General features: G+C 42.1%; 51 protein-coding genes and 1 pseudogene (1 of these 52 running past the window's edge). 30 read left to right on the top strand and 22 right to left on the bottom strand.

Annotated features, from left to right (window positions below; translation table 11 throughout):
* The 4 genes from D7322_RS24965 to D7322_RS24950 form a co-directional block, all read left to right on the top strand.
* On the top strand, positions 1–1,483 hold the 3' portion of the coding sequence (locus D7322_RS24965; protein WP_121126903.1) for a RagB/SusD family nutrient uptake outer membrane protein. Its footprint begins 377 nt before the window's first position; only the last 1,483 of its 1,860 coding nucleotides appear in the window; the start codon falls outside the window, past its left edge; the stop codon is at positions 1,481–1,483.
* Between the two features lie 2 nt (positions 1,484–1,485).
* Positions 1,486–2,457, top strand: a complete 972-nt coding sequence (locus D7322_RS24960) for a hypothetical protein (protein WP_121126902.1) — start codon at positions 1,486–1,488, stop codon at positions 2,455–2,457.
* A 186-nt stretch (positions 2,458–2,643) separates the two neighbouring features.
* Positions 2,644–3,309: a helix-turn-helix domain-containing protein gene (locus D7322_RS24955; protein WP_121126901.1), complete on the top strand. Its 666-nt coding sequence runs from the start codon at positions 2,644–2,646 to the stop codon at positions 3,307–3,309.
* A gap of 17 nt (positions 3,310–3,326) precedes the next feature.
* The gene (locus D7322_RS24950) at positions 3,327–4,484 is read left to right on the top strand and encodes a homing endonuclease associated repeat-containing protein (protein WP_121126900.1); all 1,158 of its coding nucleotides are present in this window, start codon (positions 3,327–3,329) and stop codon (positions 4,482–4,484) included.
* Between the two features lie 87 nt (positions 4,485–4,571).
* Here D7322_RS24950 and D7322_RS24945 read toward each other — a convergent pair whose 3' ends face one another.
* Complete coding sequence (locus D7322_RS24945; RefSeq protein WP_121126956.1) at positions 4,572–4,967, bottom strand: hypothetical protein; 396 nt, start codon at positions 4,965–4,967, stop codon at positions 4,572–4,574.
* A 305-nt stretch (positions 4,968–5,272) separates the two neighbouring features.
* On the opposite strand from D7322_RS24945, the gene D7322_RS24940 reads away from it, so the two are divergent.
* The gene (locus D7322_RS24940; RefSeq protein WP_121126899.1) at positions 5,273–6,271 is read left to right on the top strand and encodes an OmpA family protein; all 999 of its coding nucleotides are present in this window, start codon (positions 5,273–5,275) and stop codon (positions 6,269–6,271) included.
* Between the two features lie 200 nt (positions 6,272–6,471).
* Positions 6,472–7,137, top strand: coding sequence for a TetR/AcrR family transcriptional regulator (locus D7322_RS24935; protein WP_121126898.1), 666 nt, complete (start codon positions 6,472–6,474; stop codon positions 7,135–7,137).
* 110 nt (positions 7,138–7,247) lie between these two features.
* On the opposite strand, the gene D7322_RS24930 is transcribed toward D7322_RS24935, so the two are convergent.
* Together D7322_RS24930 and D7322_RS24920 are read right to left on the bottom strand one after the other, a co-directional pair.
* Complete coding sequence (locus tag D7322_RS24930) at positions 7,248–8,561, bottom strand: aminotransferase class I/II-fold pyridoxal phosphate-dependent enzyme (RefSeq protein ID WP_121126897.1); 1,314 nt, start codon at positions 8,559–8,561, stop codon at positions 7,248–7,250.
* 192 nt (positions 8,562–8,753) lie between these two features.
* Entirely contained in the window at positions 8,754–8,957 is a 204-nt protein-coding gene (locus D7322_RS24920) for a CsbD family protein (RefSeq protein ID WP_121126955.1), read from the bottom strand.
* Between the two features lie 840 nt (positions 8,958–9,797).
* On the opposite strand from D7322_RS24920, the gene D7322_RS24915 reads away from it, so the two are divergent.
* The 17 genes from D7322_RS24915 to D7322_RS24835 all read left to right on the top strand — a co-directional run bounded on the left by D7322_RS24915 (position 9,798) and on the right by D7322_RS24835 (position 28,952).
* Entirely contained in the window at positions 9,798–11,174 is a 1,377-nt protein-coding gene (locus D7322_RS24915; RefSeq protein ID WP_183078840.1) for an exopolysaccharide biosynthesis polyprenyl glycosylphosphotransferase, read from the top strand.
* Between the two features lie 135 nt (positions 11,175–11,309).
* Positions 11,310–12,065 carry a tyrosine-protein phosphatase gene (locus tag D7322_RS24910; protein ID WP_121126894.1) on the top strand — a complete coding sequence of 252 codons (756 nt, stop codon included), beginning with the start codon at positions 11,310–11,312 and terminating at the stop codon, positions 12,063–12,065.
* A gap of 34 nt (positions 12,066–12,099) precedes the next feature.
* Positions 12,100–12,909: a polysaccharide biosynthesis/export family protein gene (locus tag D7322_RS24905; protein WP_121126893.1), complete on the top strand. Its 810-nt coding sequence runs from the start codon at positions 12,100–12,102 to the stop codon at positions 12,907–12,909.
* A 66-nt stretch (positions 12,910–12,975) separates the two neighbouring features.
* On the top strand, positions 12,976–15,339 hold the full coding sequence (locus tag D7322_RS24900) for a GumC family protein (protein ID WP_121126892.1): 2,364 nt from the start codon (positions 12,976–12,978) through the stop codon (positions 15,337–15,339).
* An 18-nt stretch (positions 15,340–15,357) separates the two neighbouring features.
* Positions 15,358–16,899, top strand: a complete 1,542-nt coding sequence (locus D7322_RS24895; protein ID WP_121126891.1) for a lipopolysaccharide biosynthesis protein — start codon at positions 15,358–15,360, stop codon at positions 16,897–16,899.
* Positions 16,896–17,882 (top strand): nitroreductase family protein, encoded by a 987-nt coding sequence (locus tag D7322_RS24890; RefSeq protein WP_121126890.1) that lies wholly within the window; start codon positions 16,896–16,898, stop codon positions 17,880–17,882. Before D7322_RS24895 ends, D7322_RS24890 begins: the two co-directional genes overlap by 4 nt.
* Entirely contained in the window at positions 17,882–18,994 is a 1,113-nt protein-coding gene (locus D7322_RS24885; RefSeq protein ID WP_121126889.1) for a polysaccharide pyruvyl transferase family protein, read from the top strand. Before D7322_RS24890 ends, D7322_RS24885 begins: the two co-directional genes overlap by 1 nt.
* Positions 18,972–20,231, top strand: coding sequence for an O-antigen ligase family protein (locus D7322_RS24880; RefSeq protein ID WP_121126888.1), 1,260 nt, complete (start codon positions 18,972–18,974; stop codon positions 20,229–20,231). The genes D7322_RS24885 and D7322_RS24880 overlap by 23 nt, the downstream gene beginning before the upstream one ends.
* A complete protein-coding gene (locus D7322_RS24875; RefSeq protein ID WP_121126887.1) occupies positions 20,218–21,333 on the top strand; it encodes a glycosyltransferase family 4 protein in 1,116 nt (371 codons plus the stop codon). Before D7322_RS24880 ends, D7322_RS24875 begins: the two co-directional genes overlap by 14 nt.
* Positions 21,326–22,453, top strand: coding sequence for a polysaccharide pyruvyl transferase family protein (locus tag D7322_RS24870; RefSeq protein ID WP_121126886.1), 1,128 nt, complete (start codon positions 21,326–21,328; stop codon positions 22,451–22,453). The genes D7322_RS24875 and D7322_RS24870 overlap by 8 nt, the downstream gene beginning before the upstream one ends.
* A 2-nt stretch (positions 22,454–22,455) precedes the next feature.
* On the top strand, positions 22,456–23,340 hold the full coding sequence (locus D7322_RS24865) for a glycosyltransferase family 2 protein (RefSeq protein ID WP_121126885.1): 885 nt from the start codon (positions 22,456–22,458) through the stop codon (positions 23,338–23,340).
* A 13-nt stretch (positions 23,341–23,353) separates the two neighbouring features.
* On the top strand, positions 23,354–24,424 hold the full coding sequence (locus tag D7322_RS24860; protein WP_121126884.1) for an acyltransferase family protein: 1,071 nt from the start codon (positions 23,354–23,356) through the stop codon (positions 24,422–24,424).
* A gap of 9 nt (positions 24,425–24,433) precedes the next feature.
* Positions 24,434–25,222, top strand: a complete 789-nt coding sequence (locus D7322_RS24855; RefSeq protein ID WP_121126883.1) for a WecB/TagA/CpsF family glycosyltransferase — start codon at positions 24,434–24,436, stop codon at positions 25,220–25,222.
* A 1-nt stretch (position 25,223) separates the two neighbouring features.
* Positions 25,224–26,813 (top strand): capsule assembly Wzi family protein, encoded by a 1,590-nt coding sequence (locus D7322_RS24850; RefSeq protein ID WP_245971459.1) that lies wholly within the window; start codon positions 25,224–25,226, stop codon positions 26,811–26,813.
* A gap of 17 nt (positions 26,814–26,830) precedes the next feature.
* The gene (locus D7322_RS24845; RefSeq protein ID WP_121126882.1) at positions 26,831–27,280 is read left to right on the top strand and encodes an adenylyltransferase/cytidyltransferase family protein; all 450 of its coding nucleotides are present in this window, start codon (positions 26,831–26,833) and stop codon (positions 27,278–27,280) included.
* A 127-nt stretch (positions 27,281–27,407) separates the two neighbouring features.
* Positions 27,408–27,848 (top strand): adenylyltransferase/cytidyltransferase family protein, encoded by a 441-nt coding sequence (locus tag D7322_RS24840; RefSeq protein WP_121126881.1) that lies wholly within the window; start codon positions 27,408–27,410, stop codon positions 27,846–27,848.
* Between the two features lie 105 nt (positions 27,849–27,953).
* Positions 27,954–28,952 (top strand): mannose-1-phosphate guanylyltransferase, encoded by a 999-nt coding sequence (locus D7322_RS24835; RefSeq protein ID WP_121126880.1) that lies wholly within the window; start codon positions 27,954–27,956, stop codon positions 28,950–28,952.
* Between the two features lie 9 nt (positions 28,953–28,961).
* Here D7322_RS24835 and D7322_RS24830 read toward each other — a convergent pair whose 3' ends face one another.
* The 5 genes from D7322_RS24830 to D7322_RS24810 all read right to left on the bottom strand — a co-directional run bounded on the left by D7322_RS24830 (position 28,962) and on the right by D7322_RS24810 (position 37,112).
* Positions 28,962–30,083, bottom strand: coding sequence for a glycoside hydrolase family 26 protein (locus D7322_RS24830; protein WP_121126879.1), 1,122 nt, complete (start codon positions 30,081–30,083; stop codon positions 28,962–28,964).
* 215 nt (positions 30,084–30,298) lie between these two features.
* A complete protein-coding gene (locus D7322_RS24825) occupies positions 30,299–31,267 on the bottom strand; it encodes a FecR family protein (RefSeq protein ID WP_121126878.1) in 969 nt (322 codons plus the stop codon).
* Between the two features lie 152 nt (positions 31,268–31,419).
* Positions 31,420–32,934 (bottom strand): SusD/RagB family nutrient-binding outer membrane lipoprotein, encoded by a 1,515-nt coding sequence (locus D7322_RS24820; protein WP_121126877.1) that lies wholly within the window; start codon positions 32,932–32,934, stop codon positions 31,420–31,422.
* 10 nt (positions 32,935–32,944) lie between these two features.
* Positions 32,945–36,427 carry a SusC/RagA family TonB-linked outer membrane protein gene (locus D7322_RS24815; protein ID WP_121126876.1) on the bottom strand — a complete coding sequence of 1,161 codons (3,483 nt, stop codon included), beginning with the start codon at positions 36,425–36,427 and terminating at the stop codon, positions 32,945–32,947.
* 136 nt (positions 36,428–36,563) lie between these two features.
* The gene (locus D7322_RS24810) at positions 36,564–37,112 is read right to left on the bottom strand and encodes an RNA polymerase sigma-70 factor (protein ID WP_183078839.1); all 549 of its coding nucleotides are present in this window, start codon (positions 37,110–37,112) and stop codon (positions 36,564–36,566) included.
* A gap of 679 nt (positions 37,113–37,791) precedes the next feature.
* Between D7322_RS24810 and D7322_RS28635 the strand changes: the two genes are divergently transcribed.
* On the top strand, positions 37,792–37,929 hold the full coding sequence (locus D7322_RS28635) for a hypothetical protein (protein WP_183078838.1): 138 nt from the start codon (positions 37,792–37,794) through the stop codon (positions 37,927–37,929).
* Positions 37,930–38,272: 343 nt separating this feature from the next.
* Here D7322_RS28635 and D7322_RS28630 read toward each other — a convergent pair whose 3' ends face one another.
* From D7322_RS28630 to D7322_RS24775, 7 genes are all read right to left on the bottom strand, one after another.
* Positions 38,273–38,425 carry a hypothetical protein gene (locus D7322_RS28630; RefSeq protein WP_183078837.1) on the bottom strand — a complete coding sequence of 51 codons (153 nt, stop codon included), beginning with the start codon at positions 38,423–38,425 and terminating at the stop codon, positions 38,273–38,275.
* A gap of 10 nt (positions 38,426–38,435) precedes the next feature.
* Positions 38,436–38,702 carry a hypothetical protein gene (locus D7322_RS24800; protein WP_121126873.1) on the bottom strand — a complete coding sequence of 89 codons (267 nt, stop codon included), beginning with the start codon at positions 38,700–38,702 and terminating at the stop codon, positions 38,436–38,438.
* Positions 38,703–38,784: 82 nt separating this feature from the next.
* Positions 38,785–39,273, bottom strand: a complete 489-nt coding sequence (locus D7322_RS24795) for a DUF5675 family protein (RefSeq protein WP_183078836.1) — start codon at positions 39,271–39,273, stop codon at positions 38,785–38,787.
* Positions 39,273–39,902 carry a fibronectin type III domain-containing protein gene (locus tag D7322_RS24790; protein ID WP_121126872.1) on the bottom strand — a complete coding sequence of 210 codons (630 nt, stop codon included), beginning with the start codon at positions 39,900–39,902 and terminating at the stop codon, positions 39,273–39,275. Before D7322_RS24790 ends, D7322_RS24795 begins: the two co-directional genes overlap by 1 nt.
* Before the next feature lie 568 nt (positions 39,903–40,470).
* Positions 40,471–40,788, bottom strand: a complete 318-nt coding sequence (locus D7322_RS24785; protein WP_121126871.1) for a MerR family transcriptional regulator — start codon at positions 40,786–40,788, stop codon at positions 40,471–40,473.
* 112 nt (positions 40,789–40,900) lie between these two features.
* Positions 40,901–41,980 carry a histidine kinase gene (locus D7322_RS24780; protein WP_121126870.1) on the bottom strand — a complete coding sequence of 360 codons (1,080 nt, stop codon included), beginning with the start codon at positions 41,978–41,980 and terminating at the stop codon, positions 40,901–40,903.
* On the bottom strand, positions 41,970–42,812 hold the full coding sequence (locus D7322_RS24775) for a LytR/AlgR family response regulator transcription factor (protein ID WP_121126869.1): 843 nt from the start codon (positions 42,810–42,812) through the stop codon (positions 41,970–41,972). Before D7322_RS24775 ends, D7322_RS24780 begins: the two co-directional genes overlap by 11 nt.
* 139 nt (positions 42,813–42,951) lie before the next feature.
* On the opposite strand from D7322_RS24775, the gene D7322_RS24770 reads away from it, so the two are divergent.
* The 4 genes from D7322_RS24770 to D7322_RS24755 are packed head-to-tail and all read left to right on the top strand — an operon-like array spanning position 42,952 to position 45,632.
* Entirely contained in the window at positions 42,952–43,254 is a 303-nt protein-coding gene (locus tag D7322_RS24770; protein WP_121126868.1) for a hypothetical protein, read from the top strand.
* A complete protein-coding gene (locus tag D7322_RS24765) occupies positions 43,238–43,699 on the top strand; it encodes a hypothetical protein (RefSeq protein ID WP_121126867.1) in 462 nt (153 codons plus the stop codon). The genes D7322_RS24770 and D7322_RS24765 overlap by 17 nt, the downstream gene beginning before the upstream one ends.
* 49 nt (positions 43,700–43,748) lie before the next feature.
* Positions 43,749–44,651 (top strand): hypothetical protein, encoded by a 903-nt coding sequence (locus D7322_RS24760; RefSeq protein ID WP_147430543.1) that lies wholly within the window; start codon positions 43,749–43,751, stop codon positions 44,649–44,651.
* 9 nt (positions 44,652–44,660) lie between these two features.
* Positions 44,661–45,632 carry a helix-turn-helix domain-containing protein gene (locus tag D7322_RS24755; RefSeq protein ID WP_121126865.1) on the top strand — a complete coding sequence of 324 codons (972 nt, stop codon included), beginning with the start codon at positions 44,661–44,663 and terminating at the stop codon, positions 45,630–45,632.
* 179 nt (positions 45,633–45,811) lie between these two features.
* Here D7322_RS24755 and D7322_RS24750 read toward each other — a convergent pair whose 3' ends face one another.
* Positions 45,812–46,732 carry an RpnC/YadD family protein gene (locus D7322_RS24750; RefSeq protein WP_121126864.1) on the bottom strand — a complete coding sequence of 307 codons (921 nt, stop codon included), beginning with the start codon at positions 46,730–46,732 and terminating at the stop codon, positions 45,812–45,814.
* Between the two features lie 318 nt (positions 46,733–47,050).
* Between D7322_RS24750 and D7322_RS24745 the strand changes: the two genes are divergently transcribed.
* Entirely contained in the window at positions 47,051–47,338 is a 288-nt protein-coding gene (locus D7322_RS24745) for a helix-turn-helix domain-containing protein (protein WP_183078835.1), read from the top strand.
* A 173-nt stretch (positions 47,339–47,511) separates the two neighbouring features.
* Here the strand turns inward: D7322_RS24745 and D7322_RS24740 are convergent, their stop codons facing one another.
* The 5 genes from D7322_RS24740 to D7322_RS24720 all read right to left on the bottom strand — a co-directional run bounded on the left by D7322_RS24740 (position 47,512) and on the right by D7322_RS24720 (position 55,892).
* Positions 47,512–49,974 carry a phosphocholine-specific phospholipase C gene (locus tag D7322_RS24740; RefSeq protein WP_220700169.1) on the bottom strand — a complete coding sequence of 821 codons (2,463 nt, stop codon included), beginning with the start codon at positions 49,972–49,974 and terminating at the stop codon, positions 47,512–47,514.
* On the bottom strand, positions 49,974–51,464 hold the full coding sequence (locus tag D7322_RS24735) for a SusD/RagB family nutrient-binding outer membrane lipoprotein (RefSeq protein ID WP_121126951.1): 1,491 nt from the start codon (positions 51,462–51,464) through the stop codon (positions 49,974–49,976). The genes D7322_RS24740 and D7322_RS24735 overlap by 1 nt, the downstream gene beginning before the upstream one ends.
* Before the next feature lie 12 nt (positions 51,465–51,476).
* On the bottom strand, positions 51,477–54,698 hold the full coding sequence (locus tag D7322_RS24730) for a SusC/RagA family TonB-linked outer membrane protein (protein ID WP_121126863.1): 3,222 nt from the start codon (positions 54,696–54,698) through the stop codon (positions 51,477–51,479).
* A 177-nt stretch (positions 54,699–54,875) separates the two neighbouring features.
* Positions 54,876–55,343 (bottom strand): DUF1579 family protein, encoded by a 468-nt coding sequence (locus D7322_RS24725; RefSeq protein ID WP_183078834.1) that lies wholly within the window; start codon positions 55,341–55,343, stop codon positions 54,876–54,878.
* A gap of 48 nt (positions 55,344–55,391) precedes the next feature.
* Positions 55,392–55,892 (bottom strand): DinB family protein, encoded by a 501-nt coding sequence (locus D7322_RS24720; protein ID WP_121126861.1) that lies wholly within the window; start codon positions 55,890–55,892, stop codon positions 55,392–55,394.
* Positions 55,893–56,294: 402 nt separating this feature from the next.
* Between D7322_RS24720 and D7322_RS24715 the strand changes: the two genes are divergently transcribed.
* Positions 56,295–56,978, top strand: a complete 684-nt coding sequence (locus D7322_RS24715) for an ATP-binding protein (protein ID WP_220700168.1) — start codon at positions 56,295–56,297, stop codon at positions 56,976–56,978.
* 1 nt (position 56,979) lies between these two features.
* On the opposite strand, the pseudogene tnpC reads toward D7322_RS24715, so the two are convergent.
* A pseudogene (gene tnpC / locus D7322_RS24710) lies at positions 56,980–57,579 on the bottom strand (IS66 family transposase); the annotation flags it as partial.
* Positions 57,580–57,671: the final 92 nt, after the last annotated feature.

Here is a 57,671-nt window from a genome sequence, read left to right as displayed (position 1 = left end):
CCGTTGCAACAATGCCATTGCCTATATCCCAACAGGCACACTCTCGGCTGATGTAAAGAAAAAATTTTTAGGTCAGTTTTATGCGTTGCGGGCCATGGTTTATTTTGAGCTCACCCGCCTGTACGGTGGTGTACCGTTGGTTCTTGCCCCTCAAAATCCCGATAACCTGAAACTGGAAGGCCGAGCGTCGGCCAAGGCATGTTTTGGGCAGATCGTAAACGATCTGGATTCGGCAATGGTCAATCTTGATGGTGTGCTGTGGGACGACGCCACAGGCCGCGGAAAAATAACAAAAGCCGCGGCAGCAGCGCTAAAAGCCAAAGCACTACTGTATTGGGCAAGTCCGCAATTCAACCCTACAGATAACCCAAGGCACCCCTATGAGGCGCAACGTTGGGAAACAGCCCTACAAGCCAGCAAAGAGGCCTATGAGCAATGCAAAGCTGCCGGCCGTGCCCTGCTGCCCAATTATAATGAGATCTTTCTAAAAGAAGGTATCGCGAATACTGAGGCTGTGATTGTCCGCTCCTACTCAGCGACATCACCAAAGCGGTTCACGGTTGTTGAGCGTGCTTCGCGTCCTGTATCCGAGGGCGGGTCACCGGCGGATTATTATGTCCCTACCACCCTATTACTGAGCGCCTACCCCATGCAAGACGGCACCCCTGCCAACAGCAGCAATACAGGCTATGACGACGCGCTATTCTGGAAAAACCGCGATCCCAGATTTAAACATACCATTATCTATAACGGCGCCGAATGGCCCCTAAGTGGTAAGAGTGGAAGAAAACAATGGAATTACAGCAACGCTGCCGGAGAGTCCTCCATTAAATCTTTCTATTGTAAAAAATTTGTCAATCCGGCACTTTCGTCCGCAGCTGTTGGGATTGCCAACGACATGGGCGGTAACGGCATGGACTGGATCGAAATCCGTTTTGCCGAGGTGATCTTGGATTATGCTGAATCAGCCAATGAAACGGGCAACTTATCCCTTGCCAAGGAGCTTGTCCGGAGCGTTCGCCAACGCGCCGGAATAGCACAGGGAAGCTATGATTACGGCTTGTCACTGGCATCCAGCAAAGAGCAAATGCGTGATCTAATCATGAATGAACGGCAGATTGAATTTGCCTTCGAAGGCAAACGCTATCATGACCTACGTCGGACACGGCGTATGCATACGTTACAGGGAACTATCCAGACCTATTTATTCGAAGCAAAATCCGATGCCGCAAAAACGTACCTCGAATCGGAAAACGCCGCCGGTATCCGCCATCGGGAAAGCCTGGATATGAACAACCGCGATACGGTACTGACCTATTTTAAATATCCTTACAACCTGCGTGCAGAGAGTTCCAATGGGGCCTTTGCCTTCCGTGACTATTATTATTTCTACCCCCTTCCCAATACCTTTATGAACTCCTCGCCTTTGTTGGAGCAGACTATCGGTTATGAAGGCGGTACATTTGACCCATTAAATGATTAGTTATGAACCGTTCCTATTTAACAGCTATTCTACCTCATTATTTACAGATGAAAGCACATTACTTATTCGTTGTGCTCCTATTGGGCATATTATTTTCCTGTAAACGTGAAGGTGACAATATTTTCAATTTATTTGAAGATGTCTCCGTCACGCTTCACATGGAAAACGAACACAATATCGGTACCTATAAGGATGTTGCCGTGGGCGACTCCATTTTCGTTGATTTTACCATCAGCTCCAAATCCAAAGATATGCACCAGGTCTGGATCTTCTATAATGGAGCTGGCGCCGCTGTCCTAAAAATACCATTAGAGGAAACAGAAAAAAGAAGTTTTCGCTATGTATATAAGATCCGGGCCGATAAAGTCGGCGAGAGCACCTTCCGGATTATGGCCGTTGATAAAGAAGGTGTATTTATGGGAGATGGCTATACCTCTGTCACCTACAATGTACTGTCCGATTACGTTCATCTCAACAACCGTGTGCTCAATATGCCTGATAGCGTAAACCGGAGCAGTGCCTGCTTTATTGATCTGGTAGAAGGTAAAACCTATACCTATGCCGAGGCCAAACTTCATCCGGAGAAAATAGATCTTGGGATGTATCGGACATATAAAGTGGAGTCTAATGGAAATATTACATATCAGTACAGTATCTATTCCCTACAGGCTGCCCCTATTCCATTTGGCGCATTTGACTTTACCGGTCTGGCGGGCAAGGGCCGTGTGACTTATTTTTCGGGCATCCAAAATAATCAGGCCAGTTCATTTTTAAATACCTTGACCTCTGGCCAGGTGATACAGGCTAATGCAATCTCCCGTAAAACCACCAATCTCAAATTGGAGGACCTGAAGGTAGGAAGCCTGTTTTACTTTAAAACTCCGGATGAAAAATATGGCGTTGTTATTGTCAATGCCCTGAGTGGTTTTGACAATAACCGTTACCTGAACATCAGTATCAAACGTCAAAATTAATCTTGTCCCTTTTTTCCCTTAATAACCGGGGTACCACAGCCTTGTGCGTACCCCTTTTCTTACTTTCAAAATAAGCAATAACAAGCGAGGCACGATACGGTATGAAAAATTAAAGAAAAATTATTACCTTTATATTAACAGTCATTTTATCTTGTTTTATAGTAAACCTAATTCAAGCATATTAGCATGGTAAAAACAGCTAAAAACGAACTTTCTAATTCGGTATCACATCGTATCGATGAGATTTTGCGCCTCACAAAACTTCCTATACAGGAGTTAGCCCGTATGGCGGGCATTAATATTCGCTCATTAAAGGGGTACCAGATGGGCAGTATTCCCATTACATTGGAATCGGTCCTCAAAATATGCACAGCATTATCAATCGATTTCCATGACTTCTGTGATTTTAACAAAAGGTTAAGTCCAAGGAAGATACAGCCAGTGATCTCCCCTACAATCGAAGCTAAGAAAGTAGAAGAGTCTTCTGAAATAAGCGCAGAAGTCATTCGTCTTGCTAACGCAGAAAAACGTGAGAAACAAAAAAAACATCGTGATCAGGTTGCAACCATTGTCCGAACGACTGACTATTTTTTACTTCCGCGGCCCCTGTTTCAAATAGTAACAGATTTTGCCAACGACTACAATCTACACACAACGTCAGAAAGGCTTCAAGCAATGCTGCAACAAGTCGTCGCGCGAGGGCTGCTCAAGAAATATCCAACCCCAGTCCAATATAGCATCGGTTATCATATCCCGAGGCGCACATGGATCTATTTTAAAGATGAAAATGATCTTAAGGATCCGGAGAAAATTTTTGGTTACAATTGGCTCGGCAATAGCATCATCGTATAGGAAGGAGGAGAAATAATTTGAAACAAACACAGGAAGATATTATTGCCCATGCATTTTCTAAAGTGCGCGAATTTCACGCCAAACATGGCCGAACTCCGGTCCGGCGGGAAATGGAAAACATCAATACGATCGCTCGCCGATATTTTGGCTCCTGGAATAAATTTATTCTTGCGGCGGGACTAAAGCCCAATACCAGGACGAAAGAAGAGATCACAGCCAAGCTATTGGCTCTGGTAAGCGATTTTTTCGAAATGAATGGCCGGATTCCAATGCGCAGGGAATTTTCTGCACAATCATCCAGTATAAATAACTATTTTGGATCCTGGAACAAGTTTATTGCCGCAGCGGGATTTACTCCCAATGACCGTAGAATTCCTTCCATTGGAAAGCTAAAAAATTCACTGGTCAAATTTTACCTTAAACATGGGCGTTCGCCGAATATATCAGATTGTACAAGAAAAAACGGGCTCTACAATCCATTATCCTATTACCGGCATCTGAATGTCAACAGCTGGGCCGATGTACTGGAGTACGTCAAGTTAAAGTCTCACTTTCGGGTTACCACAATGACGGTAGATGAAGCCAAAGAGAAAGTGATCAAGCTGATCAAAAAGCACCGTATCAAATATTATAAAGATTACAAACGGCTAAAGCCTGAAAATTATCCCTCGGTTTGGTACCTGAAGGAAAAATTTGGCTGGAATAACTTATGTTATCTCGCCGGAACTAAAATACCCGTTACCAAGTTTAGCATCAAAGACTATTACCTCAGTCTCGCAAAAGAACTTGGCAGGGCACCGACGACAAAAGAACTGGAAGCCAAAATGGGTGTCACATCGGGTGCGATGGTCTGGAAAACAGGGCAGCGCTTAAATCGTTTTATTGAATCTTTTGGTCAAAAGCCGGCTTATAGTACGCGTGAGCGTTGCAGGCTCAGCAAAAAGCAGCTTGCGGAACTCTATAAATCCAAAAGCATCGAACATGGTTATCCAGAGGGAATGCCACGAAGCAAATTGATGGAGCTCACCGGTTACTCCAGGGATGTATATGAACTTCGTTTTTTTTCGATGAACGGATTGCGGCTTGTCTGTGGATTCAAATTGCTACAAAGCGGCAATAAGCGCTACACGGAGGAGGAACTGCGTAATATCTTGAAGATGCCACGTTACAGGTAAAATCATACATATTCACGTAAAGATCAAAACAAAAAGCCATTTCTCAATGGAAATGGCTCAGAAAAAAGAATCCGATATAGGTTACTGTTACTTACGCTGGCAATCCGCTGTCCACACCTTGTCGTCTTTCGTGTAACCGATTGTTAATTTGCCGGCATCGATGCGGATCACGCCAGTGCCTGCTGAACCGATATTGACCAATACGTTGTCTTTCTCTTCAAAGTCAACGCCGTTAAGATTAGGAATGCCATTGCCGAAAGCAAAATTATAGGTATTTCCAGTTTTCGTTACCGTAATGCTTCCGTCGCCAGAAGGTACATCTTTACTATTGTCCTTGAGATCGTCAAATGCAATCTTCCCTTCGTATTTACCGATAAAAAGATTGTTATCTGCCGGATCATCATCTTTGCTGCATGAAGTGAAGCTGATTACTGCTGTCAAGATAAGCATACCTAGTCCCAATGTCTGAATAAATTTTCTCATAGTTAATGTATTTTTGTAAATCCAGATTTTATTAAAATCAATAAGCTTAAATCCAAACTTTATGCCATACCGGCATATACAGAAAAAGACCCGTATCCATAAACCCGTAAAAAAGTATAAATACATATCAGGCGTATAAGTACTTTTCATCAGCGGGCAGAACATCTAGCCATGCCGCTATTCATCCCACTTAATAAAGGTGAGCGGTCGACGCCTACAGCATGTTCTGTTTTATAATAAATCGGCCTGTTATTTGCCCCTTTAGGCACAAAATTTGTCATTGCAAAAAAAGAAAAGAACAGATCATGAAAAGAACAGCACTATTATTTGCACTTGCAGCAGTTATGGTTTCCTGTAATCAAAAACCAAAAGAAACCGCGGCACCTCCCGTTCCGCAAGATACATCAGCGACGGAGGAGCCTGCTAAAATTGACACATCGGCAACGCTCGACCTTGCGAGCATTCCTTATTCGGCTGCAGATATCGGTGTATTTCCCTTCTTTACCCCACCAAAAGGCTATAAGGAGATGAATCAACCCATCAATAAGGACTTTGATGTATGCTATTTCGCGATTAATGGCGTCATGAAGCCCTACGAGGGAAGGCTGTATAAAGCAAATATTACCAATGAGCAGGGTACGCAGTTTTCACAACGCTATTTTGAAAAGAGTATGGAAGATTACTTAGCATCAATAGGTGCTGTAAAAGTTTTCGATGGTAGCATCACAAGCGAAGAATACGAACGGTACCACAAACAAGACCCCCATAAAGGTGATGAGGGCGATATTGGCTATGCAGATGAACAGATCCGTGCATACGTCATCCGCAGTAAAAATCAGGGCAATATCTTTATTCAATACACAGCAAATAATGCTGGTGCCAAGCTCAATATACTGCAGGAAAACAACTTTAAACAAACCATCCAAAAAATCACGGCAGACGACATCAGCAAGGATCTATCGGAGACCGGAAAATCAATTGTTTACATCACATTTGATACCGATAAGTCCAGCATAACCACAGCAGGCACTGATCTGGTTATTCAGATTGCCGAAGCGCTAAAAAATGACCCCACCCTTAAAATTGCCATTGAGGGGCATACGGACAATACAGGTGATGCGGCACATAATAAAAAACTATCTGATGATAGAGCGCGCGCGGTGATGACTGCTTTAGTAGGGCAAAAAATAGACAAGTCACGCCTATCAGCCAAAGGTTACGGCGCCGAGCGACCGCTTGTAGCCAACGACTCCGAAGAAAACAAAGCAAAAAACCGCCGTGTAGAGCTGGTTAAGGTCAAATAGATGATTCTTGTTTAACCATACTATGTTTTTCAAAAGATGGAAACATAGTATGGTTACGATACTACTCAACGTTATATGCAGCATTTTTTATAACCGCACGTTTAAATAACCTACACCTATTTAACGAATTAACCGTATGCTAAGTTAATTTTTTTTATATTTGATATCAATCTTTAAATCATTCGATTTCAAGCAGTATTATGACCAATAAACAACAGTCGAGAAAAAAATATCAAGGAGAAAAAAATAATAAAGAACGAACCATGGGGAAGTTAATTGCTTCCGTTGGCAAAGTACTTGAAGAAAAAGGTTATTCAGGGCTTACGATCGCAAATATTTCAAAGGAGGCCGGTGTCGACCGCAAGCTCATCGGTCTATACTTCGGGACGCTCGACAACTTGGTAGAAACTTACATCAAAGGCAAAGACTATTGGCTTTCTGCAACGATTAACGCTGTTGGATATTTTGGTAATGCGCCCGAGGTGGGGTCACGGGGGTTTTTAGAATCTTTATTATTAAATCAACTGGAAGATTTTCTTACCAATACCGAAATGCAAAAGATTTTGGCCTGGCAGATCTGCGAGGAATCTGCACTAATGTCTGAGATTTCGCAGGAACGGGAAAAGATGAGTGCTCTTTTCTTTGCCTTTGCAGATAAAGAACTTCAAGGTAAGGATCTCGACCTCAGGGCTGTTGTTACTATTCTGGTTGCAGGCATCTATTATATTGTTCTCCACTCGGCACATACCAAAAGTACCGTCTGTGAAATCGATATCTCCACCCCTGAAGGGCTGAACAGGATCAAAGCTTCAATCAAGAACATTTTAGGGTGGGCCTATAACTCGGTCGAAGAGCCTGCCGGATAAGCAAACCGTATATTCTCAGTATAATTCCAGAAATTCATAAGAGGACATCGCCCGTTTATAAGATCTATGCCCTCCAACTTTTCTTTTTAGCAGAAATGCCATTGTATATGCTATTCTTTTCCAGCGCTATACTCGCTAATGAATTCGCCGGTTGCACGATCCTCCAGACGGGCGACAACCTTGAATGCGCTATAAATCTGATCGACCGAATATTGATGCTCGCCTAAAGTTTCAAAAAATACTTCGTTCAGCGTTTTTATCATTCTTTCTATCTGATCATAGGACTGCAGTGTTGTCATTGTAAATCTTATGCCTGAATGGTTTTTGGATACAGCGGGAAATACTCCGATGTTCAACAAAAATCCGCGCTTAATCATTTTTTCCATAATACTATATGCCAGCTCGGCCCTTGAAGTACCAACGAAGAATATCCCCGAATCAAAATTCGAAATTAATGGCAATGAGGTGGCTTTAAATAATGAGTTTGCGTATTTTATCCTATTTGCCAGTTCAGTTTGCAGCACATATATTTCGTCCGTTAAATGGATTTTTGCAGAGGCAACCGCAGCACCTAAGGTCGCTGGCTGCAAAGGACCGGAGGAATTGAACGGTGCCCCGCAGGCGCGCACCCTCCTGGCGATTTCCTTATTCGGGAAAACCAAAATACCTCCACCTGTAGCAAAGGCTTTGGCCATCGATGAGGCTACAATCATCCGCTCGTGTATAGTATGGTTACTAAGTATATATCCTTTTCCGTTTTTGCCCAATATACTCATACTGTGTGCATCGTCGATATACGTATGAAATACGGGAAAGGAGTCCAACAAATTAAAGATCTCATTTGCAGGACAGCGATCACCGAACATGGAATACACCCCATCGGCAAAATACCAAACCCTTTTATACGTTTTTTGCAGTGCTTCGATGCGTTCTTTCAAGACATCTAAACGATTATGGCGAAGGACTTCAAAGTGGATTGGCCAATTTGCCTTAAATACATTTATACCGCTCAATACTGAATTATGAAGTTGCTGATCAGCGATGACCGCATCTTCTGGATCCAGGATTACAGGGATTGCAGACAAATGCGCGAGTGTCGTCGTAGGAGCAACAATAGTGGGAGCTTCAAAAATCTCACTCATCAACTGCTCCAATTCCCGGTATAAATCGATGGACACATATGCTCTCGATTCAGAAAATTGTACACCATACTTTTCCACGGCAGCTATGGCAGCGCTTTTTAGACGTTCATCGTGTTCCAGTCCCAGATAGCTACAAGAAGTAAAGTTCACTAATTCGGAGCCATTAATTTGGATCAAATTGTCGGTTGCGAGATTGCCCTCTTGGGTCAGATGAAGTATACCTCTCCTAACGCCTTCAGAAATGCTCTGATCAATGGCGCTCATAAAATTATGGTGGTTCATGCCTTTGGATTTTATATTAAAGTTCTTTACTAAAGTTATAGATTTTCGTCTGAATAGCGGTGATATTTCTCGTCATTTGATAAATATCTTATATAAACATCAACATTCTATTTCCAGAAGTACAGAATCACACAAGTTGAATCAAGTTTTTGTAGAAACAGCAAGAGCGAAACCGCTTACCTATTCAGATTATTAAAAAAAACACTTGTTTCTACAATCCGTCAGCCAACTATTCACCTCATCTTGTGTTTTACCAGTCTTCTTCTGAAGCTTTCCTACCAACTCATCTTCTTTACCCTCAGCGTAAAGTAAATCATCATCCGTAAGATCAGCATATTGTTGTTTCACCTTACCTTTGATTTCCTTCCAACGGCCTTTCCAAGTTAATTCGCTCATAAGATTTTCCTTTCGTTTTTTATGAATAGAACAGCCGGAAATCAGAATCATTTAAAAAAACCGACCAGACCTTTGGGTAAAAGAAACACACAAATAACTATATTTCTAAAAAAAAGACAAATAAAATTCAATAAAAACACAAATAATAAATAAAATACCATCAATACACAGTAAACACATTATTTAATCGTAAAAAAAGTCATAAAACAATTATAAAAACATTAAAATAGATACATTCCATATTTTTTTTAAATAAAATTTAGATATTATACACAAACAAATGAATATACATCCATTTTTTTATACAATTTTTAAACAACTGACCTATTTTCAATACAATATTTCCAATAAAAACAAATAAAAAATAAAAATTTTATATTTTTCAAACAATTAAAACACTACAAACCAATAAAAAACATTATTTTTCAATAATTAACCGATTAAAAAAACCAAATACACCTATAATTGGCCTGCGATTTGTACATAAATGATCAAACTTAGATCTACAATCTACAAACAACACTGAGTACGCGGGAAACTGCAAAGCACCTGTCACTAATAAATCAAAGAGGCAGGCTAAAAATTATTTTGGATAATATGGCTAACTAAGAAAATTAAAATCACCGGAACGAATCTTATTTTCAAAAATTAAGACATTTAAAACATTAGTTTATTCAAATACGCTATAAGGAAATTCAACACCCTTATACAATATTAAATACACTAGTTGTTACATCTATCGTGATAGTTTTCAAAGACAACCTTATCATCCATTGAATTTACTAATTATTCAGTGTTATGCTAAAATATGTTCAAAACCGTGCGTTAACTTGTATTAAAATGTTACTTATAATAACAGACGCCATTTGCTTAAATTTGTCTTTTTTACTTGTAAATTCATGGAGCACAGCTAATGGATTCATTGACACAGAGGAGGTCATTTCAAGTAACTACTATTCATTCTGGGCCATGTTCAATCTAGCCGCGTTAGCACTATCGCTCATCCACCATCTGTATAATGATGCCACGATCGAGCACATTGAGCGCATCTACAGAGCCACCCTGAAAACTGCAACAGCCTTGATGATAGTCTTCTCAGGCTACGCACTTTTAGCACACCCATTTACTGGCATCGGTTCCTTTCTGATTTCCCTTACGATCATCGTTTTTGTGTATTGTTTGATTTCCCGATTTTTGCTCACTTACATTTATGTTAAATTGCCAAAACGATTTAACTGGAATAAAAAAGTAGCTTTGATCGGCCACTATGAAAATCTAGACAATATTGCAGCCGCTTTCTCTAGGCAAAACGCTTTCTACACAGTAGACACGATTCCCTTTGAATCGGACGAAAAAGACCTCAGTAAAGAAGAAAAGATTGACATCTTTAAGCGCTACTTTGAAGAAGTTTCCAAAGCGGGTATTCACGATGTATTTCTCATTGGTTCAAATGATATTACAGACTGTAGTCAAGAACTCATCCTAGCTGCAGATCACCAATGTGTACAGCTCAATTTTGTTCCTACTATTACCGCCAACATTGCGTATGGGAACGGCCGTCAAGAACCTTTAACCATGCAGCTTCCGGTGCTAAAATCGCATGAAGAGCCCATGTCATCCATGGAAAACAGGTTAAAAAAGCGTTTCGTTGACCTTTTGATTTCATCCTTTGTCATGGTCTTTATTTTAAGCTGGATGATTCCTTTAGTTGGCATTATTATTAAAATACAAAGTCCCGGCCCCATCTTTTTCAGACAGCCCCGTTCTGGCCGCAACAATAAATCTTTCGATTGTTTCAAGTTCAGGAGTATGGTTCAGAATAAAGATTCCCATGCCAAACAGGCTTCAAAAGATGACAGCCGCATCACGCCAATTGGACGCTTTCTCAGAAAGACCAATCTTGACGAATTCCCACAATTTATCAACGTCTTTCTGGGACAGATGAGTGTCGTCGGGCCAAGACCGCATATGCTTTCACATACCGAACACTATAGCAAACTAATTCAGCATTATATGGTACGTCATTTTGTCAAACCTGGTATTACAGGCTGGGCACAGGTTAACGGATATCGTGGCGAAACAAAAGACCCACAGCTCATGGCAAAAAGAGTGGAATACGACCTGGACTACTTAAGCAACTGGTCTGCCATGTTGGATTTTAAGATTGTCTGCATGACAGCGATCAACATGATTAAAGGAGAAGAAAATGCATTTTAAAATCAATATACAAATTAAAATATCAAAGAACTCAAGTGTTGACTTGTGATTGTAGGGAGATATTCCGGCCGGTCGCTCCGGCCGGGTATTTCTACAATCCTCAGGTTCACGGAGTAATCAAAAACAAATAAACAGATGTGGCATTTTTTTAAGCGCAATACTTCGAAATATAATTTAGAATGGCTGGGGACTGATATTCATTCACATATACTCCCGGGAATAGACGATGGTAGTACATCCGTTGCCCAAAGCATAGCCTTATTGGATTCACTCATGCAGCTAGGCATATCCACATTCTACTTTACGCCGCATGTATATCAGGAAGTACATCCCAATACCCCCGCGTCTATTGCAACTGCATACCAAACCCTACAGCAACAGCATACTGTAAGTGGGGGCTACGCAGCAGAATATATGGTTGACAGCCACTTTCATTCCATCGTATCCAACGCGAATGAACAGGAATTGCTGACACTTCCCGGGAATTTCATCTTAATAGAAATGTCCTACATCCACGAAAGCCGAACCATCGATCAGGATATTTTTAAGCTGCTGACCTTGGGTTATAAACCCATATTGGCTCACCCGGAACGCTATATCTACTTCCATGGTTCCATAGAAAATATCAAAAGATTGCGTGATCGTGGATGTTACCTGCAGCTTAACCTGCTATCCCCCACCGGATACTACGGCTCCCGGGAAAAAACAGCGGCCAAACACTTGATTGATGCTGGACTTATCGATTTCGTTGGTACCGATGTGCACCATAGCAAACATACCAAGGTACTGGAACAGTACTATACAACACACAATATCAACACTTTATTTAAAGATTGCAGGGTAAAAAACCAAGAAATAAGAGAACAGGTACAAGCTGTTCTACAACAATGAACTACAATTCTACAACACATACAACACGATCAACATGAGTATTCCTAAAACCCATTTACACAACCCCCAGTATTTATTATATCTACTACTTACCCTTTTTTCATTACAGTCCTGTTCTGTAAAAAAAACGGTTTACTTTAACGATCTTCCGGCCGATTCAATCCGCTTATTGCGTGCATCAACAGCCTTTACAGATCCCACCATCCAACAGGATGATATATTAAATATTACGGTCCAGACCTCAGATCCCGCCTCGGCGGCCATTTCCAATCAGGCCACACCTGTACAGGCTGTGGGGGCCAGTTCAGCCAGCAACGTGGGCAATCAACTGATATCGGGTTATCTGGTTGACAAAAACGGTTATATCAATATTACCCTGTTGGGTGATATTTATGTTAAGGGATTAACCACCTTTCAGGCCAGAGAAAAGATCACCAATCTGGCAAAAAAATATTATAACGACCCGAATGTGCTTGTGCGCTTCGCCAATTTTAAAGTCACTATCCTGGGGGAGGTCACCAGACCAGCGACCTATAGTTTACCCAATGAGAAAGTCACCATTCTTGACGCGATGGGACTAGCAGGGGATATGACCATTTATGGCCGTAGGGACAACGTACTTTTGGCGCGGGATCACGATGGACAAAAAGAACTCGTCCGGCTCAATCTTAACGACAGTAAGCTCTTTAGTTCTCCATATTTCTATCTGAAACAAAACGATGTAATCTATGTGGAGCCCGGAAAAGGCAAAGCAGCAATGAATAATGCTTCACGGACGCAAACTTTTGCACTGGTAGGTTCATTTCTATCTTTATTAGTCGTCGTATTCACCCGTATAAATTGATGTATTCAAATCCATCATTGCATTTTCATTCAACTACTAAACTTACACGCTCTAACTATCATTTATATGAAGAAAATAAACGACTGGGAAGACGAATTAACTTTTGAAGACACCAAATCGGACAATCGTGATTTGATACAATTTATTCGGCGACTCTATAGCAATTGGTATTGGTTTGCCCTATGTGCGCTCCTCGGATTAAGCCTGGCTTATCTCTACCTTCGGTATACGAACCCCACCTACACCATTAAGGCCAAATTGCTTGTATCTGACGATAAAAAGGGCGGAATGGTGGAACCCTCAGCCTTGCTGGACCTTTCAAGCCTTATGGGTGCAAAAAATTCTGTCGACAATGAGGTAGAGGTATTAAAAACGGCCGATCTTTTTCGCGAAGCGGTGCTCGCCGAAAAAACCTATATCACCTATTTCAACGCCGGACAGGTGCATAATGCTCCAGTCATGTTGGCCCCCATTGATCTTCAACTACTTTCAAACCCGGACTCTATTCTTGACGGCATCAGCCTTAAGGCCCTTTTAATTGACAGCAAAACCGTCGAATTGTCCAATGCGGACACCAGCTTTCGCATCAGCTACGACCGGGCCTTTCGCTTGCCCAGCGTAGGTACCGTGACCCTGCACAAAAAAGAATATCCTGCCGCCGAAGGGATGACCTTTGGCTTTTCTATCGTCCCCGTTAGAAAAGCGGTCGGAAGTCTAGCAGAATCGCTCAACATTGAAGTTACTAATAAAAATGTATCCACTATAGACCTAACATTAAATCACGGCATTGCCCAGCGTGGCGAACAGGTCTTGCGGACCTTGATTCAAAAGTATATAGAACGAAATTTGCATGATAAAAATGCAGTTGCTGATTCGACGCTTTCTTTCATCAATGCACGACTTAAATTTGTCACACAGGAACTTGCGGGAGTAGAAAATAAAATATCCGGCTATAAGAAGAATGCCCGTCTGGCTGACATCTCCGAGCAGAGCAAAATCCTCTTGCATACCTCCTCAGAGTATAACAAATCTCTCGCCGAAGCTGAAACGCAGCTTGCCATACTAGATGATATCAGCAAATACCTTAAAGACAGTAGCAATCCACGGATAGTGCCGGCATCCATTATCCCTCAAGATATTTCCTTCAACACGCTGATCCCGCGCTTCAATGAGCTGGTCTTGCAGCGTGAAAGATTACTATTGGGCAATACGGTCAATAACCCGATTATTCAAAATATTGACAAACAATTGCAGGGCCTGCGTGCAGATATGATTGCCAATATTCAAAATACAAGGCAACAACTGGCTCTATCACGAAATAAACAGCAGCAAAGAAGCGACTTGCTGACAAATCAACTTTCAGAAGTACCTACCATCGAGCGCGGATTTATTGATCTTACGCGAATGCAGCAGATCAAACAGGAGCAATATATATTTCTACAACAAAAATGGGAAGAAACAGCTATCAGCCGAACAGCCAACGTCGCCAATGCCAAAGTAATTGATTCACCCAAGGCAGATGAATTTCCCATCGCCCCGAAAAAAAAACTTATCTACGTATTAGGATTGTTAGCAGGCCTGATCACGCCATTAGGAATTATTTATCTCAAAGACCTGCTTAATGTACGTATTCGTTCGATAGAAGATATTACGAGCCGGAGCAATCTGCCCGTCCTGGGAGCAATCGCGCACAACCAAAGCCATGAGCAGGTTGTGATCACCAAGACTTCAAGATCACCTATAGCCGAACAGTTTAGGGCATTGCGGACCAATCTGGAATTTGTATTGCAGGGCGGCAAAACCATCCTATTTACCTCCTCCATGTCCGGTGAAGGGAAGTCGTACATTGCTTTGAACCTAGCCGTCACACTGGCCTTACTAAACAAACGCGTGGTATTGATGGAGCTTGACCTTCGCAAACCCACTTTAACTTCCAAATTATCCATTGACGCAGGGAAAGGGTTTTCGCACTATGTCGTCCGTCCCGACATGGAAATAGATGAAATCATTACCCCATCAGGCAAGCATGAGCTTGTGGATCTTATTCAGGCCGGAATTATTCCCCCTAACCCCGCCGAATTGTTGATACTTCAGCGAACAGCAGATCTGATAAACAGCCTAAAAGCGCGTTACGATTACATTCTCATCGATGCTCCGCCCGTGGGACTAGTTACTGACGCACAACTATTAAATCGCTATGCCGATGTCTGTCTTTATATTATCCGCCAAGACTTCACTTTCAAGGAGCAGCTATTTATTCCGAACGACCTGGAAAAGAAAGGAAAAATCAAGCCCATACAGTTTGTGGTCAATGATATTCAGGCCAAAGGAGGCTATCAGCAAAATTATGGCTATGGCTACGGCTATGGTTATGGAGATTATGGGCAAGAAGAGAAACAGCCCTGGTGGAAATTTTGGAACAAGAAATAAAAATTAAGCGATCACTCCATGAATAACCCCGCTAAACGAATATTATTGAACACGAGTTTTCTATATGGCAAGCTTATCTTCTCGGCCGTTGTCACATTATACAGTACCCGGATTTTAATCAGTGCACTGGGCATTGCCGATTTTGGTATTTACAACCTGATCGCAGGCGTTATCCTGATGCTTGCCTTTATCAATGGCGCCATGACCATCACCACCCAGCGCTACCTTTCGTATCATCTCGGTAAAAATGATAGCCATACGTTAACGAAAATATTCAATTCGAGTGTGAGCATCCACTTTATGATCAGCCTAATCATTGTCCTGGTGCTTGAGGTACTTAGTATTTGGCTCTTGGGTGGTTTTCTTAAAATTCCCGCCGACAAGCAGTTTGAAGCTTCTTGTTGCTACCATATGATGGTTGTAAGCACATTTTTCACGGTCAACGCTGTCCCCTACGATTCACTGATCAATGCCAAAGAAGACATGCGATTTGACGCCATCATTGGCATCGTTGAGACGATACTCAAGCTCGCTGCAGCATATTATATCACCTTTTTCAGCGCGCATAAATTGATTGCTTACAGTGCCGGCATCGTGTTTACCACCATTGTGATCCGTATTGCAAAATCACTATGGTGCCGAATAAAATACCAGGAGTCCAGCATACAGATGAAATGGTTAAAAGAAGGATATCTCTTCCGAGAAATGCTAGCCTATGCTACCTGGAACCTCTTTGGATCGATCTGTTATGTTGCCTCCAGCCAAGGTATTGCGGTCGTGCTAAACCGCTTTTTGGGCGTCAATATAAATGGTACATATGCGATTTCACAGCAAATGAATTCGCAGCTTCAGTCCTTCTCAGTAATCATTTCCAAAGCCTTAAACCCACAGATCATGAAAAGTGAGGGAATTGGAGACCGGGCACGGATGACCAAACTTTCGTTATTGTCATCCAAAAGTTCCACCCTGTTGCTTCTTTTCGTCGTTATCCCACTTATTGCCGAGATGAATGGCATCCTTCAACTTTGGCTTCCCAAAATACCACCAGCAACTGGGCTTTTCTGTACGATTATCCTGATCAATGCAGTCATTAATCAGTTATCAACCGGATTAAAATCTGCGGTGCAAGCCAGCGGAAACATCAAGTTGTATCAATCTGTTGTGGGTAGCACCATTATTCTGATTGTCCCCATAACCTATATTTTACTACAACATGGCTGTACTGTATTTCAGGTACTTCTGGCCATGAGCAGCATGGAAGTTGTATCGCTGACATTGCGTTTAATCATCTGTCATAAAGTCACCAAAATAGGAATCAATCGTTTTTTCACTGAGGTCATTGTCAAGATTATATTGGTATCGAGTATTGCTGTATGTACCATGATTTTACTTCAATACTGTCTAGACTTCTCCATCCTCCGACTATTCCTTACGGTCATGCTCAATGCCATCGTCATGTCCCTCAGCATCTACCTGTTGGGCATCAATGCATCGGAGCGGACAATCGTGAATGCGGCTATTAGAAAGATAAAGAAAAAAAATATAAGTCTTAGTGTATGAATCGTATAAAAGCTATATTAGGTAAGAACGCATTGGTTTACATGCGTGTTTTCCGCATCTATTATTATGATCTGGTCAGATTTTACAAATATTCAAATGTAAAACAGCTATTTTCCAACGAGGATGCTTACAAAGGTCGTCTGACTATCCTATACCATGTTATTGAGAAAGGCTTAACCATGCCCGAGACTAGACTAGGATTTGGCCTACCTGTCATCAAGGATCTCATTGATTTACTACAAAAATTTAAGAAAGAAGGTTATGATATCAGGTGCCTGGAGTATCAGCATAGCAAGAAAGTTTTAGGCGAATATTTTTACTTTCATCAAGAACAAGCTTTTACATTGCCCGAAGAGATTACCCAGCAGTATCAGGAATTCTCCAATTCAATTGTACAATCCCCACAGGTTCACCAATTACGGTTTACACGGGAAGAATATTTCAAATACAAGGATCATCCCTTTGACCTATTCTCATCCTCACGCTATTCATGCCGCAATTATTCCAGCAGGCCCATTCCTTCAGAAATCTTAAAAAAGTGCATTGGTCTCGCCATGAAATCACCAACATCCTGCAATCGGCAGCTCAATCGAATTTATGTGATTACATCGCCCGAAGTAAAAGAAGAAGTACTTAAACTTCAATATGGCAACCGGGGTTTTGGACATTTGGCAAGCACGCTATTTATTTTAACGGCCAATATATCCTACTTCCAAGGGCCAAATGACCGAAATGAATCCTACATAAATACAGGCATGTTTGCCATGTCATTGCTCAACGCACTTCATCACCATGAGATTGGAGCCTGTCCGCTTAATTGGAGCGTAGACCATAAACGAGATGCGCGTTTACGCAAACTCCTTCACATACCCGATAATGAACGGATTGGTTTGGTAATTTCGGCGGGTTATTTACCAGACACGCTAGAAATTGCCTCTTCACCACGGTTAGAAGTCGATCAAATCACTAAATTTTTTGCCTAATGAAAATCGGAATTGTTACTTTTCACAATGTATATAACTATGGCGGCATGCTACAAGCCTATGCCTTATGTCAATTTATAAATCAGAAATACAGCAATTGTTATTGTATTGATTATCAACAGGAGGCATTAACTAGGAAATACCGCCATCAGCTGTGGGATCCGGAAAAACCGTCCGTGCAAAATGTCAAACATTTTATAACCTATTATATACTCAGGCGCAATTATAAAAAGGAACAAAAGTTTAACGCCTTTTTAAAGCACTATATTCCACTTACATCGGCTGTTCATCATATCGGCGAGTTTCGTGCAGTCTCTGCTAGCTTCGACATTTTAGTAAGTGGCAGCGATCAGCTCTGGAATCCGCAGTTTACCGGAGGTCAGTTGGACCCTGTCTATTTCTTGGATACCAACCATTCACCTCGCAAATTTGCCTACGCATCGAGTGCTGGCGCCCGTGACTTTAATGCCTTGGAGCTTGAGCAATTGAAACAGTATCTCGACAGTTATCAAGCAGTCGCCGTACGGGAAGAATATTTACGGCAGCAGCTTAACCCCATTAAACAGAATGTACAAGTCGTACTCGATCCAACCCTTTTACTTAGCAAAAACGACTGGTTAAGCATCCGCGAGCCGGTGAGCGGTCTCCCTCAGGAATTTATTTTGCTCTACACGTTTGATAACGATAGCAAAACCATTGCAATTGCCCACCGTATCGCACGAGAATTATCCTTACCGATTGTTTCTCTGTTTAAGGTAAAAACCAAGCTTCCTATCCAGTATACGCTTGCCGACCTCGGCCCCGCCGAATTTTTGGATGTACTTGACAAATGCCGTTTTGTTGTCTCCAATTCATTTCATGGAACAGCATTCGCCATAAACTTTCAAAAAGACTTTTATAGTGTTTACAAGCCATCCAACCCGCACCGTGTGCTCAATCTTGTAAAAAAGCTGAGCCTGGAGAATAGGGTCATAAACAGTATTCAGGACCTCCCTCAAGTAAGCAAGTGGGGCATAGATTACAGCATACCCATGGCAGCACTGGAAAAGGAGCGCACTTTAGCCGACAATTTTTTGACCTTTCAATACGATGGAGATCTTCAGCAGGCATAATAAACTTAGCTCCGCAGGCGCATTCGTGCTATTTTTCTGCCTACTCTATGTTCGTTTATTCCGGCCATTGGGGTTTACAGACGATATCTGGAAACTATTTTTTTACCCTGTTCTCCTATATCTGATGGGAGCAGTAGCATCCGGGTTTTTCAACAGTCGCTACAAAGATGTATTTTCAAATCCCATTCGTTTATTTATTGGGATCATCTTCCTCTCCTCCATGGTCTGTATGATGACCTGGGGGCAGAGTATTATCGATACATTGCTCTCCTGTCTGCCCTATTTTTCCTTCCTGCTCTATTTTTATTTGCTTCAGCGCAATCTCAAAACGAAGGAAGCGGAACGATTATTATGGTGGTTTACAGTCCTCTTTATAGTCTGTTTTTACATCGCATTAGCTGTAGCACCAACACGGTTATTTTTGGGCTATGGTGAAATAGGAAAGGAAATTGATACCGAACGGGGCCTGTCTAGAATCCGTTTGACACTCATTGGTGGCGGCCCCTTGTATCTGGCTTTTTTTCTTGCCATAAATAAGTATAAATTGAATGGAAACAAGAGAAAATGGCTTTTACTGATCGCGCTCTTTTTCATCACCATCGTGCTTCAATTAGGTCGTCAGACCATTCTGATCAGTTCACTGCTTGGATTATTATTTTACCTGAAAGGGTCTAGTCTAGCCAAAAAAATTGGTGCCGTAATCGTGCTGGGAAGTTTCATATTTATACTGCCCATCCTTGCTTCTAATATCTTTCAGGGACTACAGGAGCGAACTAATAAAGAGCTGGAATCGCAACAGGACGGAGATGACAATGTCCGGCTTGCGGCCTACAAATTTTATTTTAACGATGTCTCCCGGAGCCCTTTAAATGATATTTTTGGCAATGGCATGTTTTCTTTAGGCAAGTCACGCTATGGTGATTTCGTCGATAAAAACGGTCGTAGTCAGGGGCTGATCCCTGCCGACGTAGGCTATGCCTCCATCTTTCTCTATTTCGGTGTATTGGGCTTGCTCTTTTTTGCCGTCTTGCTCTTTAAAGTCATGCGGTTAAAAGTCGCGCCGCAATACAGCTACCTCAAATATTATATTTATTTTCTGTTTATCGGAAATATTGCAGGTTCTACCTTATTGGGCACCATCCCCACGCTCTGTTTAGCACTATTTATGTTAAGCAAAGGCAACTTATTCTATCATTATCAACGTCAGCAAAAGTCCATTAGTCATGCAAAAACTTAAGATATTACATGTCGTTCACGATTTTCTCTTTGGGGGTATAGAAAGTTACCTGTATTACCTGGTTCAGGCCCAATTACAGAACCCAAGCCTCGAAGTAGCCATTTTATGCTGCCAGGCCGAAAATAAAATAGCCAACAGAAGAATGCTAGATCTCGACGTTAAAATATACTTTCAAGTCCTTAAACCCTTTGATCTGCACATATCCCGCTATCAAAACATCCACAACATTGTCAAGGACTACGATCTTGCGCAGCTTCATATTTTCAAGCCACTCCTCTTGCGCACATTGGCACAGTCAGGTATACCTGTCATCTTCACTGTACATACTGCCGGCGCGATCCGGAGAAAGCAAAGCTATTACCATAAAATAAAAGCCCGATTACAAGTGTGGCAGATGAATAATCACTGCAAAGGTATCATCAACAACTCCACGTACTCCAAACAATATTGGGTGGACAAAGGGCTGCAAACAACCTACAATAAAGTCATTTACAATGGTGTACATTTTATACAAACAGCTGACAGCAGCTTGGTATTTGAGCATTTTCCCGCATGCAGGGGCAAATTTATCATCGGGACAAGCAGCAGGTTTATCAGCTGGAAGCGTGTAGACCTACTTATCCGGAGCTTTGCCAAAATAAGTACAGATTGTCCAGAAGCCATCCTACTTTTAGTTGGCGACGGCCCGGAAAGAGAAGAGCTCGAAAGGTTGGTTGAAGCGCTAAATTTAACCGATCGCATCTATTTTACCGGCTATCAAAAAAATGTGCGTGCCTATCAAAAGGCTATGGACGTTTGTGTTTTCCCATCCGTTTCCGAACCATTTGGGCTGGTGGCCATCGAATGCCTCCATTTGGGTAAGCCCGTCTTGGTCATGCAAGATGGTGGCGGTTTGACCGAACTGATTGAGCAAATCGAACCACAACTCATAGCCAAAGATGAAGAACATCTCAGTGAATTACTACGCCTACAACTCAACAACTCAGCTGTAAACGATCCATCGCTACAGCAAAAACGCAGGGATTATGCCGAGAATTTTAATATCCTGAAAATCGAAAAGCAATATTATACATTTTACCAAAGCCTAGTTAACCATGCCTAACATTTTGTTTTATAAAGGATATACACAATACCATAATATTGGCGACCAACTGATCAATAAAAGCCTGCTCGCATTCTTTCGGCAATTCAGTCGCGTCGTTGTGAGCGACAAAGGCATGCCTGATTATTATACCGAGATTTTAGCCCTGCAAGTAACTGAAAAATCAAGCTCCCAACCGTTAGAATTCCATCTCCAATTGCTAAAATGTGCTGTAAAAGCAATTTTCTCGCCCCAACAACAGGTCTATTTTCTTGCCTCTCCTCCAGGAGATCAGTCAACGACATCAAATGTTACCGGATTAAAATATATCCTATCAGGATTGTTTTACCTGCTGCTCTATCTCCTGGGCGTACGAATTATTAAGATCGGCTTTTCATTAGGCCCGTTGAGTCCCCTTGGCAACATTGGCGAACGCTTTAGGGCTCTTTTTGTACGCCATTATTATGTTCGGGATAGTCTATCGCTCCAATATGCCCAAAGATTGGGCATATCACAAGCCAAGATTTTTCCTGATCTATGCTGGACATTCCAACCACAAACTGCTCCACTTCCAGCCCATGCTACCGGCCTAGACAGCCGGCCAAAGGTCCTACTTTCTTTTCGGAGCGCCGTCCATCAAGACAGCGCTGATGGCTATCAGCAGGACCTGCTCCAACTCATCCAAGCCCTTGTACGTCAAAATGCCGATCAATACCAGTTTGAAATCGTCTATCAAGTCGCTTCGGATGCAGCCTTTAGCCAGCAACTCTATGCAGCGATCAAACCTGATGCAACGATTCACTTCCACGAGCAGCAACTAGGGCTCGCAAATGCACATTACTATCAATCTGCAGCAGCAGTGCTCACCAATCGCTTACATGTTGCGCTCTTGGCGGCAAAATACGGTTGCCTCCCCATCATAGTAACCGATATCAATAAACATGTAAAGATTAAAGGGATATTTATTGACGCAGGCTTACAGTCACTCCTACTAGACACGCAACAAGAAGCACAAGATATTACGAGCCAGCTCAGCGACATCCTTGTTCAACGGCAAGCGCATTTCGAGCAACTTGAGCGTGCCGAACAACATTATAACACCCTATCCAATCAAACGATTAACGATATTTTTATTACCTAGCTATGACCTACTCCATCATCATTCCCCACAAAAATTCAGCTGAATTGCTGCACCGGCTAATGAAGTCAATTCCCAAGCGCGAAGATCTGGAAATCATCGTTGTTGATGACTTCAGCCAAGAAAACGAAAAGGAAAAACTGCAACATCTGCAAAAGTTCTATAATTTTAAGTTGCACCTTAATAGTATCGGGAAAGGTGCCGGGGCGAGCCGTAATATCGGCCTGGAGATGGCAAGTGGCACCTATGTTCTCTTTGCGGATTCAGATGACTACTTTACCCCTGCACTTGCCCATGAGCTCGACCGTATTCCAGCCTATGATAAAGATTTAATATGCTACAAAGTAAATTCTGTCGATTCACAAAGCTATCAAACAAGTCATCGTCATCATTTTTTCAACGAGCTGATCACCAATTTTCAACAGCGGGGCAAGATGGATGTACGCTACAAATATTCAGTACCCTGGGGCAAAGTCTATCGGCGTCGTTTTATAGAACAACATCGGATCCGATTTGCTGAAGTCATCGCAGGAAATGACATGTGGTTTTCTTGCCTATGCGGCATCCTATGCAGTTCCTTCACCGTCAAAGAAGAAATCCTCTATACCGTAACCGTCCGAGAAGGTAGCATCGTCAATACCGTAAATCCAGCCTATTTCAAATCCCGCTTTGATGAGACCATCCGGGTCAATGATTTACTAAGAAGCTACCACCTGTCCAGGTATCAATATTCTGTTTTATACTTCGTATCCAATGCCCATAAATTCGGGCTAAAAGCCTACGTTGCCAAGCAGTTACTCGCACATCGAAGCAATATCCTCATCGGTTTAGAAAAAATATTTAAATACAAACAAGTTTTGGTCGATAGAGAAAACAGAAGAGTTAAATAAGCGATTTTACATCATGTTATTAGACAATAAAAATATAAAGCAACTTGACGGGATTAGAGGAATATCCATTCTCATTGTATATTTATCCCATATCGGATTGGGACACTTAATTCCGGGGGGATTTGGGGTCACGGTCTTCTTTTTCATCAGCGGATTTCTCATTGCCAAACTTCTTCTTCATGAAATTCAGACAACCCATACCATCAATTTTGTCAATTTTTATATCCGGAGAGCATTCCGGCTCTACCCGGCCCTATTATTCTTTTCCCTTGCAACAGTTATCGTATTATTGATTCACCGGGTGCCAATCATTACTGCGCAGCTTGGAGCAGCCCTGTTCTATTTTGAAAATTACTTTTATGTTTATTTTATTAATTATCAACAAGAACATCCCCTTTGGAGCACATTTAAAATTTTATGGTCGCTATCCATTGAAGAACATTATTACCTCTTTTATCCCATCATGCTTTTCTGGACCTACAAATACAGAGCGGTCCATATCCTACTCTGTACAGTCCTGTTGATCATCCCTTTAGTATTCCGCTTCTATTACGTCATCCAATTAAAGGATCCGGCGCTCTATGAAAAATACAATTATTCATTGACCCACACCCGTATAGATTCCATACTATATGGTTCCCTACTTGCATATTTACTGTACAAGAGCAAGTACAAAGCGCGCATTTATAGTGTTCTGAGAACTAATTTGATTTTAATTATCTCTCTATTTGGACTTCTGTTTACGTTCCTATGGCGTGATGAAGCGTTCAGAGAAACCCTAAGGTATACCATTCAGGGAATATGTCTAGCCCCCGTGATTGTCCATATTGTCTATGCGACACAGCATACGATCCACCACAGTCTTTTTGCCAATCCTATACTGGTATATATCGGCAAGTTGAGCTATTCCATCTATTTATTTCATTGGCTTGCCATTCCGCTATCGACCCTGCACTTTGCAAAATATGGCCTACAATGGCAACTATCTGTCACAGTGATTACAGTTGTATTTTCCCTCTTCTCGTTTTATAAAGTAGAAATGCCTTTTGTGAAACTCCGCAAAAAATTTGGTTCTAACGTCTAAGCAATATACATGAAAACACAACAAATCTTTAATATTAAGATGCTTGATATCCAGCTCCCGGAACTATTGGCTCAAATGGATAGCGGCGTTCTCATTACGCCTAATGTAGACCATTTAATGAAACTACAGAAGGACCATGATTTTTACCAGATTTATAATCAGGCCGAATGGATCATTTGCGACAGCAATATTGTACAATTGGGCTTACGCCTATTGGGAAGGCCTGTGCAACAAGTCATTCCAGGATCTACCTTGTTTCCCATGTATTATGATTATCACAAAACGCATGAAGACATCAGCCTATTCCTACTGGGAGCCGCACCGGGGATAGCCCATAAGGCAGCCGTTAATATCAACCAAAAGGCAGGTCGCCAAATGGTGGTTGGAGCCCATTCTCCAAGTTTTGGTTTTGAAAAAAATGAAGCAGAATGTCAGGAAATCATTGCGCTGATCAATCAATCCGGAGCGAGCGTCCTTGTGGTTGGCGTTGGCGCCCCTAAACAAGAAAAATGGATATACAAATACAAAAACCAACTTCCGGGCGTCAAACTATTTATGGCCCTGGGTGCCACGATAGATTTTGAAGCGGGCACACTAAAAAGAGCGCCACTTTGGATTCAGCGCCTGGGATTAGAATGGCTATACCGTCTTGTGAAAGAACCAAAACGTTTATGGAAACGGTACATCCTCGACGATATGCCCTTCTTTTATTTAATTCTAAAAGAAAAGCTTCGACGGTACCGCAATCCTTTTGCACCACATCCGGCAAGCGAACTCGTTGATTCACCTAAACCCTAATATGATGCGAAAAGACTATGTTAGACAATTCAGTCGATACTTTGCTCAATCGACAAGAGGGATTCGGCTGTATGCCTTACTGTCAATCCTTCTGCAGATTAGTTATCCGGGATTGCAAATCCAGGCACAACAGGATAGTACTGGTAATTTCCATTTTTTTCTGGAAGTCAATGCCGGATATATCAATGATCAAGGCGTACCTTTATGGATGCGTGCCAACCAGTACGGATCCATCCCACTTGAAGGCGCCTCTTCCAGTGTTATTGGGCGCGTCTTTAAAAATTACGCTAGCCCAAAGCAGGGGCAGCGTCCACGTTCCTTTGATTGGGGTTATGCCCTGGAAGGAAGGGCCAATTTGGGCAAAAAAGTCCATGGCGATCTGATTGAAGCCCATGTCAAGCTCAAATATCATGCTGCCGAATTCCGGCTAGGTCGTAGTAAGGAAGTCATGGGATTAAACGGCGACAGCCTGCTCAGCTCCGGAAATTTCGCTGTTTCGGGAAATGCACTCGGCGTTCCGAAAGCGGAGATCAGTATCCCCGATTACTATCGCCTTCCTTGGTTTGGCGGAATATTCGCATTTAAAGGTAATTTTGCCTTAGGATATATGGGCAAATCGGAGATGAATCCCAGCGCATTTCTCGTACCCACTAAAGATTATGAACTGGAAACCTATCTTCTCCAAAAATCATTTTATCTCAATTTTGGTAAACCCAGCTGGAAATTAAATCTTATAGGCGGATTTAACCATCAGGCCCAATTTGGAGGCGAAAAGAAACGCTATGGTGAAGCCTTTGACCTCAATTTATTCCAAACCTTGAACTATGTTTCTTTCGGAAAGGCCTTTGGAGGGAAAGGCAGCCCCGTACCCCGCTCAAAAATAGGAAATCACCAAGGATCGATAGACCTTGGATTCTCCTATGATTTTGGGAATATAAAGCTTTTGGTCTATCGGCAAAATTTTTACGATGTAGGTGCCCTCTCCAAACTGGCCAATATAAAAGATGGTCTAAACGGCATTACGCTCAGCAATAAGGCATTTCACACAAAGGCAGGTAAAGCCTTTGATTGGCAGAGCCTATTAATCGAATTTTTTTATTCCAAAAATCAGGCTGGTTATCCCTGGTCCAAGCCTACCCAATCTGGAGACGAAGACTATTATAACAATTCAGAATATCTGGAGGGCTGGTCCTATAAGGGACTGGGAATGGGCAGTCCACTAATTGCCACGGCACAGTCCGTGAGGCCCGGTCAGGCCCATTATCCCAAAGATTTTTTTATTAGTAACAGGGTGGTTGCAGGCCATCTGGGCTCCAAGTTCAGTCTATATCAATGGTATATAATCAGTAAGCTAACCTTTGCCAGGCACTATGGTACATTTGCCACCAGTGAATTCGGAAAATCAACAGGGTCTCATTTTCATACCCCCTATAAAGATTCCTTTACACCCGTCAATCAATTTTCCCTCCTGATCCGCGCCGAACGACAATTCTTGCACAAAACCCGCATCGGTGCCACCTTTGCGACCGATCAGGGCAAGTTGTACTATAGTGGGTCAGGTCTATTACTACATGTGAACCGATATTTTTAACCATAAAATCAAAAGAAATGAAAATTGGAATTACATTCTCTGCTTTCGACCTTCTGCATGCAGGTCATATCAAAATGCTGGAAGATGCAAAAAACCACTGTGATTATTTAATCTGTGGTCTACAGACCGACCCGACATTAGATCGACCAGAAAAAAACAAACCTACGCAGTCTATCGTCGAACGCTACATTCAACTTAAAGGCTGCAAATTTGTTGACCAGATTGTTCCCTATGCCACTGAGCAAGATCTCGAAGACGTCTTGCGTTCCTTTAACATTGATGTCCGGATTTTAGGCGATGAATATCGGGAGAAAAATTTCACAGGCCGCTCCTATTGCGAAGAAAAAGGCATTATCCTCTATTATAACAGTCGCGATCATCGCTTTTCAAGCTCCGCATTAAGACGCTTAGTGGCTGAAAAAGAGTGGAGCAGTCCAAGCCATCAAAACAACGAAGCCAGTGCATAGTAGCCACAGTCCGTAAGAGACAACAACAAGCAGCTGACTATTGAGCACCATTAGACCATTTACAAATCAAAAAAAGATGAAATCGAGCTTGCGAGCTCTCATCAGCCATTAAAAAAAAGATAATTAGATGAAAATTGGAATAACCTTTGGAGTTTTCGATCTCCTACATGCTGGACACATTATGATGTTAGAAGAGGCCAAAGTCCACTGCGACTACCTCATTGTCGGTCTCAATACCGACCCCGCCGAAGTCAATCCAACAAAAAATAAACCAACCCAGACCATTGTTGAACGCTATATCCAGTTAGAAGGCTGCCGATATGTCGACGAAATTATTCCCTATGAGACAGAACAGGATCTAATTGATATGCTCCTCGCCTTACCCATTCAGGTCCGTATCATCGGGGAAGAATACCGCGATTGTGATTTTACAGGAAGACAACTTTGTATTCAGAAAGACATCAACATCCACTACAACAAACGTACCCATCGCTTTTCCAGTCATGGTCTACGGCAGGTCGTAGCCGAAAAAGAATCCTTTAAGAACAGTAAAGCCATGATTATTTAAAGGAAAATACCGTTAAGCAGAAAGCAAAGCAAATGAGTTGGCAAACACAATATCTAATCATTGCAAATAGTGAAGAATTAACATCCTACATTTTAACGATAAATTATGAGTAAGATCAAACATGTCATCCTTAGTGGTGGAGTTGGCAGCCGCCTATGGCCACTATCACGCAAAAATCAGCCTAAACAATATTTAAATTTATTTAAAGAAGGTTCCCTTTTTGGAATGACCATCAAACGCAATCAATTCCTGACCGATAGCCTATTGGTCGTTGGCAACAAAGACAATTATAAGTTGAGTGAAGAGACCTTAGACAGCATGCAGGTGGCCCATCAGCAGATTATCGAAGCCTACCCACGCAATACCGCAGCAGCCATTGCCTTTGCGGCCCTGGCCTCGGACCCAACCGATATCCTTTTAGTGACACCTTCCGATCATTTAATTATCGGCGACGAAGCGTATGCAGAAGCGATCACTGCCGGAGTCGACAAAGCACGCTCAGGCTATCTGGTTACCTTCGGCATTCAGGCCACCAAGCCTGAGACCGGCTATGGCTATATCGAATACGAAGACGATCAGGTACGCTCCTTTCGCGAAAAACCAAATCAGGATACAGCAGAATCATTTTTGGAACGCGGCAATTTCCTTTGGAACTCTGGAATGTTTTGCTTTCGGGCAGATACTTTATTGGAAGAATTAAAACTACATGCTCCCAACGTGTATTCCGCCGCCTTAAAAACATGGAAATCCAGTCATGACGGTTGGCTTGATGGAGCACTTTCCAAAGAAATACCCTCCATTAGTATCGATTACGCCGTTATGGAACGATCCACAAAAATCAGGGTGGTAAAGACCGCATTTGAATGGTCAGATTTAGGTTCCTTCGAGTCCTTATATGACTATTTGGTTGATGTTGGTCATCCCGTGGATGAATTTGGCAACATGTCCATCGGAACAACGCAATATACTGCGTTCGTAGGGCTCAAAGATACCATACTCGTTTCCACAGCGGATGCCTTGCTGATGGTTCAAAAAGAAAAATCACAAGATGTGAAACACATCTACAATATATTAGAAAGACACCAAAGCAAATTAATTGAATAACCCAGATACTCAACGATATATATTCATTTTCCCCAGTTCATCCGCCAACAAAATCGGATGCGTTTTGAGCATTTCCAAAAAATCGCCTTGTTGCGGGTCACCTGCATAAGTAACATAATAATTCTTAGCAGTATTGGCCCAAAAAATAAAGGCGATTATATCCTTATTAAAATAATGAACACATCTTTCCGTAAAATAATGTGCATCGCTATAATTTTTTAGACCACCTTCAGCAATGAAGCACCCCTTTTTTAACTGCTTCGAACAATGGACAAGTACATCCATTGATTTGTCAAGATTCTTCTGAAAAACAGTCGCACTGTAGCGCGGAGAATCATAGAAATCTAGCGATAGCAAATCGATATAGGCATCACCCGGGTAGCGCTCCATAAAATCAGCCTCGGAAAAAACCTTATCGGTATTGTATACCCATAATAGATGATCTACCTTTTTCTCTTTCGTCAGGTAATCATGCGTGAGTTGGTAGAGTTCGATATACTCTTTGGCCGAACAGGCCGTTTTGCCCCACCAAAACCACTTCCCATTGCATTCGTGGAACGGCCGGAATAAAACAGGAATTAAGTTGCCGTTCTCGTCCTGCAGCTGTCCGAAAAAATCAGCCAACATCGCTAACCAGGACAGATAAATCTTTTTTACTGCTGGATTAGTAAGGATCTGAGCCACTGTATTTCCCAAATCTTTTATTTTTCCTTTGGCATTTCGGTTTTTTTGGTCATACACCTTGTCGATGGGGTTGCGTGTATGCCAAGACAAGCAGATGGGCAAGCCTATTTTCCGGCAGTATTTGATTGCATCAATAAGATGTGCGACGCGGCCTTCTAGCCATACCGCACCATTATTCAGTTCCATCCAGCCCAGATCATAACTGACCATCCCCGGAAACTGACCACATGCCATTTTTATATCCGAATTTCCAACATTTTTAATGCCTTTCCGTCCCAGCGTATTGGTACTTTGATGCCCCAATAGCACTTGTCCACTTTGCCCAATTTTGTTAAGCTGGTAGAGCAGATTACGGGTTTGATAAGTGATATACGGATTAGATGGGGCAAGACTTTTATGCGCATGTTCAGGTGTAATATGTGTAATTTGGCTTGAGAACGTATTCATGAAAACAAATAAAAGATTGATTTATATTAATTTACACTAAAAAATCCGATTAAGATAACTATTTTAAGTTAGCACTTTTTTTATTTACACCCATAAGTTCCGCCAAATACAATAGGATCAATAAATTCTGTCATAAAACACTTTAAATCAATACAGATAATTGACAGAAAAAGTTCTCCGGTATCACCCGCCATCTTGATGTATGTTCGGTTATTTCACTTTCTGAGCATAAATTTCTGTTCCTCCAACCGGACGACTTGACAGTCGAGTGTCATTTGTATCGTTTTTAGCGCTTTATCCAAATCTTTGGTTGGTAAAGCACCCGTAAAATCAAAATGTTCAACAGAGGAATCAGCAATTATATCTATACCATAGCTTTCAGATAAAATTTTGGTAACGTCCTGAAGGTTGCTTTTTTTAAACGGTATGAGATCATATTCCCATGCACTGTAAACTAAAGTATCTACTTCGGTTCTATCAATCTTTTTGTCCGGACGTAGGGAAGCCATTTCACCCGGTTTTAATATGATCGTTTTCAATGTATCATGATCTAAACCGACCTTTATACTTCCTTCGTGCAATACGACGCGGGTCTGCCCATCCAAACTTTTTAAACTGAATGTCGTTCCTAATACTTCCACTTTGAAACCATTCTGTCCATGTACAATAAAAGGTCTGGTTTTATCATGAGCGACATTAAATTTAGCCTCTCCCGTAATCCATACTTCTCGCTTGTGGTTGCTGCCAAAATCTCCTCTATACGATATTTCGGAGTTTGAATTCAACAGGATCCTTGTTCCGTCCGGTAGTACACACACTTGTTTTTGGTCGCTTTCAGATCTGACTATTTGCATTCGACCAGGAGAAAAATACAGTAGATATACAGCAAATGAGGCAATCAATAGCGCAGCAGCGCCCCACATCCATTTGTACCGACTGATGTTGATTGTCTTTCGAGGAGTCTCTACTGAATCAGAATTCTCAATATATCGGAGAATATTTCGGGATACTTCATCATTCATTTTCTTGCGCCCAGAAATAACCTCGAGGACTTCCTCATAAGATGGCAGATCATCCTCATTTCCGTGAGTCTTTAAGTACTCAATTAACAATCTGTTTTCGGGGACAGAACATTCACCTTGGACAAATTTCAAATAAAGTGCCTTGATTTCTTTTTTATCCATCGCTCTAAGTTGTTTGTTTTCCCTACTTATAAATTGGTTTTTTGGATATTTATACCCTATAAATTAGGCTGAAGTTATCCCATTTACTATTGCTTATACTAAGTAACAGTAAATGGGAGTACCAAATATATCAAAAGTTTCTATTACCTAAACTACTTGATTAGCCACATTTTGCCAGTAATTAGATTTTCACCGTTAAATTGTTGTTGTATGGCTTCCTTTACATTGGCTTCATTGTCTGTGAGCTCGGCCCGAGGATACTCCCAGCGTATAGGTGCCGCGGTCACATAATGAGAGGGACCTACTTTATAATGAGGCACCCCATCCTGATCTGGCCCAAGTCTGTGAGCTGCCATTCTTCGTTGATTGAAATATGCTTCCCAGGATGAATTCATAAAGAAGGCAATGTATTTTTCCATGTTTACCTGCTCAATTGCGCTTTTCAGTTCAGCGGAAAGATTATTTTCGGGTCGGGCAAGGTAGGCATCAATCTGGTTTGAAGGTGTATCATAAAATTCCATGGATGCCGCAATTCCCTTTCTGAAATAACTGTTGGCATCAGCCTGGATCCAATTGCGTAAGGCTGCTTCGGCAATGATAAAATTAAGCTCTGCAAAAGAATACTTGACATAATCTTCACCTGTGGGCCTTTCATAATAGCGCCAATGGAGATTCGATACATTCTGCTGTGTACCTTCACCATGCTCTATGCCGGGGTCCACGCCTTTATAGCTCTTGAAGTCAGCTCTGTAAGAAGCTTTTTGCGCCTCTGTCCAATCTTCATAATCTTTGGGCCATGCAGGTTCGGCATAGCTAAATATACGTGGATCGAAATGCAGTTTTAGATGATCAATGACTGTGGATGTCAGCTTCTGTTGAAACTTGGTCGTAACCCTGTTATAGGTCGGATACCGATTATTCTCCTGATCAAAGAATTTAAATCTTGGCATATCATCATTATCTTCAAAACAAGGGTACTTGGAAGGATTGGTGAATATTTGCTTAAATTGTTCTTTGATACGAAGCTCAGCGTCGGATTCTTTCATTGAAAGATCCATCAGGATTTTTAACCTGTATGAGTTGATGAGTTTACGCCATTTTTTTAGATCGCCATCATATAAGAGATCCCCTGAGATTGTTTTGCCTTCTAAAGGAATCAATTCCTCATTTATTTTTTCCAGTTCATTAAGTATGCCGATAAAAACGCTTTTTTGGCTATCATATTTAGGCGTCACATTATTATCGCTTTCCGCTTTCATTGCCTGTGAATAAGGGATATCCCCAACTTTGCGCGTTTGTTCATAAAATGACAGCTGTGTAAAAAATTTAGCGATCGGAATATATTCCATGGCATTTGTTTTTGTTGCTTCTTCGATCATTTTTTGTGCCTGTCGAATATCGGCATACCAACCAAAACCATCTGCATTCCACCCCCAGTATTGAGGGGATTCTCTTCGTTCAGCATAAAAAAGTTGTTGCGCGGCAGCACCCCACGCTGTTGGATCTCCGCTGTAGAAGACATCAGAGATGAGATAAGGCAGAAGCAAATAAGGTGCTCCTGTAGAAGGCTTATTGGGGTCTATCTGGAAATCTTCGAATTTCTTACAACCCGACACAAACACTCCGATGGCTAATAAATAAATTATGATATATTTTGTTGTTTTCATGTTATCTGTATTAAAAATTCAACTTCACATTAAAGCCCAGGTTTCTTGGAGTAGGAACATATAGGCGTGTCTCTCCGGATCCTCCCTGTACATCAGGATCCATATAGGATTCTTCTTTTGTCCATAGAAATAGGTTACGCCCAATGAATGCTACCGAAGCTCCCTTTAAACCTAGTTTTTTCGTCCACTCGGTGGGGATCGTGTAGCTTAAGATCACCTCTCTCAGTTTTAGATAAGTTGCATCAAACATGCTTGTTGTATAGATACTTTGGTTATAATAGGCATTTGCCCAACTTCTGTAATAGACGGGGACATCATTTTTCTCGAACACCCGTGTATCTTCTTTGATGAAACCTTCTTCGTCGAATGTTAAGTTTCCGGATACGATCTTTTGGCCTTCAGCTATATAGGTTTTCTCATCGCGATTGTCCGCATCACGATATTGTTCGTTAGCGCTATTGATATGCTTACCAGCTTCCCAAAGTTTTTGATTTAACCTTGAATAAAGCAGCCCGCCCCATCTTCCGTCAACTGAAAAAGATAGAAACCAGTCTTTGTATTTAAAGCTGCTTGTTAGTCCTCCTACCCAATTAGAAGGGCCGAAACCCAGATTAGTAACTCCATTTGATTTAACAGGGAGTCCATTTCGGTAAACAAACTGGCCATCCGGTGTTGTTTCAAATTCATTACGATAATAAAGATAACCATATTTTTCCCCTTCTTTTACATAACCGTCGCGTCCGTTTTTTCCAGATTCTGCCTGAATTAGCCAATCTCTGGTACGAGACCAGTTAAGTGCGAGATCCCAGGAAAAGTTTTCTGACTTTACGGGCGTACTGTTCATTGTTACCTCCCAACCTTTTGTCCGTGTCTTCTTGTCCGAATTGATCAGCCTGCTGGTGTATCCACTTGATGATGAAATCGAAGCTTGCGTTATTTGATTTGTATAGGTATCTTCAAAGTAAGAAATGTCAAATCCGATTCTATTTTTCAATAAGCGAATATCAGCTCCAAATTCAATTGTGTTTTTAAAATCGGGCTCAATATCTTGTGGATATAATGTTCCGCCCAATGAAAGGGTTGGCGTCCCCCCCCATCTCGTTCCATATGAATAGGTTGGTCGGGATGAATAAGGACTCATGTCGCCTCCGACACGAATCCATGCTGCCCGAGCCTTGGCAAAAGAAATAAAAGAGGGCATCTCCACAAGTTCTGAAACGACACCGCTAAAAGATACCGAAGGATAGAAATACGAATTTTTCTTGACCGGCATTCCGCTTGACCAGTCATTACGTCCCGTCAGCGTCAGATAGAGCGCATCATGATAGCCTATGGTAGCCGAGCCGTAGAAACTATTGACCAATTTTTTATAGGTGTTATTCGTACCTGTAATAGGCACTTTTGAGTTTCCGATATTATACACTCCGGGTATACTAAGGGCACTCGCACTTAAGGACATGTTACGCCAATTGTTATTCCGGTTGTTGGCACCAGCCAATGCACTGATCGACCAGAGACTGGAAAGCCGTTTATCATAGTTTAACAAGACTTCATTATTGAGCTCAAAATCATAATTATAGTCAGGGTAAAATCCTCCGTCCATATAATCCGGGTTATACCCCACAAAACCTTTAGGTCGTTTTTGCGCGGTATATCTTGTATGCCAATTGAGATTGGCGCGATATGAAAGTTTCAATTCAGGCGTAAATTGATAAGCGAAGTTGGCAAACCCATACACGACATCTTTACTGTATTCTTGTCGAAATTCGTTGGCTATATAGTAGGGGTTATTGTAATATTGGTAATTATAATTACGCTGCTTGATTCCTTCCTGTCCGGGTTCCCAATAATCTTTTAGTCCTCTTACATCCACATCTGCCCCCATCCAGACCCCGATGTTATACATGTTATTGTCCGCAAAATACGATGTCCTGGGATAATTGTCTGAATATTGCTTGTTATAGTTTATTGAAGTTTCGATGCTAAATTTATCGGTAAACTTGTGTCCTCCCGAAAATGCAACTGTGGATGCATCTATGCGGGCTCCGGGATCAATCCCTTTCTGATCCAATTGCGTGAACGAGAAACGGTAATTTGTTTTTTCAGTGGACGCACCGATTGCGATGTTATTGGAAATGATATTACCAGTATTAAAAAAGTTCCGGATATTATCCTTGCCCCGGGAGATAAAAGGCGTAGGGATACGCTTGCCAGTGGCAGGATCTATGGGGCTATCCCATTGGGGGAGTTCCACAAATCCACTTTTAGTATTCGGATCGCGTTGGTCCAATTTTGGTCCCCATACATAATCGTTATCGTAGACCCCACCGCCTGCACCATCCACCCATTCAAATTGTCCCCATTGACCAGTCCCATATTTAGATTGGGTCTTCGGCAGATAGACGAAGCTGGGTTGAAACATGACTGAGGAATTGATACTGATTTCAACTTTTCCATCTTTTCCACCGCCACGTTTTGTTGTGATCAAAATAGCACCGTTTTTTCCACGTGAGCCATATAATGCCGCGGCAGCGGGGCCTTTTAGCACACTTACTTCGGCGATATCATCCGAGCTTATATTCCAAAAATTGGTTTCTACCGGAACGTTATCCACCACGACCAATACGTTGGAAGATCCCCGTAATGAGATCTTGGGGTCTTCAAAAAGCCCGGGAGGATTCTGGATACTTAAGCCAGCGACTTTACCTGTCATGTTACTCATTAGATTGGCTTCTTTGGCCGTGTTTAAGGACGATCCCTGAACTTCCTGGATTGAATAACCAAGGGCTTTTTTTTCGCGTTTGACGCCCAGTGCCGTTACGACCACTTCGTCCAGCCCGATATTCTTGGGGTTGAGCTCAACGGAGAACTCACTTTCGCCCTGTACCGGGACCTGGAGATCATTGTAGCCAAGGATACTGAACACCAAGACATCATTATCCCCCACTTTGGATAAGCTAAACTGTCCGCTAGGGCTACTGTTTGAAGAAATATTCTTCCCCTGAATACGGATGGTCACTCCTTCGAGGGCTAAGCCTGTATTTTGGTCAATTATCCGGCCGGTAACTGTCCTCTCCTGCTGTTGCTGCCCGGGGTTATTATTTTTTCGTGGAGGTGAGGATATTGGAACGGATGGAGTCTTATCCTCCTTCTTTACAGTTTTTTTTGGTAGGATCACATACAACATTTCATCGACTTGTTCGATTTTAACCTTTCCATCGCTGATCTTCTCTAGGAAATTCTTGATCTGTGTTTTCTTAAGTCCGTCAATACCGGCGCTATCGACCATAAAAGAACCGATCATACCTTCACTGAAATTAAACCGGACATTGAATTTTTTTTCGAGATTCGCCAGTAGGTCCTGAAACGACACAGGCTGTTTGGTAGCGTCCATGTGAACAAACTGAACGATCTCGGCAGCTGACAGTGGATAGGAAAGATTTAAACCAGCCAGCAAGAAAAATAACTTACTAAGGGTTTGACTTTTTTTCATAATTTCTAGCTTTACTTAGTTAATTTGGCGTAAATACCACATTTAGACACGATATGTATAAATGAGTTTTTAATTGCCCCTTTGTTATTATTACAAAGTAGTCGGGTGGGGGGACGCAAGGAATTTCAATTTTTTTTTAAAATGGGAAAATTAGCCCCAATAACATCAAGGTCAAATCAACAAAGCGTTGTAGGTACTGTCTGATAAACTTGGATGACTTTACAATGGCGTCTTTCACCGAGTTTTTTGATAATGAGAGCTGATCTGCGATTTCCTGGTGAGACAATTCGTTTTTCCTGCTCATATTATAGATATTTTTTTTCTGTCTGGACAATTTATCTATTGCTTCCTCATACAAACACAACAATTCTTTCATATTTACGCTCTCTTCGGTAATATTGCCAATTAATTCTTGCAAAGAGGTTAATTGCTGGTCATGCCTTTGGGTCATTGCGGCACGTTTCAATTTATTGAAGATGTTATTGCGCGCTGTACGGAATATATATGCCCTGATATTATTTTGGTCATCTAACTTGTCTCTGGATTTCCATATTTGCAGGAACACGTCCTGGACAGTGTCTTCAGCCATAGCGGAAGAACGAAAGAAACGATACGCATAGGTGTAAATATCGTCTTTCATTTCATTATAAAGTTTTTCAAAATGAGATGAATCGTCTTTTGCCATATCTAAACATTTTATTAGAAACCAAATGGTCGACATCTGATTCAAAAATATACGTCGTGCTTTAGATGAAGTTTATCGTGTACTGAGATAATAAATCATAAAAGGGGTTATCTTGGTCTGTCTTTCAAAAAAACGGTGTTTTCATCGTTATTACAATAAGATAAATCTAGCGAATTTTTTAAGATAAAAAAAACAGGGTTAAATTTTAAGGGCAACATCCTTTCAACATAGGATCTTGATTCGATGCGGATTATCGTCCACAATGGCAACAATGCGATATTTGCGATGTGGCGCGGATAAAATGAAAGATCGTATTTCCCGTCCCAAAGAGTTACGGGGATAGTGCATAGCGCTGATATGACCCTTTTTAACAAAAAAATAGACCAAGATCAGGAGCTGAAAACGTAAAACCATGAAAATGTGATATCCGTGTGATACCTACATATTAGCATTTATTTTCATTGAACACTATTTTTGTTTACGCTCAAGTCCAACATATATTTCAATGTATCAGGGCGTTAGATAGAAAAAAGGATCATGTATAAATGAGTCGCTTTTTTCATGAGAAAGGCCATTGTTAGTTAAAAGCCCATATAGGCAATTATCCTTCATTTAGCAACAGTTAACACTATAGACCAAATATATAGCACAGTAAACATGAACAAAAAATGAAAAGAAAATGTACATCAAACCTGTAATCTGGCGATTGCAGCTGGAGATGGTAGAAGGTGTAGCCGCCGGCTCACTAGGTTCAGGCCAGCCGGGAGGCGATACTGGCATAAAAGAAGAAGTTTTCAGTCAGGCCCTTTTACGATAACGGCAGAACTAACTGAAAATACCTCCAGCGGTACCGGATTGAAGGCGAACTATCGCTACGCGGACGGGAAGGTTTTGGCTCAAATGCCCGCTGTATTCAAGATAAATAACACGTGATAATTTTAGGATAATAATGGAGAATGCCGATCAGCTGAAATATGCTATCGGCATTTTTTTTGAAAGTCCGGCCAGTAGCCAAGCAAGGGATAGACCAATAGGACTGTTGTGTATCTGCGCTATCGACAATACAATAAGGCCGCAAAAATCTGAAATTTTCACGGCCTCGACCAGCACGAATAAAAACTTAAACCGCAGCACAGATTACCGGTGCTGTAATACCTTTTCTATTCCTTTTTCCTCTTGGTCCATCTGCCAAGTAACTGGCTTGTAGCGAAGCTGACCAGTGTCCCCAGCGCAGCGGTCAAAAGCGTCTGCAACATGTCACCCAAAGAGATGCTCGCCCATAAGGAACACATCGTACCGCCTAACACGCCCATGCGTATATCATTAAGTTTCACGTTCCGCTCCTTTCTCCGCCGGGCTTGTCCTGTTGACATCTTGCTCCGTTTTTTTTTGCGGACTCTCCTGATCTTTGGGAGCTATGTCGCCCTTCTCGCCTTCCCTTTTCGGCGGTTCCTCATCAATGACAGCCTCCATGATGCCCAGGCCGATAGCCAGGTATTTTAGAATCGCCAGCACCTTTCCCGGCAGCTTTATCGGTGCCGCCAATACCAGCCCGAGCGCCTTTCCTATTTTATTGATTATCTTTTTCATCTTTAATTTATTTTGTCATGAGCTTGCGCTGCTCAGTTTGTTTTCGACGGGTTCATGTACTATCCAGTTTGCGGTACCGCGCCTACAGATCCTCACTCAACTTTGCGTAGTTTCCCTCCACCAGCATATGTCTGATCGTCAGCATCGCTTTGCCTTTTTTTACATATTCGATCACCTCCTTATATAAGTTCTGGTAAGCCTTCTGCGATTGATATACTTCATAATCTCTGTGGCTCTTGTCTTTATGGAAGTAAGTACCCACCAGCAGGCAACCTGCCGTATCCACATGCGTATTGCCGATATGGATATAGATATTATTGAAGCCCGGGACATCTTTGATCTCGATCATCCCCTGATGCATATCCGGAAAACGCCGCTTATAGGCAGTGTTCATCCCACCCCAATAGTTGAGCCCCAGACCATACTTTCCGGCAGGAATACAGGTCTGCCCTTTGATTTTATGCTCACGTATGCTGTCTTCGAGGACATAACATTGAAATAGGCCATCTATATACAATTCGGACAGGGTACTATTTTTCCCCTGTCTGACTCTTTTTAGCAGCATATTCATCAGCGTACCAATATCGTGGCAGCATTACTCCAGTCGCCCACTCCTTGAGTATTGATGGCGCGCACCTGTACTTCATAGAATTTGCCCACCTCCAAAGGAGCAATGATATTGCCCCGGGACGAGGTCGTGGTAAACCGATCTCCCCATTCCGTGGGGTTGTCCGTTCTGATACGATAGCGGTATTCATAGATGGTCGCTATCTTCTGTGGAGCAAAGTCAAGTCTCACCTGTCCGGACTGCCGTCCATCCGAGAGCCTTACATTGTCCACTTTTAGGGGTACCTGATTGCCAAATGACGTGCTATTGGTTGGGAAACCCGAACTCAATAAGGTAGAGAGATGACCCTGGGCCACTGAATTGACATAATACCCCAACTGTTGCATCGCCACGATAAGCGGCTCCCGGCTCTCATCCTTAAGTGCGGTATCTTCGGGCGATCCACGTTTACGGGCAACGGCCAGTTTGGCCGTAAAATCCGCCAATAAGATCTGTATATCCGCCAATGCAGGCGCCGGTGTCGGGTACTTGACATTGTCCGTCATAGCACCGATAATCGTATTGCAGCTGATGACCAATTCATCATCTTTCATTTTTCCAAATCCGATCAAGGCTTTCATTTTTGTCGCCATATTTATTCTGTTTTATTGACCTGCCAATGCGATCTGTCGACATTGGCCGTGTCGGTTAAAAATCTGTTTGTTAACGATTAAATATTCCTCGCGAGATCATTTAATGACACAAACATAATATGGGAATAGACCGGGAATGAAGTTTTGAGCTAGATTGACCTTCATTGAGCCAATTTGAGCCAATCTGATCGGAAATAGGCCAGAAAAGGATGATTTTGCGGAGTGACTGCTCATTTTCGCACAGTAAAATAGCGATTCCGTCACTAGGAATATTCGCATAATCCAATGACTAATCCGAGCATACCAGTGAAAAGTCCATTTGGCCAGGTGGGGAAATGAAACAGACCAGTGTTTGTTCAAACTTTCCGGGTGACTGAACAGCAAATTCCCCCGACTGCGCCAACCAGTCAGGGGGAATTTCTATTCAGTCACCTAACTGTTCGTTTTCCCCAAGCGGAAAAAACGAACTGCCACCGGTCTGTTTCATACTTTTGGTTGGGAAGATCGCAAAGTCACAGCGCGAAGTCACCGATCCTTAGCGCCAAATCCAACTGCTGCCGTCCGCAAATTATATTTTACCTTTGAGCCTGCTCCTTTCAAGCGCCTCAATCAGGTCTTCTTCAAAGTAGCGGTCATCGCCGGTGAGCGTCATCGGATTGAGCACTCCCTCCCGCACCCGGCGCTTATAGGTCGACACACTGATACCAAGGTAATCCGTCACTTCGGTATGTGTCCAGAGTTTACGTTCACGCAGTGGTTTCTGTTCTATTTTCTTGGTTTTAAGGATATGAATCAGGGTAGCGAGCAAGCCGTATATCGCTACTAAAATTTCTGTCAATTTTTCAATACGATCTATTAATGCATATAGGCATACACTTAAGTTCATGGTCTATGGTTTTAAGACCATCGACGCACAGGTGGGGCTATTTCAAGGTCTGCCAAGCCCTGCAAAATAAAGGAAATGCCCACGGATGGTGAAGGTTTATAATGGATTTAAGTTACGCATTTTTCTGCTCTATTCGAACATTGTCTATACGATGCCGATAAAAAGATACCGAAACGCTAAATACGGATTCATTATTGGACAGCACTATTCCCGCATGCTGTGGATCCAGCAGACGTAGCTGTCGCTCTATTCTTTGCAGCGCTGTATTGTGGCTTACCGTGCCGGTCACCGCTTTGGCGGCGACTCGGTTGGATACCTGTATCTTCACCATATTACCCTCTGTCAGAGCGATCAATATCTGTATAGGATACTTCTTTCGTGATGTCTCGCCATATTGCAGGGCATTTTCGACCAGGTTGAACAGCAGCATTTTGGGTACTAAGAAGTCTTCATCTACACAATTTTCATACGTTATATAAATTTTGTGATGCTTTATAAATTCATATAGATTGACCAATTTGTGGGTCATCTGCATTTCAAGCCGCAACGATAGCCAAGGTCTATTATCTATTTTTAAATAAAAGGCAGCGATCGTGCCCAATATCCCCACCGCCAGCAGTGCCTGATCCGGAGACTGCCTGATCAGGGTACGAATAGTGGCCATGCTATTGCCGATAAAGTGCGGATGAAGGTGTTTGGCGATCGCCTCCAGCTCCCACTTTTGTGCATCTAAAGACATCTCATCAAGCTTGATTTGCACAGACCGGTACGCCAGCCACTTATCGACACCAAACCGCCAGCTATACATAAAGAAAGCGACCAACATGGGCGGTAGAATCAAGAATATAACCGGCCAAAAGTTGGCAATTTCCCATTTCCTCGGAGTAAAGACCAGCGCTCCGGTAAACAGACTGAAAATAATCGGTATCGCCACAAAAAAGGCCATGACCAACGTCATCCAGACCCCTAGCAGATACGCATTGAATCGGGACCATTTGAATATATTGGGCAGCAGGACATAACGGGACAGGCCATAAACCATTATACTCAACAGCAAAGCGACCAGCTGATCACGCCAGCCCTTAAATGCTGTGGGTACGATCAGGAAGACATAAGCCAGCGCAAAGACAATCGTCATACACAGTACGATATTTTTGAGCCAGGTCAGCATAAATTGTTTTCTAGCCGGCATGACCTGACCATTTGAAACCGGGATCCATTAGCTTCAATCGCATGTCAAGTTCCTCCGCACGAGATCGCGAAACATGCTGATATTTTGGTCCGATATAAACGCCTTCCAGCAACACTTTTCTAACATAGTTTATATTAATGAACACAGATGGAGTGACACGGACAAATCTCGGATCCTGCCGGAGGGTATCCTCTATGTCCAGCATCCTTTTATTGAGCACGCCCAATAAAACAAACTGGTCATCGGGCCTAAGCCCGTAAAAATGAATATAATTCCTTGATTTTTCCAAATAAGCAATTTCCGCAAGTGCGACTGGAATTTTTTCATATGTCCTTTTGTTTTCCGGATGCTTTCGCATGGGCGGGCCACTCCTACGCGCAAGATGGAGTTCACTATTAGGATCTACAACATCTAGAAAGATCGTGGATACGACTCTCCTATCCCGACCAGCGTTACTAGCAGGCGCTTTATGCTGTAAATGTTTCAATAAGCCCAGCAGTTCATCCACCTCAATTGGTTTGGACAAGAAGCCGTCAACATACACTTTATGGCCCTGTAAAGCATATTCCTCTGCATACCCCGTAATAAAAACAAAGTGGGAACAATAATCACGGAGCCTTTTAATCGCGTCCAAGCCTGAATGTTCGGGCATCTCAATATCACAGAAAATCAGATAGACCTTTTCATCCGCATTTAAAAAATGCAGTTCGGCATCTTTAACGGAGGTAAACTTACCCGCTATCTCAAACAGGCCAAGCTCTTCCAATACGGCGGCAGTGTCCTCCAGTGCCCCGTACAGATCATCGATTATAACCACAGGAAATTTGCGCATAATAGGTTCATGTCGGTTGGTCACAAAAATACTTATAGCCGTAAAGTAAATAATTACATCCGATACAAACAAATAATTAACCCGCTGTTATCACCTGATTTTATCAATTTAAAGAAATAAATAATTAAAACACATTATCATGACAAAATTCAAGTTACCTTTTTATCTAATTGGCGCAGGACTATTTTTCGCAGCCGGGGTGATTCCTTCCTCTTGGACTACTGCACCTGTACAGGACCGAACAAACGCAAATTATTTGCACTTGGAAGCGTTGGATCACCCCATTCAAGATGGGCTATCTACCCGCTTATTCTTCCCTGCCTCAACAAAAGAACAGTTGGCAAATCATCTGAATAACAACAGTTGCTCTAGTGAAACCTATGTTAAGGCTGATTTTTGTACTAGGCTGTGCCATACATTTCAGTATGGCATCAGCCTATAACCTCGGCATCATTTTTAAGCTTCCGGACCGTTTGCCCGGACTATTGAGGTATGTTGCCCGCTATCAGGATCTCGCAGGTCTCAGTGGCGGCTATACATTTTATGGTCCTAGTGTAGGCATGCAGGTGCGGCTTGAATACATTCAGTATCAAGAAGAAAGCCAAACCTTCCTGGGCGAACCACGGATACAAAGTGCTACTGGTATGCTCCGGCTCAACAGCTACCTTCAATCAAGCTCGTCATTTCTTGACAGCAGTCAGTCATACCTACAGGATCAGGTGCGTGCATCAATCAGCAACCTGACAGTCGGTCTGTCCGATATTGTCGCTGCCGACAGCATTGCATGTCGTCTTATCGCCAAACATCTGCCAGCATCAGTTGAGCAAGATAAAGATTCGCTCCATTCGTCCCGATATATTATTCTGTTTGAGTATATAAAAAATTAAGTTTATGCGCAATGAAGTACAGTTAAGCACCGACACGAGGCTGCCCATCATGTTAAGGGGACTTGGCCTGCTGCTATCCCTGGATATGTGGCGGCTATGGCCAGACCTCAGTATGCTATTTGGCCAGGGTATTTTCCTGGACCAGCACAGCATTTCATGGCAGCAAAGACCAGGGACACTATCTATCCACACCCTGATTGCCCATTTACCGGAGTACACGCTAGCCAGCCTAGAATGGATCCATTTCTTTGGCTTGCTATACATCATCTGTGGGTTAGCCTTGTTTTTTGACCACTATCGCAGCGCCGCAATGCTGGGGCTCATTATATTGCATTATCTTTTTTTTATCGCCAACTATACCTGGAGCTACGGGGCGGACTATCTGGTACAGACAGGACTATTCTTCGGTGTCATTTTCTGCTGCTTCAAAGGCAGCTGGCTACCCAACGACAAGTGGGCCACACTTGGCGCTACGATTTTTAGGTTGCAGCTTACTGTCGTGTATTTTTTTGCTGGCTTGGGTAAAGCCATTGGCCCTACCTGGTGGAATGGCGAAGCCGTTTGGAAAGCCATACAGCAACCACTGGCCCCAGCATTGTTTACTATTCCCCAATCCGCTCAGCAGTTCACGGCTATCTGGGCCGGACTAGGAATCGCCACCCTGCTTTTCGAATTGGGATACCCATTGCTCTGGATCAACCGCCGGATCCGTATCTACATCAGTACCGGCATTATCCTGATGCACCTTTGCATAGCCCTGACGATGGGCTTGATCCATTTTTCCAGTCTGATGATCTGGTACAACCTCTGTGCCTGGGACCATCCCCTCTTACATTGCATTGCCAAGCCAATGATAAAACCACTTGAGACCACCGAGCCAACGTTACAGGTGCGAACGGCGACAGCGGATCTCGATACAAGGGAAGGAGGTAATAACAAACACATTAAATAACCAAAATTTATGAAAAAAACATTCCATTTTAGGCTGCCCGAAGTAGACCAATTTAGCGATCAAATAAAAGCATTTTTACCCAAATTGGCCGATTCATCGATACAGCGTTATGAAGATACAGGCATTCAGTTCACTGAAGAGTACATTGACTATCATAGCGTCATCTTCTATCGGTTGCAGGCACAGGTACAGCAACATATCAGGCTGTCCGTCAATACCAGCAAAGCAGATTATCATCTGCTCTATAATCTCGGCTCACCGCAGGAGGTCGTTATCGAGCAGCCCAAGAAGGAATGCAAGGTATCGCTACCTTCCCAATATCACAGCTATGTATATATCCCCAAAGGGGAGATAGCGGTAAATCTGGTTGCCGGAACTTACCTGATTTATGGTGTTTTGGTCGATATCGGTTTTATTCGACCGGCCATTTATAAGGAAAACCACTTTTTATCCGAATTCAGAGCAGCCCATAGACGTGATAAAAAGCGACTCTACCAAAGTGCTATCTGGCCTATTAAAGAGCGAACACGTTATCAGCTATCTTACATTGAAACGTATTTATTTCAGTACCACAAAGAGCATGAAGTCATTGCGATAAAAGTGGTCTATAATCTGTTTGATATTGCCATTGACAAGAATTTCAGCCTGCATGAAAAGTTAGATCCCGACCAGTTGCTTGCTAGACTTGCCAGGAAGATGGTCACTGATCAAGCCACGCAGATTTTTAGCAGCTGCTCCATTCAGACAATAGCCGAGCAACTACAGGTAGACAAGAGCAAATTGAACAAAATCTATAAAGCCATCTATGGTGAAAGTCCGAAACAGACCTGGACTAAGCATTTGATTCTGAAAGCGAAGGAGTTATTGCGGAGCGGACATTCGGTCAAAGAGGTAAGCAATTATTGTGGTTATGGGCAACAGCAAAATTTTTCGACTTTTTTCAAGAAACATACGGGAGTCTGTCCAACTCAATATAAATAAAAGCCATTCACCCTCCATATTTGTTGTTCATTCCTGAAATCGGACCTTTCGTCCCTAAATGGAAATGAAACCACAGCACTATACCATCCCGTTACCGAATGATAAAAAAACGCACAACAATAAAAAACCATTCCTTGCGGGGAATGGCTCATATTAAATCATTTATGACTGTTACGTTATTACAGCTTTTCGATCTCTTCTATGGATAGCCCTGTACCTTTTGCAATATCGGCTATAGCAATACCCATTTTCTTGAATTCCAGTGCAATTGCAATAGCTTCTTCCCGCTTACCTTTTTCAATTCCTTGTTTAAGGCCCTGTTTGAGGCCTTTTTTCTCTGCCTTATCTAATAAATATTCTTGAGTGCCCATTGTATCGCTCCTTCCTATTTTTGTTTTTATTTCTTTTTCAAATATACTCAAAACTTGTTCGTCATCAAAACTTACATAGTAAGTCAAAAAGTCGTATAGCCCCTGACGTGTATCCCTGTCCATCTCCCGCTTCATCATCTCATCATAAAGATCATGTTTAATAGCCTTCAATCCCTCGTCGTTAATCTTTTTGTTAACAATAGCCAACAATGCAGTTAGGACAATTACAGAAAATGGATTCTTATCCGACCGTAATACATCCTCCTCCTGATCCAGAATCTTGTAGCTATTGAAATCATAGCGCAATGAGGTTCCCATAAATTCCTGACTATATACCATCGGACGATAGCTTTTATTACCATCTGCCATGATTGCAATAGCCGTAACGGGAACTTTGTAGCGGTCCCATATTTTATAAAAATAGCGAAACATTCGCTCAGCCAAGTCTCCCTTGCCCTTACTACTCTGTATCTCTACATGGCACAGCACATACTGTTCGCTCCCGTCCTTTAAGAAAACCTTTACTAGTTTGTCAACATAACGGACTCCCTTTCCGTTACTTTCAGGAGGAAACAAGCTTTCGAATTCTTTATCAAGATAATCAAAGGGTCTGCTCAAATCAAAAACAGCTTCTGCATCCGTAAAAATAAATCTTAAAAAATGTGAAAAAGTTTGTTCTAAAATAGATTTCCACAACGGGTCATCTACCCGTCTTGATATTTGACTCATAACAACTTATCAATTGGTTAATTTGACAAAGATAGAAATTTTCAATACAAAATACTAATTATTTTAGTAAAAATGTTAAAACGCATTATTCTAGATATCGTATATTTTTTCCAATACCGACTTTTCTGCAGTTCACCCTCCATATTTGTTGTTCATCCCTTATATTGGGTAGGAGTAGAAAAAGAAGCAATTCAATCGATTATTTAAACCTCTTGTCATTTCAAACTTAGTTCGAATCTTGTAATGACACCTTATTAAATGTTTGTTATTTCAGTCAAATTAATTAAATTTGTCCATAATATCAAACAAAACAAATGTATGGGCATAAAAAAACAAGTCGTTTTCCCTAGACTAACCAAGCTTATGGAGCAAGTTGGTGAGAATATAAAACTAGCAAGAAAGCGTCGCAAACTAACAACCATTCAAGTTGCAGAGCGGGCGGGAATCGCACGCTCGACATTATACCTGATCGAAAAAGGAGATACAGGTGTAGCATTTGGCGCATATTTAAATGTGCTTCGTGTATTGGGTTTACAAGATGATGTACTACAATTAGCAGCAGACGATGAATTAGGAAGAAAATTGCAAGATCTCGAATTATTATAGTAAACGATGGCACAAAACAAATTTGATATATACGTATACGCGCACTGGAAAGGTATGACGGATCCCAAACTTATAGGGATACTTTCAGCACACTTTGCCAAAGCCACTCCCCTTCGGAAATGGCTTCAACAATATTTATATAATAGCTAGGCTATTTGAGCTTTTCGGTTTCCTCAACGGATCATTCCCCCCATTAACGGATCCGTATAACTCGGCAGCCCTGTCTCAATATGCCCGGCGTACCGAAACTTAAGCTGTGGATCTTCAGGACTTGTTACTTCGACGTCATACCAGCCTTTGCTTTCACTGCAATCCACTTCAATCACTTTGCGCGCACCACTTTTAAGTATTTGCGACTCAAATGTACCGTAGGCACTATCCACTAACTGCAGATCTATTCCGGACGACTGCACTTCCACACAAAGAACCGGACTACCCGAAACGACCTTGGTATACACATCGATATTCGGTATATTTACCTTATTAGCCTCAACTGAACGATAGAATCCGTTAGGACCATGGAGGGCAAAGGATACCCGATCTCCTGATACCTTATCAAGCTGCCAATCGTACTGCAATTGGTCACCGTCCTGAACGGCAAAATTCCACACTTTCCCTTTTTCATGTCCATCATAAGGAATATATGAGATGACAAAGTAAGGAATGCCAGCACCAGGTTTAAAAGTATTCAACCTTTGGTCTAGTTTAGTGCTAATAGAAAAAATAGTGTCTGTACTGGCCATCTTTACCTGTAGATCATAGTGCAGCGCACAGGCCTGCTTCCATCCCTGTTCCTGCATCTGTACAGTGCTATGATATTGACCTGTTGCCCTAATCTCTGCTATCTTTTGGCTATCAATTTGTACAAAATCGGATGGCAGCTTTTTGTTCCGTGCAGAGAATATCCGTTCGACATATGCATTCCGGTCAACAGAAAGAACGTTGGCTTTAGACACTTTGTCTATCGGACGGAAAGCTGTTGTCAGATCGCCACACACCATTCTGCGCCAGGGACTGATATTATCCTCCCGGACAGTCTTCCCTGTTTTCTTTTCTAAAAAATATTCCAAAAATTGAAGACAGGAGGTATGGTCGAAAACTTCCGAATTGACCCATCCGCCCTTTGACCACGGTGATGCAATGACCATCGGCACACGATAACCCAATCCAATAGGGCTTTCCAAGGAGGCATTTTGATTGTTTGTACGCTTTCTCTCCTGCTCTTGGGTCACGTATTCGTCCGTGGTATCTATTCTGGAGACTGCCCCTTGGTCGCTATTAGAACTCAATGGCGGAACAAATGGGGCTATATGATCAAAATATCCATCGTTTTCATCATAGGTCAAGATAAATATAGTCTTTTTCCAGACTTCAGGATCTCTGGTCAGAATATCCAACACCTCCGAAACATACCATGCTCCATACCAGGGTGAGCCCGGATGATCTGAAAATCGACAGGGAGCGACCAGCCAGGATACAGTAGGTAATTTTCTCTCTTCGACATCTTTTCTAAATTGATAGAAAATGTCGCCCGCAGGGACCTCAATTTCTTGCCGTTTTCCATCCGCTGTGTAAGCTATTTTATCAAGTTTGTGATAGTTTGGATCAGCCATATTGGTCACAAAGGCATTTCGATGGATATCCTTTTCAAACTGGGATAGCCTTTCGAAGTTTTCCGGAGAATACTGCATCACATCGCGTAGTAGACGTGCCAGTTCAGTTTTGGCTTTACTCAGCGATTCGGCTTTCTCATTACCTTTAACTAATCGCTGCAACTCCTCTATCCGCTTTTTCATCCACTGATAATGCGCCGGGTGATATCTTACGCCATATTGCTTATGAAATTCGAGATTGTTGTCCGTAAAATTGGCTAGCCAATCTTCCTCTTCACCTTTAAATCCAACGGGCAGACTCAACTCATTTTGGTACACCCGCCACGATATCCCAGCTTCCTGTAGCCGTTCTGGATAAGTCTTCCAGCTAACGTCCTTGTAATTGATCTGTCCATTATCCACATGGGCAACAGATTCCGGATTACGCGGCTGCTCACGCACAGTACCGGTCCAAAAATAAGAACGATTTGCACTGGTACCGGTCAATGAAGAGCAAAAATGCTGGTCACATACCGTAAAAGCGTCTGCAAAGGCATAATAAAAAGGAATATCCGCACGATTATAATAGCCCATTGTCAGTGGCATATTTTTATATTCGTCATTCCCCGAGCTTTTTGCTTCCAACCAATTATCCATTTTTCCGTCGTGGCGTGCAGCAACCATATCACGCCAGCCATGCGGCAGTGAGCCCATCCAGGTGGATTTGCTATTGACGATATCCAAATGGAAAGGTGCAAAATATGCACCTTCCTTATTTCCTTGTATCCATACCGGCAGGCCGTTTGGCAATTTCATCGCACGCGGATCATTAAATCCACGCACGCCTTTTAATGTGCCATAACAATGGTCGAATGATCTGTTTTCCTGCATCAAAAAGACGACATGCTCAGCATCCAAAAATGTGGATCCTTTGGGAGCTTCTATGGCCAATGCCTTTTGGATAGACTCCGGCAACCAATTTATAGCTGCCGTACTCCCGGCAAGCATGGCTGCTTTTTTTAAAAATGCTCTTCTCGAATCCATTATTTTAGCCACCAAGTCTGTAAATTAATATTATCATTCCCACCAAACTGTGATTTGATCGCATCGGAAACATTGGCGGTATTGTTATTGTATTCATCTTGCGGATACATCCATCGATAGGCTGTCTTTACATTGGCAGCTTTACGCAAGCCAGGATAGCCCGTGCGCAAGTGGTCAAAATACGCCGTGTAGCCCCCTTGATGAAATGACCGCAGATATTTCTGCATCAGGATACGCTCCAACTTCTGTTCGTTTGAACTGACAGCATCGAGTTTTACCGTATTTTGTGCCAAGTATTGAGCGGCTTGACTCTCATTGGTATAGCTGCCTACATTCTTCGCATATTTTTCATAAAATTTGAAAGATGCCTGTACCCCTTTAGCATAAGCTGTATTTAGATCTCCTGTAATCCAGCCTTTCAGTATGGCTTCAGCCAAAATAAACTGCATTTCTGAACAGCCCAATAAGACTAAGGGCTCTGCAGTAGGATCCTGATAAAACCGTTCGTGCACTTTGGATAGCTTTCCTAATACAGCTTTTGCATTGACCTGCGCATAAGGTACAATCGGATCACCGCCTTCATATGCAGTGAAATCATTGATGGCTTTACCTGCTTCTTTCCCCAAACGTGTCTGCGTGGCGACCACAAACAATCGGGGGTCCTTTAGGTCCTGTAACCGTTGGACAAAAGTCGAGTCCATATACATTCCCGAGCCATAGCCACTGGAATTGAACTCAGGGTAGCGGTTGCCATCCTGATTCAGGAAGACCAACTGTCCATCTTCGGCTCCGCTCACATCAGTAATCCTAGATTCACTGGAATAGATTTTAGCGAATTCTGCCGCCAGGTTAAACGGAAGGTCAGCCGATTTCTTCGACAGGGTTAACAATACTTTTAAGCGAAAAGAATTGACCAACTTATTCCAGTTCGCACTATTTCCACCATAAATAATATCACCGTTTATGGTATTATTATTTTTCTTCAATATCGCATTTGCTTCCTCCAGCTCTTTCAACAGGCCCACCAAAACGTCCTTCTGTGCATCGTACTTTGGTGTAAAAACAGCTGAGCTTTCGCCTTTTGCAGCCTCGGAATAAGGCACATCACCAAAAGTCAGGGTAAGATTATAGAAGTAATAAGCACGGAAAAATTTAGCCAGTGCCAAATAGTTCTCAGCGCCTATTTTCTCCGCCTCTTCGGTCATCTTCGTAATATTCCGAAGAAAACCATATTGCTCGAAGCTTCCGCGCTGCCAGTTATAAATCTGATTCGCATTTTCACCATCCGTTTGTACAATCATCTTTAAGGTATACAATGGCGAAGTACCATGCCAAGTACGAAAAGCGTCCCATTCTACTTTAGTCAGTAGCGCCTGTGGGTGAGTTGTCGTTGCTTCATTGGGATTAATGTTTACTTCCGTCAATTTCTGGCAGGAGGTCATTACTGAAAGCGAAAACAATCCAAAAAATATGTGTTTATTAAATTTCATCTTGCAATCTTATTAAAACTTGAAATCGAGTGAAAAACCGATATATCTGGTCGACGGATCCTGAAGGTTACCATCGTTACCAACACCAAAATCAGGGTCGATATAAGGCACTTTCTTCCACATCGCTAAATTGTATCCGAATACCGATGCGTTTAACGCAGTGAGCTGTTTTAGTTTGAATACCTTATTGACATCATAACTTACCGAAAGCCGACGTAATTTCACAAACGAACGGTCAAATACATTGGCAAAAAGTTTACTTTCGGCTTCTGTTACGCGGGCCTGATAAGGATAATTCTGACTCCAGGCCTGCCAATCCACGGCTGTGGTATTATTGGTATAGGTGCGTGTATCCGAAGTAATGTTGCCGTTCACATCGCGCGTAAGCTCTCCACCTGTTACAATCACACCATCCGGCACAAACACAGGCTTTCCGGCATCATACTGCTCTTGACGATATAAAACAGACGATGGATGCTTTCCGCCCCACCACATTTTTTCTATTGTGGTCGAATTCATTACACCACCAATAGAGCCATCAATATCAAGATTAACCTGAAATCCCTTAATTTTAAACTGATTGGCAAAACCAAATTGCCAATCCGGCTGGAAATAGCCCAAATATTGTGGGAAAGGATTTTTTGTCGGCATGCCGGTATTCGGGTTTAGGATTACCTTACCATCAGCAGATTTTTCCCAAACTGTTGCGTAATAACTGTCCGCACGATCTCCCTTTTTTAAGTTGCCAAATTTCGCCTGGTTATTATAGATCTCTTCGAGACGTTGGACCGCCCGTGACCAGTTTACGGTCGATGTCCACGAGAATTGGTCATTTTTGATGATATTTCCCGTTAAAGAGACTTCTAAACCTTTTGTACGGTATTTATTTCCATTGACTTTACGGCTAGTAAAACCCGAAGACTGTGAAATATTCAGATCAAAGATTTTGTCTTTCTCTACCACATTGTAATAGGTAATATCGGTTGATAGCCTATTGTCGAAGAAGGCCATCGACACGCCTGTTTCCAGAGAAATTGTCTTTTCAGGCAAAATAGCCGGGTTGACTAATTTTTCTGAGTAGCTAACCGAAGGTGTTGAACCGTAGGTTAAGTCTTTTTTGTAGGTAGCTGAGATACTATATGGATCCAAATCGGAAGCTGCTGTGGCCCAGGATCCATATAATTTGATAAAATTAATATCTTTGGGCAATTTAAAATAATCGGAAATAACGCTACTTAACGAAAGGGATGGATAAAAGTAAGACTGGTTTACTTCTGGTAAAGCTGAGGACCAATCATTTCTTCCCGAAAGATTCAAATAAGTCGATTTGAATACATTTAAGTTAACAGCCGCATAGACACTTCGCGTGGTTTTTTCGGTGATGCTGTTGGCTCCTTTTACCGGACCTTGCGTATTCCCTACGTTATAGACAAAAGGCACAACAAGGCCGTCGGTGCTGAGACTAACCTCGCGTAGGTTCCTTGTGTAGGTCGCTGAACCCGCATTAATAGTGACACCATAACTATCAGACCACTGCTTAATATAAGTGGCGAGCACGTCCGCGTCAAAATTAAGCTGCTTGCTGTCCCAGTTCTTATAATCGCCATTCCGTGAATCGCCATAATTCATATACGACTTGGGACTCTGCATATCCTGAAACAGATTCTTCTGCCTTGCGGCAGCGCGGCCTTTTATAGTAAATTCTGGAGAAATGCGCCATGTCAGGGCTGTCTGTCCATGCAAAATATCCTGATCATACACCTGGTTCAATTCGTAGGCCGCAAAATAAGGATTATTGTACCATGCATAATTATAGTTCGCCTGGCGATAGCCTTCCTGTCCCGGAATATAGAGATGGTCCTTTAATTCCTGTCCATTTACGTCATTCCCCATCCATAGCAAGATGGTATACATATGATTTTTAGGGCCATATCCATATCTCGGATAATTTGGCGACTTTACTTTATTATAGGAGAGGTTAAGATCCAATTGCACTTCGGGCGTAAAACGGTACGACGTATTCAGGTTCAGTCCACCTGTAGAAAGTTTGGTGTTGGGCACCTGCCCTTTCTGATAAGCATACTTTCCAGTTCCAAAGATGCTCACTTTTTCGGATCGGTAGGACAACGTTGCATTGTTCTCCGTGATTAATCCAGTTCCAAGGAAATCCTCCAGATTGTCGTGGGCTACCCAGTCGATCGGTACCCTTTCATAACGCGACTTATCGTTGTACTTCGTTCCGCTGACATCTCCCCACCAAGGAATCACCTCACCGGTCTGTTTATCACGGATGGGGCTATTCCATTGGGCCACCTTTATTCCGGAATTCAATTTGGGTCCCCAGGTCATATCACCATCAGAGATGCCCCCATCAGCACCATCCCAAAATTCATACTTACCGTTAGATCCACTTCCAAATTCTTTTTGCGATTCAGGAAAGACGGTAAATCCTGCCGAGAACATATTCGTCGTTCCCACTGAAAACTCCAGTTTATCACTTTTTGCACTTTTGGTCGTGATTAAGATAGCACCATTTTTACCACGTGAGCCATATAAAGAGGAAGCTGCCGTTCCCTTCAACACGTTGATATTCTCAATATTCTGGCTGGACATATCGTAAAAATCAGATTCAACAGGAATACCATCCACAACAATTAAAGGCGTTTTGCCCCGCAATTGAAAGGAAGGTGCCTGAAAAATACCTGTTGGATTATTGACGATCAGCCCAGACACCTGTCCCGTCAAAGCCGTACCAATGTTCATTGTTTTGGACTCTTTGAGTACGTCCAGTTTGACTTCCTGTGTAGCATAGCCGATCTGCTTTTTCTGCTGCTTGATCCCGATTGCGGTCACGACAACCTCGTCCAGTTTAGAATCGTCTTTTTCCAAAACAACTTCAAGCGGACTGTCTGTAGCCGTTATGGTGGTTGTTTTATAGCCTAAGGAAGAAATGCGGATTTGGTCCCCGGCCTGTCCTTTGAGAGTGAATTTGCCGTTAAATTCGGTGCGCGTACTCTGTTTACTGGTTTCGTTGATGATGGTACCACCGTCTATGGGCTTGCCATCTTGGTCTTTGACAATCCCTTTAATAACAGACTGATCTGGAATTTCGAACGCGATGACTTCGTTTGTGAGATTTGCCCAAACCGTGTCAACACTTGCTGCATTTAGTAATGCAAGTGCTAAGGTAACTTGGGCTGTTTTTCTAAATTGAGGTAGCTTAATAGGTTTCATTATCTTGAATTTGCGCCAAAATAAAGAAGCGAATATTAGCTATAGATAAAGATAGTATTAACAAAACAAGCTTAACAATAGCTTGTTTTTAGGTTAACGTCACTTATTCATTTACCTCAAGATTATCCATTTTATTTTCTGTTTTTTTGCCAGATAAGATAAATGAAAATTCATTGTCTACTCAACAGGCGAATAATTTGCATCGACGGCCAAGAATTCTTCACCATCGGGCGAGACATTGTACATTTTTATCTGAAGTGTCCGATTATTTGGAGCAGGTATTTCGATACGCCATCCCCAATTAGGGCTATCGACCACTTCGTAAGAACCCGTTATTGAAATATCGCCCTGCTCATTCATTTTTCCATAACAATTCATTATCCTTCCACCCATGCCCCAAGAATCAATCCATGAAGCTGTAACTTCAGATTGTTTATTGTTGTTACCCATTAATAGCATCCCTTCTTGCACTACACTTTCATGATACCAATCATAAGTAAACATTAGAAATTTGTTGTTAGCAACAGCTTTTATAGCCAAGTTTGATATCGAATCAAAGTTAGGATCGGGCAACCAGCTTAGGATCAGCCTATGGTTGCCTTTCCAAAGTCCAATGTATTTATTATTTATGTCTATTAGCTTCATAGTTATTTCCATTATACCTCCAAACATTGCTCCGAAGGATATTACACCCTATTGCTGCTGCCGCATCACATTCCAGAAATTATAGTCCAGCATGGGCGCTTTCACAACACCTACATGATGGCCTATGGTGACTATCTGACCGCGGTGATAGGTCGTATGAATAATCAAATGCTGGAGGTATTCATACTTGGGAAAATTAGAAGAGAACCATTGTGATTCGATGAGATGGGGCTCATTCATAGCTTCACTATTTTCCTTTACGTAGTCAGCTAAAAGTTTGGCTTCGTTAACGATGTTGTTCATTTCAGTTTCAAGATCCACCGAGGTAGCGATATAGTCAAAGCTTGGCGTCGGCGTGCCGCGGATCATCGATGACCAATACAGCTGCGTATCGCTAATGTGTTTGAGCGTTTTTGCAATACTGGTAAAGCTGGATGGACATTCCTTTTGTAACAACTCCTCAGGGTAGCTTTTCAACCAGGCAACCAACTGTTCGCTGACCCAAATGTTGTAATCAACGCTGTTTGTAATGAATGTTTTTAGACTCATGGTGTTCTTATTTTCTATTTAATAAAAATTTAAAATTGCGAAATGTTCAAAGATGTTTACGAAACTGCTGAACGCTACTAAACGTTGGCTATTAGCCAATTAAATATAGTGAATTTATATGGTTTGAAGCAATGCCAATAAATCGATACATCAGAAAATTAAAACTTAAGATATAGTTTCAGCATTTAACCGACCACTATTAACGAATAACAATTGTTACTTCTAAGTCCCCCAATTATAAATCTAAAACAAAGAATATGTTCAAAAAATTATTTTTATTCAATATTTTGATTTTCCATATAATCACAACTATTTAGCGGAATAGACAAATAGTTATAATCATACCTATAATACAAATAGAATTTTAAAAAGCTATAAACATAACTATAACTTTCCCTATATTTGACTTTTATTATAAACCAATACTATGTCAATTCCAAAAACTATTATTCGCCCACTGTATTTAGATCGCGTTTTGCCATTTATCGGAAAAAACCTTATGCAGAACTGCTCTCTGGCGATATTGCGGGAAAATTGAGTGGCCGTTTTATAGAAATAAGTGTCTACAGCCTTACCTATAACGAATTCTTGAGGTTCCAAAATTTGGGAGATTCACAAGACACGTTGTTAAAATATTTAAAATACGGTGGATTACCTTACTTAAAACATCTACCTTTAGAGGATGAGATCGTCTTTGAATACTTAAAAAACATCTATTCAACTATTGTATTTCGAGATATTATTAATAGGTATTCCATTAGAAATACCCTCTTCTTAGAGCAGCTTGTATTTTTTCTAGCCTCCAACACCGGAAGCCTATTTTCCGCAAAGAAGATTAGCGATTTTTTGAAATCGCAACAGGTCAATATGGCTCCAAATCAAGTTCAGGTTTACATCAAGCATTTAATAAATGCCTTTTTAATTCATCAAGTAAAGCGATATGACATTGAAGGAAAACGTCTCTTTGAAATCGGTGAGAAGTATTACTTTGAGAATCTAGGTATTCGTAACGCACTTTGGGGATATCGGCTACAAGACATGGGAAAACTAATGGAAAATATTGTTCACAATGTATCCGCCCTATGAACTACATGTCAGTTGATTTCTTGAAGTTTTGGGGATAAAGGTCTTTTATATCCTTATGGTTTATTGATTCTATATTTATTAAAGTATGCCTTAACCACTTAAAAGGATTTACTTCATGCTTTTTGCAGATAGCGAAGAAAGAATATATCATTGCCGCACGCCCGGCGGCTTCATGGCTGCCGGCGAAGAGCCAGTTCTTGCGACCGAGCGCTATGGGTCTGATAGCGTTTTCCACGAGATTGTTGTCTATCTGTAGGTTTCCATCATGCATATAAGCCGAAAGCGCATCCCAACGTGCATAGGTATAGGCCATAGCCTTTCCGATCTGACTTTTAGGAAGTGTGTTTTTTATCTCTTCGAATATCCATTTACCCATATCGTTGATAACCGGCAGCGATTCTTTCAGCCGTAGCTCCTTGACCTTATCAGGCGATAACTTTTCTTCCTTAGCTTTTCGTTCAACTTTATAAAGATCCTGTATCATCAGTAAAGCCTTTTTGGCTCTTTGCGGGTCATTTTGTAGGGCTCTCTCAAACTCACGGCGTGCGTGTGCCCAGCAGGCCAGATGGGTGATGTCTTTCTTTTTACCAAACTTTTCGTAGGCGGGTAAGAGGGCCCGGTTGCCCGAGCCTACTCCCCTAAGAACCGTGCGTGCAAGTTTCCCTGCACACGGCTCAAGTTATTTACAAGTCA

Source organism: Sphingobacterium puteale, assembly GCF_003627955.1.
In the GTDB taxonomy this organism is placed as follows: domain Bacteria; phylum Bacteroidota; class Bacteroidia; order Sphingobacteriales; family Sphingobacteriaceae; genus Sphingobacterium; species Sphingobacterium puteale.
Note: the sequence above shows the minus strand (reverse complement) of the source record. Positions and strands in the feature narration are given on the sequence as shown.

Bases quoted from the DNA above. Each gene is read 5' to 3' on its own strand.
- D7322_RS24810 (WP_183078839.1), bottom strand. From the start codon at position 37,112: ATGGCAAAAGACGATTCATCTCATTTTGAAAAACTTTATAATGAAATG.
- D7322_RS24765 (WP_121126867.1), top strand. From the start codon at position 43,238: ATGGCATCAGCCTATAACCTCGGCATCATTTTTAAGCTTCCGGACCGT.
- D7322_RS24750 (WP_121126864.1), bottom strand. From the start codon at position 46,732: ATGAGTCAAATATCAAGACGGGTAGATGACCCGTTGTGGAAATCTATT.
- D7322_RS24800 (WP_121126873.1), bottom strand. From the start codon at position 38,702: ATGAAAAAGATAATCAATAAAATAGGAAAGGCGCTCGGGCTGGTATTG.
- D7322_RS24845 (WP_121126882.1), top strand. From the start codon at position 26,831: ATGAAAATTGGAATTACATTCTCTGCTTTCGACCTTCTGCATGCAGGT.
- D7322_RS24920 (WP_121126955.1), bottom strand. From the start codon at position 8,957: ATGAGCGAATTAACTTGGAAAGGCCGTTGGAAGGAAATCAAAGGTAAG.
- D7322_RS24870 (WP_121126886.1), top strand. From the start codon at position 21,326: ATGCCTAACATTTTGTTTTATAAAGGATATACACAATACCATAATATT.
- D7322_RS24860 (WP_121126884.1), top strand. From the start codon at position 23,354: ATGTTATTAGACAATAAAAATATAAAGCAACTTGACGGGATTAGAGGA.
- D7322_RS24875 (WP_121126887.1), top strand. From the start codon at position 20,218: ATGCAAAAACTTAAGATATTACATGTCGTTCACGATTTTCTCTTTGGG.
- D7322_RS24890 (WP_121126890.1), top strand. From the start codon at position 16,896: ATGAATCGTATAAAAGCTATATTAGGTAAGAACGCATTGGTTTACATG.
- D7322_RS24850 (WP_245971459.1), top strand. From the start codon at position 25,224: ATGATGCGAAAAGACTATGTTAGACAATTCAGTCGATACTTTGCTCAA.
- D7322_RS24945 (WP_121126956.1), bottom strand. From the start codon at position 4,967: ATGAGAAAATTTATTCAGACATTGGGACTAGGTATGCTTATCTTGACA.
- D7322_RS24900 (WP_121126892.1), top strand. From the start codon at position 12,976: ATGAAGAAAATAAACGACTGGGAAGACGAATTAACTTTTGAAGACACC.
- D7322_RS24840 (WP_121126881.1), top strand. From the start codon at position 27,408: ATGAAAATTGGAATAACCTTTGGAGTTTTCGATCTCCTACATGCTGGA.
- D7322_RS24815 (WP_121126876.1), bottom strand. From the start codon at position 36,427: ATGAAAAAAAGTCAAACCCTTAGTAAGTTATTTTTCTTGCTGGCTGGT.
- D7322_RS24955 (WP_121126901.1), top strand. From the start codon at position 2,644: ATGGTAAAAACAGCTAAAAACGAACTTTCTAATTCGGTATCACATCGT.
- D7322_RS24820 (WP_121126877.1), bottom strand. From the start codon at position 32,934: ATGAAAACAACAAAATATATCATAATTTATTTATTAGCCATCGGAGTG.
- D7322_RS24880 (WP_121126888.1), top strand. From the start codon at position 18,972: ATGGAGATCTTCAGCAGGCATAATAAACTTAGCTCCGCAGGCGCATTC.
- D7322_RS24785 (WP_121126871.1), bottom strand. From the start codon at position 40,788: ATGAACTTAAGTGTATGCCTATATGCATTAATAGATCGTATTGAAAAA.
- D7322_RS24760 (WP_147430543.1), top strand. From the start codon at position 43,749: ATGTTAAGGGGACTTGGCCTGCTGCTATCCCTGGATATGTGGCGGCTA.
- D7322_RS24960 (WP_121126902.1), top strand. From the start codon at position 1,486: ATGAACCGTTCCTATTTAACAGCTATTCTACCTCATTATTTACAGATG.
- D7322_RS24720 (WP_121126861.1), bottom strand. From the start codon at position 55,892: ATGAGTCTAAAAACATTCATTACAAACAGCGTTGATTACAACATTTGG.
- D7322_RS24730 (WP_121126863.1), bottom strand. From the start codon at position 54,698: ATGAAACCTATTAAGCTACCTCAATTTAGAAAAACAGCCCAAGTTACC.
- D7322_RS24795 (WP_183078836.1), bottom strand. From the start codon at position 39,273: ATGAATATGCTGCTAAAAAGAGTCAGACAGGGGAAAAATAGTACCCTG.
- D7322_RS24865 (WP_121126885.1), top strand. From the start codon at position 22,456: ATGACCTACTCCATCATCATTCCCCACAAAAATTCAGCTGAATTGCTG.
- D7322_RS24935 (WP_121126898.1), top strand. From the start codon at position 6,472: ATGACCAATAAACAACAGTCGAGAAAAAAATATCAAGGAGAAAAAAAT.
- D7322_RS24910 (WP_121126894.1), top strand. From the start codon at position 11,310: ATGTGGCATTTTTTTAAGCGCAATACTTCGAAATATAATTTAGAATGG.
- D7322_RS24835 (WP_121126880.1), top strand. From the start codon at position 27,954: ATGAGTAAGATCAAACATGTCATCCTTAGTGGTGGAGTTGGCAGCCGC.
- D7322_RS24830 (WP_121126879.1), bottom strand. From the start codon at position 30,083: ATGAATACGTTCTCAAGCCAAATTACACATATTACACCTGAACATGCG.
- D7322_RS24755 (WP_121126865.1), top strand. From the start codon at position 44,661: ATGAAAAAAACATTCCATTTTAGGCTGCCCGAAGTAGACCAATTTAGC.
- D7322_RS24735 (WP_121126951.1), bottom strand. From the start codon at position 51,464: ATGAAATTTAATAAACACATATTTTTTGGATTGTTTTCGCTTTCAGTA.
- D7322_RS24825 (WP_121126878.1), bottom strand. From the start codon at position 31,267: ATGGATAAAAAAGAAATCAAGGCACTTTATTTGAAATTTGTCCAAGGT.
- D7322_RS24905 (WP_121126893.1), top strand. From the start codon at position 12,100: ATGAGTATTCCTAAAACCCATTTACACAACCCCCAGTATTTATTATAT.
- D7322_RS24940 (WP_121126899.1), top strand. From the start codon at position 5,273: ATGAAAAGAACAGCACTATTATTTGCACTTGCAGCAGTTATGGTTTCC.
- D7322_RS24895 (WP_121126891.1), top strand. From the start codon at position 15,358: ATGAATAACCCCGCTAAACGAATATTATTGAACACGAGTTTTCTATAT.
- D7322_RS24775 (WP_121126869.1), bottom strand. From the start codon at position 42,812: ATGCGCAAATTTCCTGTGGTTATAATCGATGATCTGTACGGGGCACTG.
- D7322_RS28635 (WP_183078838.1), top strand. From the start codon at position 37,792: ATGTACATCAAACCTGTAATCTGGCGATTGCAGCTGGAGATGGTAGAA.
- D7322_RS24780 (WP_121126870.1), bottom strand. From the start codon at position 41,980: ATGCCGGCTAGAAAACAATTTATGCTGACCTGGCTCAAAAATATCGTA.
- D7322_RS24855 (WP_121126883.1), top strand. From the start codon at position 24,434: ATGAAAACACAACAAATCTTTAATATTAAGATGCTTGATATCCAGCTC.
- D7322_RS24770 (WP_121126868.1), top strand. From the start codon at position 42,952: ATGACAAAATTCAAGTTACCTTTTTATCTAATTGGCGCAGGACTATTT.
- D7322_RS24740 (WP_220700169.1), bottom strand. From the start codon at position 49,974: ATGGATTCGAGAAGAGCATTTTTAAAAAAAGCAGCCATGCTTGCCGGG.
- D7322_RS28630 (WP_183078837.1), bottom strand. From the start codon at position 38,425: ATGGGCGTGTTAGGCGGTACGATGTGTTCCTTATGGGCGAGCATCTCT.
- D7322_RS24725 (WP_183078834.1), bottom strand. From the start codon at position 55,343: ATGAAGCTAATAGACATAAATAATAAATACATTGGACTTTGGAAAGGC.
- D7322_RS24745 (WP_183078835.1), top strand. From the start codon at position 47,051: ATGGGCATAAAAAAACAAGTCGTTTTCCCTAGACTAACCAAGCTTATG.
- D7322_RS24915 (WP_183078840.1), top strand. From the start codon at position 9,798: ATGTTACTTATAATAACAGACGCCATTTGCTTAAATTTGTCTTTTTTA.
- D7322_RS24930 (WP_121126897.1), bottom strand. From the start codon at position 8,561: ATGAACCACCATAATTTTATGAGCGCCATTGATCAGAGCATTTCTGAA.
- D7322_RS24790 (WP_121126872.1), bottom strand. From the start codon at position 39,902: ATGGCGACAAAAATGAAAGCCTTGATCGGATTTGGAAAAATGAAAGAT.
- D7322_RS24885 (WP_121126889.1), top strand. From the start codon at position 17,882: ATGAAAATCGGAATTGTTACTTTTCACAATGTATATAACTATGGCGGC.